Source organism: Kitasatospora sp. NPDC096128 (assembly GCF_040303105.1).
GTDB lineage: Bacteria > Actinomycetota > Actinomycetes > Streptomycetales > Streptomycetaceae > Kitasatospora.
Genome location: NZ_JBEOSP010000004.1, coordinates 172,213 through 226,381, shown reverse-complemented (window position 1 = coordinate 226,381; position 54,169 = coordinate 172,213). Strand labels below are relative to the sequence as shown.

The 54,169-nt window shown below is 71.8% G+C and carries 59 protein-coding genes and 2 pseudogenes (2 of these 61 running past the window's edge); 27 read left to right on the top strand and 34 right to left on the bottom strand.

Features of this window, described 5'->3' with window-relative positions; genetic code table 11:
• A protein-coding gene (locus ABTY61_RS07165) for an alpha/beta fold hydrolase (RefSeq protein ID WP_350503917.1) crosses the window boundary here: on the bottom strand, positions 1-571 show its 5' portion. The gene continues 368 nt to the left of window position 1, outside the view; the window shows 571 of its 939 coding nt (coding positions 1-571); the start codon lies at positions 569-571; the stop codon falls past the left edge of the window.
• Positions 572-867: 296 nt separating this feature from the next.
• On the opposite strand from ABTY61_RS07165, the gene ABTY61_RS07160 reads away from it, so the two are divergent.
• Entirely contained in the window at positions 868-1,698 is an 831-nt protein-coding gene (locus ABTY61_RS07160; RefSeq protein WP_350503916.1) for an alpha/beta fold hydrolase, read from the top strand.
• A 374-nt stretch (positions 1,699-2,072) separates the two neighbouring features.
• Here ABTY61_RS07160 and ABTY61_RS07155 read toward each other — a convergent pair whose 3' ends face one another.
• The gene (locus tag ABTY61_RS07155; protein ID WP_350503915.1) at positions 2,073-2,531 is read right to left on the bottom strand and encodes a cupin domain-containing protein; all 459 of its coding nucleotides are present in this window, start codon (positions 2,529-2,531) and stop codon (positions 2,073-2,075) included.
• Between the two features lie 135 nt (positions 2,532-2,666).
• Between ABTY61_RS07155 and ABTY61_RS07150 the strand changes: the two genes are divergently transcribed.
• Complete coding sequence (locus ABTY61_RS07150; RefSeq protein WP_350503914.1) at positions 2,667-3,296, top strand: TetR/AcrR family transcriptional regulator; 630 nt, start codon at positions 2,667-2,669, stop codon at positions 3,294-3,296.
• 316 nt (positions 3,297-3,612) lie between these two features.
• Here the strand turns inward: ABTY61_RS07150 and ABTY61_RS07145 are convergent, their stop codons facing one another.
• From ABTY61_RS07145 to ABTY61_RS07135, 3 genes and pseudogenes are all read right to left on the bottom strand, one after another.
• The gene (locus ABTY61_RS07145; RefSeq protein ID WP_350503913.1) at positions 3,613-4,500 is read right to left on the bottom strand and encodes an oxygenase MpaB family protein; all 888 of its coding nucleotides are present in this window, start codon (positions 4,498-4,500) and stop codon (positions 3,613-3,615) included.
• Positions 4,501-4,874: 374 nt separating this feature from the next.
• Positions 4,875-5,039: pseudogene (locus tag ABTY61_RS07140) on the bottom strand (zinc-binding dehydrogenase); the annotation flags it as partial.
• Positions 5,040-5,360: 321 nt separating this feature from the next.
• Positions 5,361-6,221: a hypothetical protein gene (locus tag ABTY61_RS07135; protein ID WP_350503912.1), complete on the bottom strand. Its 861-nt coding sequence runs from the start codon at positions 6,219-6,221 to the stop codon at positions 5,361-5,363.
• Between the two features lie 269 nt (positions 6,222-6,490).
• Here ABTY61_RS07135 and ABTY61_RS07130 point away from each other — a divergent pair, with 269 nt between their 5' ends.
• From ABTY61_RS07130 to ABTY61_RS07120, 3 genes are all read left to right on the top strand, one after another.
• A complete protein-coding gene (locus tag ABTY61_RS07130) occupies positions 6,491-6,964 on the top strand; it encodes an SRPBCC family protein (RefSeq protein ID WP_350503911.1) in 474 nt (157 codons plus the stop codon).
• Between the two features lie 137 nt (positions 6,965-7,101).
• Complete coding sequence (locus tag ABTY61_RS07125) at positions 7,102-7,833, top strand: oxygenase MpaB family protein (RefSeq protein WP_350503910.1); 732 nt, start codon at positions 7,102-7,104, stop codon at positions 7,831-7,833.
• Between the two features lie 131 nt (positions 7,834-7,964).
• A complete protein-coding gene (locus ABTY61_RS07120) occupies positions 7,965-8,273 on the top strand; it encodes a cytochrome P450 (RefSeq protein WP_350503909.1) in 309 nt (102 codons plus the stop codon).
• An 11-nt stretch (positions 8,274-8,284) separates the two neighbouring features.
• Here ABTY61_RS07120 and ABTY61_RS07115 read toward each other — a convergent pair whose 3' ends face one another.
• From ABTY61_RS07115 to budC, 4 genes are all read right to left on the bottom strand, one after another.
• Positions 8,285-8,521, bottom strand: coding sequence for an anti-sigma factor family protein (locus ABTY61_RS07115; protein ID WP_350503908.1), 237 nt, complete (start codon positions 8,519-8,521; stop codon positions 8,285-8,287).
• Positions 8,518-9,201 carry an RNA polymerase sigma factor gene (locus ABTY61_RS07110; protein ID WP_350503907.1) on the bottom strand — a complete coding sequence of 228 codons (684 nt, stop codon included), beginning with the start codon at positions 9,199-9,201 and terminating at the stop codon, positions 8,518-8,520. Before ABTY61_RS07110 ends, ABTY61_RS07115 begins: the two co-directional genes overlap by 4 nt.
• A gap of 506 nt (positions 9,202-9,707) precedes the next feature.
• Entirely contained in the window at positions 9,708-11,297 is a 1,590-nt protein-coding gene (locus ABTY61_RS07105; RefSeq protein ID WP_350503906.1) for a GMC family oxidoreductase, read from the bottom strand.
• Positions 11,298-11,419: 122 nt separating this feature from the next.
• The gene (gene budC, locus ABTY61_RS07100; protein ID WP_350503905.1) at positions 11,420-12,190 is read right to left on the bottom strand and encodes a meso-2,3-butanediol dehydrogenase; all 771 of its coding nucleotides are present in this window, start codon (positions 12,188-12,190) and stop codon (positions 11,420-11,422) included.
• A gap of 159 nt (positions 12,191-12,349) precedes the next feature.
• Here budC and ABTY61_RS07095 point away from each other — a divergent pair, with 159 nt between their 5' ends.
• Positions 12,350-13,405 carry a helix-turn-helix domain-containing protein gene (locus ABTY61_RS07095; RefSeq protein WP_350503904.1) on the top strand — a complete coding sequence of 352 codons (1,056 nt, stop codon included), beginning with the start codon at positions 12,350-12,352 and terminating at the stop codon, positions 13,403-13,405.
• A gap of 97 nt (positions 13,406-13,502) precedes the next feature.
• Here ABTY61_RS07095 and ABTY61_RS07090 read toward each other — a convergent pair whose 3' ends face one another.
• Both ABTY61_RS07090 and ABTY61_RS07085 read right to left on the bottom strand, forming a co-directional pair.
• The gene (locus tag ABTY61_RS07090; protein WP_350503903.1) at positions 13,503-14,324 is read right to left on the bottom strand and encodes a hypothetical protein; all 822 of its coding nucleotides are present in this window, start codon (positions 14,322-14,324) and stop codon (positions 13,503-13,505) included.
• A 227-nt stretch (positions 14,325-14,551) separates the two neighbouring features.
• Positions 14,552-15,520 (bottom strand): alpha/beta hydrolase, encoded by a 969-nt coding sequence (locus ABTY61_RS07085; protein ID WP_350503902.1) that lies wholly within the window; start codon positions 15,518-15,520, stop codon positions 14,552-14,554.
• Between the two features lie 143 nt (positions 15,521-15,663).
• Here ABTY61_RS07085 and ABTY61_RS07080 point away from each other — a divergent pair, with 143 nt between their 5' ends.
• Positions 15,664-16,146 (top strand): MarR family winged helix-turn-helix transcriptional regulator, encoded by a 483-nt coding sequence (locus tag ABTY61_RS07080; protein ID WP_350503901.1) that lies wholly within the window; start codon positions 15,664-15,666, stop codon positions 16,144-16,146.
• A gap of 102 nt (positions 16,147-16,248) precedes the next feature.
• Here ABTY61_RS07080 and ABTY61_RS07075 read toward each other — a convergent pair whose 3' ends face one another.
• Together ABTY61_RS07075 and ABTY61_RS07070 are read right to left on the bottom strand one after the other, a co-directional pair.
• A complete protein-coding gene (locus ABTY61_RS07075; protein ID WP_350503900.1) occupies positions 16,249-16,569 on the bottom strand; it encodes an NIPSNAP family protein in 321 nt (106 codons plus the stop codon).
• A gap of 30 nt (positions 16,570-16,599) precedes the next feature.
• On the bottom strand, positions 16,600-17,568 hold the full coding sequence (locus ABTY61_RS07070) for an NADP-dependent oxidoreductase (RefSeq protein ID WP_350503899.1): 969 nt from the start codon (positions 17,566-17,568) through the stop codon (positions 16,600-16,602).
• A gap of 80 nt (positions 17,569-17,648) precedes the next feature.
• Here ABTY61_RS07070 and ABTY61_RS07065 point away from each other — a divergent pair, with 80 nt between their 5' ends.
• A complete protein-coding gene (locus ABTY61_RS07065; RefSeq protein WP_350503898.1) occupies positions 17,649-18,089 on the top strand; it encodes a winged helix-turn-helix transcriptional regulator in 441 nt (146 codons plus the stop codon).
• Between the two features lie 33 nt (positions 18,090-18,122).
• Here the strand turns inward: ABTY61_RS07065 and ABTY61_RS07060 are convergent, their stop codons facing one another.
• Complete coding sequence (locus tag ABTY61_RS07060; protein ID WP_350503897.1) at positions 18,123-18,569, bottom strand: Rrf2 family transcriptional regulator; 447 nt, start codon at positions 18,567-18,569, stop codon at positions 18,123-18,125.
• Positions 18,570-18,648: 79 nt separating this feature from the next.
• Between ABTY61_RS07060 and ABTY61_RS07055 the strand changes: the two genes are divergently transcribed.
• The 4 genes from ABTY61_RS07055 to ABTY61_RS07040 all read left to right on the top strand — a co-directional run bounded on the left by ABTY61_RS07055 (position 18,649) and on the right by ABTY61_RS07040 (position 22,388).
• On the top strand, positions 18,649-19,503 hold the full coding sequence (locus ABTY61_RS07055) for an SDR family oxidoreductase (protein ID WP_350503896.1): 855 nt from the start codon (positions 18,649-18,651) through the stop codon (positions 19,501-19,503).
• A gap of 74 nt (positions 19,504-19,577) precedes the next feature.
• Positions 19,578-20,855, top strand: a complete 1,278-nt coding sequence (locus ABTY61_RS07050) for a multidrug effflux MFS transporter (RefSeq protein WP_350503895.1) — start codon at positions 19,578-19,580, stop codon at positions 20,853-20,855.
• A 23-nt stretch (positions 20,856-20,878) separates the two neighbouring features.
• The gene (locus ABTY61_RS07045; protein ID WP_350503894.1) at positions 20,879-21,664 is read left to right on the top strand and encodes an MBL fold metallo-hydrolase; all 786 of its coding nucleotides are present in this window, start codon (positions 20,879-20,881) and stop codon (positions 21,662-21,664) included.
• A 280-nt stretch (positions 21,665-21,944) separates the two neighbouring features.
• Positions 21,945-22,388, top strand: coding sequence for a GlcG/HbpS family heme-binding protein (locus tag ABTY61_RS07040; protein ID WP_350503893.1), 444 nt, complete (start codon positions 21,945-21,947; stop codon positions 22,386-22,388).
• A 135-nt stretch (positions 22,389-22,523) separates the two neighbouring features.
• On the opposite strand, the gene ABTY61_RS07035 is transcribed toward ABTY61_RS07040, so the two are convergent.
• Positions 22,524-23,126: a TetR/AcrR family transcriptional regulator gene (locus tag ABTY61_RS07035; protein WP_350503892.1), complete on the bottom strand. Its 603-nt coding sequence runs from the start codon at positions 23,124-23,126 to the stop codon at positions 22,524-22,526.
• Between the two features lie 89 nt (positions 23,127-23,215).
• On the opposite strand from ABTY61_RS07035, the gene ABTY61_RS07030 reads away from it, so the two are divergent.
• Entirely contained in the window at positions 23,216-23,644 is a 429-nt protein-coding gene (locus ABTY61_RS07030; protein WP_350503891.1) for a nuclear transport factor 2 family protein, read from the top strand.
• Positions 23,641-24,495 (top strand): NmrA family NAD(P)-binding protein, encoded by an 855-nt coding sequence (locus ABTY61_RS07025; RefSeq protein WP_350503890.1) that lies wholly within the window; start codon positions 23,641-23,643, stop codon positions 24,493-24,495. The genes ABTY61_RS07030 and ABTY61_RS07025 overlap by 4 nt, the downstream gene beginning before the upstream one ends.
• Before the next feature lie 495 nt (positions 24,496-24,990).
• On the opposite strand, the gene ABTY61_RS07020 is transcribed toward ABTY61_RS07025, so the two are convergent.
• The 6 genes from ABTY61_RS07020 to ABTY61_RS06995 are packed head-to-tail and all read right to left on the bottom strand — an operon-like array spanning position 24,991 to position 32,110.
• Positions 24,991-26,481: a hydrogenase large subunit gene (locus tag ABTY61_RS07020; RefSeq protein WP_350503889.1), complete on the bottom strand. Its 1,491-nt coding sequence runs from the start codon at positions 26,479-26,481 to the stop codon at positions 24,991-24,993.
• 2 nt (positions 26,482-26,483) lie between these two features.
• Positions 26,484-27,959 carry a proton-conducting transporter transmembrane domain-containing protein gene (locus ABTY61_RS07015; protein WP_350503888.1) on the bottom strand — a complete coding sequence of 492 codons (1,476 nt, stop codon included), beginning with the start codon at positions 27,957-27,959 and terminating at the stop codon, positions 26,484-26,486.
• A complete protein-coding gene (locus tag ABTY61_RS07010; protein WP_350503887.1) occupies positions 27,959-28,618 on the bottom strand; it encodes a hypothetical protein in 660 nt (219 codons plus the stop codon). Before ABTY61_RS07010 ends, ABTY61_RS07015 begins: the two co-directional genes overlap by 1 nt.
• A gap of 5 nt (positions 28,619-28,623) precedes the next feature.
• The gene (locus ABTY61_RS07005) at positions 28,624-29,607 is read right to left on the bottom strand and encodes a respiratory chain complex I subunit 1 family protein (RefSeq protein WP_350503886.1); all 984 of its coding nucleotides are present in this window, start codon (positions 29,605-29,607) and stop codon (positions 28,624-28,626) included.
• Entirely contained in the window at positions 29,604-31,631 is a 2,028-nt protein-coding gene (locus ABTY61_RS07000; protein WP_350503885.1) for a proton-conducting transporter transmembrane domain-containing protein, read from the bottom strand. The genes ABTY61_RS07005 and ABTY61_RS07000 overlap by 4 nt, the downstream gene beginning before the upstream one ends.
• The gene (locus tag ABTY61_RS06995) at positions 31,628-32,110 is read right to left on the bottom strand and encodes an NADH-quinone oxidoreductase subunit B family protein (RefSeq protein ID WP_350503884.1); all 483 of its coding nucleotides are present in this window, start codon (positions 32,108-32,110) and stop codon (positions 31,628-31,630) included. Before ABTY61_RS06995 ends, ABTY61_RS07000 begins: the two co-directional genes overlap by 4 nt.
• 879 nt (positions 32,111-32,989) lie before the next feature.
• On the opposite strand from ABTY61_RS06995, the gene ABTY61_RS06990 reads away from it, so the two are divergent.
• Positions 32,990-33,337 carry an STAS domain-containing protein gene (locus tag ABTY61_RS06990; protein WP_350503883.1) on the top strand — a complete coding sequence of 116 codons (348 nt, stop codon included), beginning with the start codon at positions 32,990-32,992 and terminating at the stop codon, positions 33,335-33,337.
• Positions 33,338-33,412: 75 nt separating this feature from the next.
• Positions 33,413-33,793 carry an ArsR/SmtB family transcription factor gene (locus ABTY61_RS06985; protein WP_350503882.1) on the top strand — a complete coding sequence of 127 codons (381 nt, stop codon included), beginning with the start codon at positions 33,413-33,415 and terminating at the stop codon, positions 33,791-33,793.
• Between the two features lie 29 nt (positions 33,794-33,822).
• Here ABTY61_RS06985 and ABTY61_RS06980 read toward each other — a convergent pair whose 3' ends face one another.
• The gene (locus ABTY61_RS06980) at positions 33,823-34,197 is read right to left on the bottom strand and encodes a hypothetical protein (protein WP_350503881.1); all 375 of its coding nucleotides are present in this window, start codon (positions 34,195-34,197) and stop codon (positions 33,823-33,825) included.
• Between the two features lie 245 nt (positions 34,198-34,442).
• Between ABTY61_RS06980 and ABTY61_RS06975 the strand changes: the two genes are divergently transcribed.
• From ABTY61_RS06975 to ABTY61_RS06935, 9 genes are all read left to right on the top strand, one after another.
• Complete coding sequence (locus ABTY61_RS06975) at positions 34,443-34,637, top strand: hypothetical protein (protein WP_350503880.1); 195 nt, start codon at positions 34,443-34,445, stop codon at positions 34,635-34,637.
• A gap of 3 nt (positions 34,638-34,640) precedes the next feature.
• Positions 34,641-34,991, top strand: coding sequence for an ArsR/SmtB family transcription factor (locus tag ABTY61_RS06970; RefSeq protein ID WP_350503879.1), 351 nt, complete (start codon positions 34,641-34,643; stop codon positions 34,989-34,991).
• Between the two features lie 65 nt (positions 34,992-35,056).
• Positions 35,057-36,703, top strand: coding sequence for a SulP family inorganic anion transporter (locus ABTY61_RS06965; protein ID WP_350503992.1), 1,647 nt, complete (start codon positions 35,057-35,059; stop codon positions 36,701-36,703).
• 16 nt (positions 36,704-36,719) lie between these two features.
• Entirely contained in the window at positions 36,720-37,208 is a 489-nt protein-coding gene (locus ABTY61_RS06960) for an ATP-binding protein (RefSeq protein WP_350503878.1), read from the top strand.
• 8 nt (positions 37,209-37,216) lie between these two features.
• Entirely contained in the window at positions 37,217-37,393 is a 177-nt protein-coding gene (locus ABTY61_RS06955) for a DUF8834 family protein (protein WP_350503877.1), read from the top strand.
• Positions 37,390-37,521: a DUF6126 family protein gene (locus tag ABTY61_RS06950; protein WP_350503876.1), complete on the top strand. Its 132-nt coding sequence runs from the start codon at positions 37,390-37,392 to the stop codon at positions 37,519-37,521. Before ABTY61_RS06955 ends, ABTY61_RS06950 begins: the two co-directional genes overlap by 4 nt.
• A 75-nt stretch (positions 37,522-37,596) precedes the next feature.
• Positions 37,597-37,956: a zinc ribbon domain-containing protein YjdM gene (locus ABTY61_RS06945; RefSeq protein ID WP_350503875.1), complete on the top strand. Its 360-nt coding sequence runs from the start codon at positions 37,597-37,599 to the stop codon at positions 37,954-37,956.
• 484 nt (positions 37,957-38,440) lie between these two features.
• Complete coding sequence (locus ABTY61_RS06940; RefSeq protein WP_350503874.1) at positions 38,441-38,842, top strand: nuclear transport factor 2 family protein; 402 nt, start codon at positions 38,441-38,443, stop codon at positions 38,840-38,842.
• Complete coding sequence (locus ABTY61_RS06935) at positions 38,839-39,633, top strand: SGNH/GDSL hydrolase family protein (protein ID WP_350503873.1); 795 nt, start codon at positions 38,839-38,841, stop codon at positions 39,631-39,633. The genes ABTY61_RS06940 and ABTY61_RS06935 overlap by 4 nt, the downstream gene beginning before the upstream one ends.
• 20 nt (positions 39,634-39,653) lie before the next feature.
• Here ABTY61_RS06935 and ABTY61_RS06930 read toward each other — a convergent pair whose 3' ends face one another.
• A complete protein-coding gene (locus ABTY61_RS06930; RefSeq protein ID WP_350503872.1) occupies positions 39,654-40,250 on the bottom strand; it encodes a PadR family transcriptional regulator in 597 nt (198 codons plus the stop codon).
• 437 nt (positions 40,251-40,687) lie between these two features.
• Positions 40,688-41,107 (bottom strand): guanyl-specific ribonuclease, encoded by a 420-nt coding sequence (locus ABTY61_RS06925; RefSeq protein WP_350503871.1) that lies wholly within the window; start codon positions 41,105-41,107, stop codon positions 40,688-40,690.
• Between the two features lie 361 nt (positions 41,108-41,468).
• On the opposite strand from ABTY61_RS06925, the gene ABTY61_RS06920 reads away from it, so the two are divergent.
• Positions 41,469-43,016, top strand: coding sequence for an alpha-L-arabinofuranosidase B (locus ABTY61_RS06920; protein ID WP_350503870.1), 1,548 nt, complete (start codon positions 41,469-41,471; stop codon positions 43,014-43,016).
• A gap of 777 nt (positions 43,017-43,793) precedes the next feature.
• Here the strand turns inward: ABTY61_RS06920 and ABTY61_RS06915 are convergent.
• Both ABTY61_RS06915 and ABTY61_RS06910 read right to left on the bottom strand, forming a co-directional pair.
• The gene (locus ABTY61_RS06915; RefSeq protein ID WP_350503869.1) at positions 43,794-45,245 is read right to left on the bottom strand and encodes a zinc-ribbon domain-containing protein; all 1,452 of its coding nucleotides are present in this window, start codon (positions 45,243-45,245) and stop codon (positions 43,794-43,796) included.
• Between the two features lie 628 nt (positions 45,246-45,873).
• Positions 45,874-46,047: pseudogene (locus ABTY61_RS06910) on the bottom strand (pirin family protein); the annotation flags it as partial.
• 92 nt (positions 46,048-46,139) lie between these two features.
• On the opposite strand from ABTY61_RS06910, the gene ABTY61_RS06905 reads away from it, so the two are divergent.
• Positions 46,140-47,297 (top strand): tyrosine-type recombinase/integrase, encoded by a 1,158-nt coding sequence (locus ABTY61_RS06905; protein ID WP_350503868.1) that lies wholly within the window; start codon positions 46,140-46,142, stop codon positions 47,295-47,297.
• 58 nt (positions 47,298-47,355) lie between these two features.
• Here the strand turns inward: ABTY61_RS06905 and ABTY61_RS06900 are convergent, their stop codons facing one another.
• From ABTY61_RS06900 to ABTY61_RS06865, 8 genes are all read right to left on the bottom strand, one after another.
• A complete protein-coding gene (locus tag ABTY61_RS06900) occupies positions 47,356-47,532 on the bottom strand; it encodes a helix-turn-helix domain-containing protein (RefSeq protein ID WP_350503991.1) in 177 nt (58 codons plus the stop codon).
• A 308-nt stretch (positions 47,533-47,840) separates the two neighbouring features.
• Positions 47,841-49,229, bottom strand: coding sequence for a hypothetical protein (locus ABTY61_RS06895; protein ID WP_350503867.1), 1,389 nt, complete (start codon positions 49,227-49,229; stop codon positions 47,841-47,843).
• A gap of 80 nt (positions 49,230-49,309) precedes the next feature.
• Complete coding sequence (locus ABTY61_RS06890; RefSeq protein ID WP_350503866.1) at positions 49,310-49,495, bottom strand: hypothetical protein; 186 nt, start codon at positions 49,493-49,495, stop codon at positions 49,310-49,312.
• Between the two features lie 94 nt (positions 49,496-49,589).
• On the bottom strand, positions 49,590-51,467 hold the full coding sequence (locus ABTY61_RS06885; protein ID WP_350503865.1) for a radical SAM/SPASM domain-containing protein: 1,878 nt from the start codon (positions 51,465-51,467) through the stop codon (positions 49,590-49,592).
• 25 nt (positions 51,468-51,492) lie between these two features.
• Positions 51,493-52,386 carry a hypothetical protein gene (locus tag ABTY61_RS06880; RefSeq protein ID WP_350503864.1) on the bottom strand — a complete coding sequence of 298 codons (894 nt, stop codon included), beginning with the start codon at positions 52,384-52,386 and terminating at the stop codon, positions 51,493-51,495.
• A complete protein-coding gene (locus ABTY61_RS06875) occupies positions 52,383-53,312 on the bottom strand; it encodes an NAD(P)-dependent oxidoreductase (RefSeq protein WP_350503863.1) in 930 nt (309 codons plus the stop codon). The genes ABTY61_RS06880 and ABTY61_RS06875 overlap by 4 nt, the downstream gene beginning before the upstream one ends.
• Complete coding sequence (locus tag ABTY61_RS06870; protein ID WP_350503862.1) at positions 53,309-53,779, bottom strand: NUDIX domain-containing protein; 471 nt, start codon at positions 53,777-53,779, stop codon at positions 53,309-53,311. The genes ABTY61_RS06875 and ABTY61_RS06870 overlap by 4 nt, the downstream gene beginning before the upstream one ends.
• A 32-nt stretch (positions 53,780-53,811) precedes the next feature.
• A protein-coding gene (locus ABTY61_RS06865; protein ID WP_350503861.1) for an isocitrate lyase/phosphoenolpyruvate mutase family protein crosses the window boundary here: on the bottom strand, positions 53,812-54,169 show its 3' portion. Its footprint extends 512 nt past the window's final position; only the last 358 of its 870 coding nucleotides appear in the window; its start codon lies beyond the right edge, outside the window; the stop codon is at positions 53,812-53,814.

Sequence of the window (54,169 nt, the reverse complement as noted above, 5' to 3'; positions counted from 1 at the left end):
AGAACTGCGGGAGGTTGGCGTCCACCAGGACAGCGCCGGCGATCCGGTCCGGGTGCTGCTGGACGAATGCGGTGGCGATCTCGCCGGCGAGGGAGTGGGAGACCAGGACGACGTTCTTCGTGACGCCGAGCTGGGTGAGGCCTGCGGCGAGGTCGTCGGCGGCGTTCCGGACCTTCCACGGTCCGGGGACGTCATCGCTCCTTCCCTCCCCGGTGCGATCGTAGGCGATGACCTCGGAGCCGGTGTCCTTGGCGAGGGCAGGGGCGACCTTGTTCCAGTACGACGCGTCGAGGCCGCCGCCGGCATCGAGGACGATCGCCGGGAGTCGGCCGGGGGTGACGTAGAACGCCAGCTTGTGGCCCTCGTTGGTGATCACGTGGAGCGAGGGCTCCGCGTCGGACGGGGTTGAGGAAGCCGCGCCGGCGGAGCTCCCGGTCGCCCCAGCGGCCGGGCGTGCGCTCTGCGTCTTGGCTGTGCCACAGGCGCTGAGCGAACCGGCGGTGGCGGCGACGGCGGCCAGGGCGAGCGCGGCGTGCCGAAGTCGGCGGCGGGGCGAGGAGGGGGCAGCCACGGTAGTGCCTTTCGCGAGGGCGGGCTCCCGATGCGCGAGGCGGCGCCAGCCACCGGCAAGTCCACTGCTACGACGGTCTTCTGACCCTCCCGAGCCTCCTCGGCGCAGAGGCCGGCGGCGATGGTGCTGCCCACCGGGTTCGGGCGGGGGCTGGCCCCACCCTGGAGAGGGGCCCTCGTCGCGCCTGTCCGCGCCGGAGCTGCACGGAAGCCAGCTCCCGTCATGAGAGTCCACTTGCATGTATGGCGACTGTCAACTACCTTCATGAGTGTCAGCTCTCGCGAAGGGAACTCGCAATGACCACCCAGACCACCACCTCCAGCGCCACCACCCGGACCGTCGACCTGCCCGGCGGACTGCCGGTCACGCTCGCCGAGTACGGCGTCAACACCGAGGGTCAGGGCGTGCTGCTACTGCACGGCGGCGCCGGACCGCGCTCGATGGCGGGCCTGGCCACCATCCTGTCCGAGCACGTCTACGCCCTCGTTCCGACCCACCCGGGCTTCGACGGAACCGAGCGCCCGGAGGCGACGGACTCGGTCGCCGACCTTGCCGTGGCCTATCTCGATCTGCTCGACGCCCTGGACCTGACCGGGGTCATGGTGGTCGGGAACTCGTTCGGCGGCTGGATCGCCTCCGAGATGGCGCTGCGCGACACCCGCGGCCGCATCGGCTGCCTGGTCCTGCTCAACGCCACCGGCATCGAGGGCCAGGAGGGGGCGAAGGTCCTGGACCCGCGCACCCTGGCGCCGGCCGAGATCACCCAACTCTCCTTCCACAACCCGGCCTTCCGCCCGGACTTCTCCACCTTCACCGACCAGCAGCGCGCCGGCATGGCCGCCAATCAGAAGACGCAGGCTCTCTACGGGGGCGAGGCGTTCACGCACGACGTGAAGCTGCGCGGTCGTCTGCACCGGGTGGGCGTCCCGGTGCTGGTGGTCTGGGGCGAGCAGGACGGGATCGCGCCGGTGGAGTACGGCCGTGCCTATGCCGACGCGTTCCCTCAGGGGCACTTCGCGCCGATCGCCGAGGCCGGGCACTTCCCGCACATCGAGCAGGCCGGCCCGACGATGGGCGCGATCAGCCGCTTCGTGGACACCGTGATGAAGCCGGACGAGGCCGCCTGATCCCCGGCCGGCCACTCCGGCTCCCGTCCGCCGCGCGTCGGCGCCGTCGGCGCACCGACGGCCCCGCCGTACGGCGGACGGGGATCCCTCCGGGAGGAGAGACGCCAGACCTCACGGCGCGGCGCAGGCTGCTGGTGCTCGGCGTCTGCTGCATGAGCCTGTTGATCGCCGGCCTGGTCAACACCCCGATGCCCGCACATCGCCCGCTGCCGGGAAGACCAGCGCAACCAAGGAAAGAGCACCCGGTGAGAACGGCTGCCTGACGGAAGGCCATGGGTCCAGCCCGGCCAAGATGCGGTCGGGCCGGACCCGTATCCCGCGGACCACGGCTCTCCCCGCCGAAGCCCGCGCGCGTTGTGCGGGGCCCCGGCGGCTCAGGCGTAGTCGGTCGCCGCCTCGGTGGCGTAGCGGCCCATCACCTCGATGGTCGCTGCGGGCGTCAGCGGTCCAGCGGCCTCGATCATCTCCCGCAGGTCCTTGAAGTACTGGACGTAGAGGTCGGGAGTGAAGGTGTTGACCATGACGAGGGGCTCGTCGCCGGGGTTGGCGAAGGTGTGGGGAGCACCCGGGGGCACCATCACCAGCGTTCCCGCCGGGGCGGTGTGCTCGGTCTCGCCGACGGTGAACACCCCCGTGCCGGACACGACGTAGAAGCCCTCGTCGTGCCGGGCGTGGCGGTGCTGGGGCGGACCGGCCGTGCGCGGTGCGAGCACGATCTCGGCCAGGCCGAGCCGGTGCCCGGTGGTCGAACCGTCCTCCAGGATCCGGATTCGGGCCGGCCCGAGCTCGATCAGCTCGCCGCCGTCCGGGGCGACCACGGAGACCAGGGTCATGGCGTACGTCCTTCCCGAGGATTTAATAAGAGCAAGGTCTCATGAGAGTAGTGAGCTCTCGGCTTTCATGCAAGCCAACTCTCATTGCTAGACTTGACTCGCCAAAGTATTCCCATCCGCCGAGGAGGCCGCACGGTGACCAAGACAGCCCCAGCCCCCGCGCCGACCGGCTCGGGACGGGTGAACCAGAAGAAGCGCACCCACGCCGCCATCGTGCAGGCCGCGGCCGAGCTGAGCCGTACCGGCCGCGAGGTGACCATGCCCGAGATCGCCAAGGCCGCACTGGTCTCCGAGGCCACCGCGTACCGGTACTTCCCCGATCTGGCCAGCCTGCTCCGGGAAGCCATCGCCGACCAGCTCCCGGATCCCGCACAAGCCCTGGCCCAGGCGACCGACTCCGACGACCCGGTCGAACGCGTGGCCGCCGCAGCGAACTACCTGATGCGCCACGTTCTTGCCCGGCAGGGCGTGGTGCGCGCGATGATCGCGGCCACCGTCGCCAGGCCCGGCCACCCGGCCGCCCGACCGGGCCTGCGTATCGGCCTGATCGATGCAGCGCTCGAACCGCTGGCCGGGTCACTCGGCACCGCCGATCCCGCCGCGCTCAGCCACCTCAAGCTCGGCCTGTCCGCCATCGTCAGCCCAGAGGCTCTGTTCACCCTTACCGACCTGCACGGCCTCGACACCGAAGAAGCCGTCTCGGTGATCGTGCACACCGCCTGTGCGCTCACGCGCTCCGCGATGATGGCAACGCCCTCGTCGTGAGGGTCCACCAAAACCTTCTGCGATGAGCCGCTGTGCGGCCCGCAGCAGTCTTGCCGTGAGGGCCACTACAGCGGCTTCGGATGCGAGCACTCCATCGAGACCCTGCGGGAGCTCGGCCACCAGAAGATGATCCGCCTCCCCTCCGGACTCGGCACGCCACCCTCCTGGCGCGCGGTGGCCGACGCCTCGGGGCGGGCGACGACGGCGGTCGTCGAGCGATCGCACGGCGCAGCAGGCCTACGCCGGGGTCGGCCCCGTGCCGGACAACGCGCAGGCCGGAACGCCACCTGCTGGCTGGGCCGGCCGGGCGGGGGCATCATGACGGCTGCTCACGCAGCCGTCGGGAGGACGGCACGGCCGTCCTCCCGAGCCGCTCGACGGCCTGGCTGAGATAGGGAGCAGGGAAGTCGAGCCGCTTGCGCGCGGGAAGCAGCGAGGCCGCCGAACGGGCGGCGCGAAGGGTGGCGGTTGCCACGGGGGCAGGCAGGCCCGGGCGTCCGTACAGCTCGCGGGCCCAGGTCGGCAGCAGCGTGTAGCCGAGCTCGGAGGCCGCCGTCCAGAGCGGTCGCAGACGTCGCCATCGGCCGTGCAGGGGCGGCCGGTTGACGAATCGGTGGATCAGCAGGGCCTCGGTGGAGGCGGTCAGGACCGGCTGGATGCCGCTGAGGTAGTCCTCCAGTTCGCCGACCGAACCGGGGGCGTCTTCGGCCGCCAGTCCGACCAGGGCCGCGACGTGACGCTGTTCGTCGACGTAGCGGTCTGCCTGCGGGCCCGTCAGCCGTAGGCCGCCGTGCCGCACGGCGTGCAGGTTCGATCTGACCAGCGCGCAGTGCACCCAGAGCAGCAGGTCGGGGGCGTCCAGCCGGTACTGCGCACCGCTGTGCGGATCGTGGATGCGCAGGCGCTCGTGCACGGCGCGCACTCGGGCGCCGGCCTGCTCGGCCTGGGCCCGGGTGCCCCAGGTGGTCGCCACGATGAAGGACCCCGTGCCCACCAGGCGGCCGAAGGGGTCATCCTCGAACGAGGAGTTCTGGGCTATGCCGAGAGCCGCGATCGGGTGCAGCGCCTGCAGGTGGAGGGCGCTGACCCCGCCGATCCACATCGCCGGGTCGGCGTGCAGATGCCAGGTCACCGAGGAAGGGCCGAACATGCCCGCATCGGCGCGCTGTTGATCGCGGGGGAGGGAGAAGGTGTCGCTGCTCATGCGGATGCCTCACCGAGTCCACGGGTCAGCCCGGTTCGCGGTTCGGCACCGGGCGGGACCGCACGGGCGGCGGCCCCCGTGAGCGGTACCGCCTGCTCGGAGCAGCCCGGCCGGCCGGGTCCCGGCATCAGTATCTCCTCTCCGTCACGCCGTCAGATGGTGCGCAACCAGACGGTGCTGTCGGGCGGTAGCACCAGGCCCTCCTCCGGGAGCACGGCGCCGGCGAGCTGCCAGCTGTTCGCCCTCGCCGCCCGCGTGGAAAGCACCCCCGGCACAGTGCAACCGAACCGGGCACGGCCTCGCGCCCTCCTGCCCGTCATCACCGCACCCGTCCTCGCCCGCGGCCGACTGACCGGCGCCTTCGAACGCTGACCTCAACTGACGGTCAGCACCAGCCTGCCGCGGACGTGACCACGCTCGCTGACACGATGAGCTTGGGCGATCTCGGCGAGCGGGAAGACCCGGTCGACGGGAAGCCAGAACCGACCGGCATCGATCAACTCGCCTACTTCGGCGAGCGCGTGGTAGGCCGGGCCGTCGTGGAGGGCTTCGCCACCTGGCAACTGCTACGGAAACTGCGGGCCACGGCGACCAAGCGGCCGCTCGGGCGCGGAGCGGTCAAGACCGCCCGCACCGCGCTCACGCAGGCGGCCGCGTTCCTGGCCTTGTCCGACGCCCGGGGCCGGGCCCTTACCGAGTACGCCCAAGCCGACTTGGACGCCTGGTTCGCCGAGGACGCCATCACCAGGCGCGTCACCACGGGCTTTCTGTGCTGGTGCATGAACCACCGCGTCATGCCCCGGCTGAAGATCCCCGTGATCCGCACCGAGAACCCGTCCGGCAGTTTTATGGAGTCGGTGCTACAGCTCGTTGTGGACGTACGCGTTCGCGCAGTCGAGCAGTGCCTTCAGCCCGGCGCCCGCGCCGGCACGGTTCTTCGCCTCCCGCATCTTGATGCGGCAGTCGTGTACCTGGTTCGACATGAACTTCAGGTCGGCGTACCGGATGATCGGGTCGGACTTGAGGGTGGCCCGCGGGTACCGCGCGGTGGCGATGGCGGAGAAGTAGCTGAAGTCGTCCGCCAGCAGCTTCTTCCCGCAGTAGGCGTGCAGGGAGGTGAAGCTGTCGTGGACCGGGGTCCGGGCGGCCGCGCGGATGTTGTAGGTGTGGATCCCGGTCTGCCTCCTGTGCAGCGGGCCCTGCCCGTCCTGTTCGGTCGCGCTGTAGTCCGAGAGGAAGTGGTCGGTGCAGAGCTCCACGTTCTCCAGTTCAGCGGCGATCGCGTCGATGTCCTCGACGTAGACGTTGCCGATGAACCGGTTGTTGCCTACGAAGATCGCGTCGTGTCCTTCGATGACGATCTTGTCCCCGACGATCGTGTTGCCCTCGAAGATCCCGCCCCTGATGCGGAGGGTCCCGCCGATGACGCGGATGTCGTTGCCGACGAACCTCGCGTTCCGCCTGAGCACGTCCCCGGTCGCGTTGTAGGCGGCCCGCCCGACACCGCAGAACGGGACCACGTCGGGGGCGATCGTGATGTTGCCGGCGCGGAGACAGTTCCCGATGAAGAACGACGATCCGCTGGGGCCGTCACCGGGGTTGGGTCCGGGCGGGCCGTCCTGCTGGGCCGCCTGGGCCGTGCCGGCAAAGGCCCCCAGGACGGTCAGGGACAGGACCGCCAGGAGCCCGAGGGCTCGTTTGCGCAGTCGAAGTCTTTCCATGATGCCTCCTCGTCGTCGCCCGTTCGGGCCTTGCCCGTCCGGCGGTTCCTGTTGCGTCGTACGGGAGTTAGTGCCGGGTGGCGGCCTTCGCGTTACGGCCGTGGTCGCAGCCGTTACGCGACCGAGACCTGCGGGGCGGCGTTCGGTTGCCGCTTGGGCCTGTGTAACGGATGGGGCCGGTACCGACTCTGAGCAAGCGTCCGGGATCGCCGAACCGCGGAACCTCTCCCCCCGGCCCCGGCCCCCGCCTACTCAGGAGCAGAGCACCGATGCCGCTGAACTTCTACCGATTCGATGTCGACTGGACCATGCCGTGGCCGCGGCAGCCGGTCTTCGAGGCGCTCACCGACCTCGAGAGGTTCCCGCTCTGGTGGCCCGACTACCAGGCGGTCTCCCGGCTCGGTGACGACAGCTTCGAGCTGACGCTCCGCTCGACGCTTCCCTACTCGCTGGTCGTGACCCACACCTTCACGGCAAGGGACGCCCAGGACGGGCACTTCCGGCTCGCCCTGGGCGGGGACATCCGCGGTTGGATCGACTTCGTCGTCACCGACCAGGAAGGCGGCGCGAGCACCGTCCGCATAACGCAGGAGTGCACCGCCGCCAAACCCCTGCTGCGGGTGCTGGCGCCCGTGGCCAAGCCGGCGTTCCGCCACAACCACGCGCTGACCATGCGACACGGTCGCCTCGGCCTGGACAAGCTGCTCGCCCTGCGGCAGTGGCACTGTCGGGGGGCGAGCTGACATGAGCAGGAAGATCGAGCCCGTCACGCTCGGGCCGGACTCGGTGACGTGGCGGCTGTTCGGGGACTGGCGGAACATGCTGGTCACGCTGTGGGCAGGATCCATGCAGAACATGCATCCCCGGACTCGGCGCCGCGGTGGAGCAGCACTCCCGGTTCTTCGAAGAACGCTGGGCGCGCGTGTTCCGGTCCTTCTACCCGATCCTCGGCGTGGTCTACGACGGGCCGAACGCCCCCGCCACCGCGGCCCGAGTGCGCTCCTACCACTGCGACCTGGGCGGCCTCGACGCGAACGGGCGCCGCTACCACGCGCTCGCCCCCGACACCTTCTACTGGGCGCACGCCGTCTTCTTCATGACCATGATCCGGTTCGGCGACAGGTTCATGGGCGGCGTCACCGAACGCGAGCGGGAGCGACTGTTCACCGAGCACATCGGCTGGTACCGGCTGTACGGGCTGACCATGCGACCGGTCCCCGAGTCATGGGAGGCGTTCCAGGCGTACTGGCAGCACATGTGCACGCACGTCCTGGAGGACACCAAGGCGGCCCGGGACGTGCTCGACCTCAGGGACCTGGAGCGGCCCCGCCCCCTGCGGTGGGTTCCCCGCCCTCTGTGGGACCGGGCGTGGCGGCTCTGCGCCCGGATCCTGATCTGGATCACCACCGGCCTCTACGAACCCGTGATCCGCCAACGCCTCGGCCTCACCTGGACCGCCCGGGACGAACGATGGCACCGACTGGCCGGCCGGCTCGTCCACGGAGCCTTCAGCTGCCTGCCCCGCCTGCGCCGCTACCACCCGCGCGCCCGCGCCGGCTGGCGCAGGAGCCGCATGGAGAACGCCAAGTCCACGCCGGCCGACGCCGACTAGCGGCACCGGGCGGTCCGCCGATTCGACGGGCCGTCGCAAGGTCACCACCGAGAGAGAAGGGCAAGCCACGTGCCTGTCGATCAAGATGTCGTTGTCGTGGGGGCGGGGATCGCCGGGCTGACGACCGCTCTGTGCCGGTTGCGGTCAAGAAGGGCCAGCCCGTGCTCCTCTTCGTGTGCGCGGCCAACCGGGACGACACTCACTTCGAGGACCCCGAAACGCTCGACCTCCCCCGCAGGCCCAACCGGCACCTGTCCTTCGGCACGGGGCCGCACGGCTGCATCGGGGCGGCACTCGTCCGGGTCCAGGCATCGACGGCCCTGCGCGCGCTGCTGACCCGGTTCCCCCACCTGCGCGTGTGCGCAGACGTGCCGCCGACCCGCAACGCCGCCCTCGGCTTCCACGGCTTCACGTCACTGACCGTCGACGCCCGAGCGTGAACGGGCGTCCGTCATCGCTGCCAGGTGCGGAATGCGGTCAGCAACCGGTCCTGCGCTTCGGGGGAGAGGCTGTCGGGGGGGAGTTCGCCGAGTTCCTGGACGGTCTGCCGGATCTGGTCGAGATAGTGGTCGCAGCCCTCGCACGCGGCGATGTGCTCGACGAACCGGGCTTCGGTCGCGGGATCCAGCGCTCCGTCGAGGAAGGCGGTGACCAGCTCGACGAATTCCTTGCACTTCATCCCGGTCATCGTCGCTCGCTCTCCTTCGCCGTCGAGGCAGTGGTGTCCGAGACGGAGGAGGAGTACTCCTCCAGTCTGCCCCGGACGGCAGCGCGCCCGCGGTGCAGCAGCACTCGCTGGTTGCCCGGAGAGATCTGCAGCATGTCGCAGACCTCTTCCGATGCGTAGCCTTCCACGTCGCGCAGGGTCACCACCAGTCGGTGCCGCTGGGGCAGTTCGGCCAGCGCCGAGGCGACGATCCGGCCGATCTCCCCGGCCAGGACGTGTTCCTCCGGCCCCGGCCAGAGCTGCGGCTTGCTGCCCGGCGCCCAGTGGCCGGCCGGAGGATCGTCGGAGGGTCGGAACCGGGACGGGACCACGGCCGGCCCCTCGTCCTCGGGCAGCAGGCTGCCGAACGGTACTGTTCTGCCTTCCTTGGCGGCACGGTTCTTGGCCGTGTTCACCAGGATCCGATACACCCAGGTCTTCAACGAGGACCGGCCCTCGTAGCGGTCCAAGGCGCCCAGTACGGCGAGCCAGGTGTCCTGGACGACGTCCTCCGCCGTGGCGTTGGTCGTGACGAATGCGCGGGCCAGGCGGAGCATCCCCGGCGTCCAGGAGCCCATCAGCAGACGGAAGACGTCCTCGTCCTTGGCGAGGAGGCGTTCGACCAGGACATTGTCGGCAGGCAGCCCGCCCTTCACCGCCATGATGCCCCCCGCAGTTCGGCCCCGCCCCGGAACTCACCCGGCCACGTCGGCCGCTGACGCCGCATGATCCCACAGGCCGGGCAAGAGCACCACCAGGCGGTCGGCGGCGCGAGGTGCTGCCCGACGGGCCGTCAGGGCGGGGCGGGCTCGGCCAGGTCCTTCAGTGCGGCGCCTCGGCCCGGTTCCGGTGGGCCGGCTGCACATGCCCACAGACGGCATCCGGCCTGACGCACAGCCACCTAGGCCACCACTGAGCGCACGTCTGCGCTCGACACCCGTCCAACGAGGGAGTGTCATGAACAAGGTGGACACCCTGATCAAGGGAGACACTGATGAGCTGGTCATCTCGCTGACCGCGAAGGGCCTGACCTCGGGCGCGATCGTCGCTCGCCTGGCCGAGGTCAGACCCGGGGACCTCCAGTCGCCGACACCCGCTCCAACGGCCGAAGTTCCGCGGGCTGCTGAACTACGCGCGGCCGGGCGACACCGTGCACATCTCCGAGATCTCAGCCGCGGAGGAGGGTGGCTGCCCTGTGTCCGATGACCATGCAGGGAGCCATGGTGTTGCCGGAGGTCACGCGGGGCAGGACCGAGGCGTCGGCGATGCGGAGGCGTTCCAGGCCCCGGACACGTAGTTCGGGATCGACGACCGCGTAGTGGTCGAGGCCGATTCGGGCTGTTCCGCACTGGTGCCAGAAGGTGTTGGCGGCCGCACGGAGGTAGGCCGCGACCTCGCGGTCGGATGCGTTCCGGGGAACCACGCCGGGGCCCTGGTAGGGGTGCATCGCCTCCGAGTCGGCGATCGCCTCGGCGAAGCGGTAGGCGGCCACGGCGTCGCGCAGGTCGTCGGGTTCGTCGAAGTACCCGGTCTCGATCACGGGCGGGCTCGTCGGGTCGGCGCCGGCGAGCCGCACCGACCCGCGCGAGCGCAGGCGCATGCCGAGCAGGAAGGTGAAGGCGGGATCCGGCCGGCCGTAGCGTGCCTGGGCCTCGGGGCTCATGAAGGCGGCCGCGCCGGAGTACATGACGAACTGCGGGGACTCGGCGTGGCCGTCGTTTCCCCAGAAGCACACGGCCTGGGCGCGTGCGGGATGCGGCAGTTCCGGTGTACCGGCCTTCCAGACGCAGCCGACGAGCAGGTGGTCGTCGAGGTTGGCGCCGACGCCGGGCAGGTCATGAAGGACCTCGATGCCGAGGGCTTCGAGGTGCCCGGCGGGTCCGATGCCCGACTGCATGAGGACCTTGGGGGTCTGGACGGCCCCGAGGCTGAGCACCACCTCGCGCGCGGCGCGGAAGCGCACGGGACAGCCCTGCGCCACCGCCTCGACACCGACCGCGCGGTCGCCCTCGAACAGGACCCGGGTCACCAGGGTCTCGGTGAGCACCGTCAGGTTGCGTTGTGCACGCCGCGGGGCGACCAGCGCGCGGTAGGGCGACAGGCGCCTCCCGTTCTCGACGATCTCGTCCCGGACGGCGCATCCGCTGCCGTGTTCGGCGAGTTCCCCGTTCGGGCTGTCGTAGCGGTCCAGGCCCATCGACTCGGCGCCGTCGAGCATCGCCGCGAAGAAGGGGTGGACTGGGCCCGCCGGACGGACGTGCATCGGCCCCGCGGTGCCGCGCCGGCCGGTGTCGGGAGCGCCGCTCCAGGTTTCCAGCTCGCGGTAGACGGCGAGCGTCGAGCGGTAGTCCCACCGCGAGTCCGCGCAGTTCGCGGCGAGGTGGTCCCAGTCGCGGCGGTGGCCGCGGGACCAGACCCCGACGTTGATGCTCGAACCGCCTCCGAGCCCCTTGCCCATCGAGTACGGCAGCCGCCGCCCGTCGACGTGCCGGCCCGGCTCGGTGAGGAAGCCCCAGTCGCGTTCGCTGCCGAGGTTCTCGAACCACCGGTCGGGGTCGGACACCCGCTCGTCGACGTCGTCGGGCCCCGCCTCCAGCAGCAGCACCCGCAGGTCCCCGTCGGCTGCGAGCAGCCCCGCGACCGTCGAGCCCGCCGAGCCCGCGCCGCAGACGACGACGTCGAACTCGGTCGCGGCGGCCGACTCGGCCACGGCGTGGGCGGATCCGGCCCGTGTCAGGCGTACTTGCCGTTCGTCCACGGCGATCGCTCCTCTACCGGGCCCGTGAGGTCGGGCCGTTGTCGTGTTGTACCCGCGGGGCGGAGCAGCCGATCCCGGTCGGTCGGGCTCCTCACCGGCCCGTGCGGTGGCCTGGGGGCGGCTTACGAGGTGATGCGGGGCTGGCCGCTGGAGGCGTGCAGCCCGCCGTCGACCGGGAGTTGAGCGCCGGTTACGTAGCGTGCGTCGGGGCCGGCGAGGAAGGCGACCACGGAGGCGACCTCCTCGGGGAGCGCGACCCGGCCCAGCGGGATGCGCTCCGCGAAGGCCTCGACCAGCGGTGACTCGGCGGTCAGGCCCGCCGTGATGCCGGTTCCCAGCGTGAACCCCGGGTGGACGGCGTTGACGCGCACCTCCGGGGCGTGGTCCAAGGCCATGGCGCGGGTCAGGTTGACCACGGCGCCCTTGGCCGCGTTGTAGGCGGCCATGCCGTAGTCACCGCCCAGGCCGCCGGTGGAGCCCACGTTGACGATGCATCCGTGCGCGGCCCGCAACGGCCCGAGCGCGGCCCGGCTCGCATGGAAGACCGCGTCCAGGTTGAGGGCCATCGCGGCGCGCCAGGCCTCGGGGGTCACCGCGTCGACGGCGCCGAAGGCGGGCGCGCCCGCGTTGTTGACCAGGACGTCCAGCCGCCCGAGTTCGCCGGCGATGTCGGCGAACAGCGCGTCGACCTGGTCGGGCACGGTGAGGTCGGCAGTCCGGACGAGGAGCTTCGCGCCCGCGGGTGCCCCGGCCGCCGTGCGGTCCAGTTTCTCCCGCGTCCGTCCGACCACGACGACCGTCGAGCCCTCGGCGGCGAAGCGGTGGGCGATCGCCGCCCCGATCCCCGACCCGGCTCCGGTCACCACCACGACCCGCTCGGTGTCCTTGCCCACGACGCCCTCCTCGGCCCAGCTCGCACGATCCGACCCTGCTCGCGGCAGGCCGGGAGACCGGCCTCCCGCAACTCCACCCACTCTAGGAAGGGCCCGGCCCGTACGCTTGGACATGAGCGCCACATCGACGGGACTTCAGCGCCGGCCCGGGAGGCAAAGGTGTCGGGGACGAGCGGGCCGGGCAGCGGCGGGAGTTTCTCGGCCGACGTGACCGCCCCGGGCGCGCCGGAGCACGGGTTCGACCGGTTCCGGCAGGGCTGGGAGGAACAGGTCGGCGAGGCCTACCCCGCACCCGCCTTCACGCCGGGGGCCGCAGGAGAGTTCAGAATCAGCGCCCGCGCCGTCCTCGTACACGGGTCCGTGATCGCCGACGTGCACAGCCACTCGCTGGCCGGCACCAACGGCAGCGCTCTCCACCAGGGTGACGACATGATCCTGTTCCACGCGGTCACGCACAACGTCTGGGACTTCACCCGGCGCCGGGACGGCCGACTCACCGTTCCAGCCGGGGACTTCATGCTCCAGCGCAGCGGACCGCCGACCGTCGAGGCCGCCCGGCAGGCCAGAGCGACGGTACTGATCCTGCCCGCCCGAGGCCTCGGCCCGCTCATCGGCGACCGGCTGGTCACCGGCTCCTCGGCCACGGCCGAGACCCGGTTGCTGCTGGGACACGCGCGGCTCCTCTCCCGCAGCGCACCGGACCTCTCCCCGAGCGGCGCCCAGGCCGCCCACCTGGCCCTGATCGAGCTGGTCCGGGGCGTCCTGCGACAACAGCCCGACGCCACCGAGCCCGCCCACGCGCCCGCTCTGGCCCAGGCCGCCCGGGAGATCGCGGACGCCCGCCTCGCCGATCCGAGGCTCTCACCCGCCCTGCTGGCCAGGGAACTCGCCGTCTCCGTCCGGACCCTGCACCGGGCGTTCGAGGGCGGAGAGGAGACCGTCGCCGGCTACATCCGCCGCCGCAGGCTCGAACAGGCCAGGGCCGCGCTGTTGTTGGCGATCGGCCGGCCCAGCATCTCGGAACTGGCCGCGTACTGGCAGTTCGCCGACAGCAGCCACTTCAGCCGGGCCTTCAGACGCCAGTACGGCCAGAGCCCGGCCGAGTTCGCCCGCGCATCGGCGAGCCGCCCGGGACGGGCGGGCACGGTGCGTGACTCCTGCCCCCGTAGTGGCGCGGCCGTGGACGGCGCGCTCCTGTCGGCTGACCCCACCTGACGACGATGCGGTATCCGCAATGCCCGTGGCGGCCACCCGCACGTGGGGTTCGGCCGGGTCCGTTGAGCGGCTGCTGCCCGCCGTGGTCATCGGTGCTCTACGGGGCTGCGGGCATGGGCAGTGGCTGTTGGGTCCAGTGGTGTCCGTCCCAGTGCTGGGCCATGGCGATGGTGGTGCTGGGCAGCGCTGTGCCGACGGCCGTGCAGTCGGCGGGCCGGGAGCAGGAGACGGCGGTGAAGTAGCTGGTTTGGGTGCCCGGTGCGTCGAGCGGTGTGTCGGCGGTCCGGGCTGCGGTGTTCAGGAGCTCGGCTGCGGTGCGGGTGTGCCTGTCGGTTGCGGTGCTGCCGACGCCCAGGCAACTGGCAGGTGCTGCACAGGAGATGTCGGTGAGCGCGGCGGTGGGGCCGTTGGTGGTGGCCGGGGTGAGCTGGTGCCAGCCGGTCCCGTTCGAGGTCTCGGTCAGGGCGGCCAGGTTCGGGCCGGTCACGGTGAAGCCGATCGCGGTGCACCCGGTGGTCGACGGGCAGGAGAGTGCGGTGAGGAGGGTGCTGGTGGCGCCGGCGGGTTCGTCGACCTGCTGGGTGGTCCAGCGGTTGCCGTCCCAGGTGGTGGCGTAGGCGTGTTCGGCGTTGCCGGTGGGGTCCGGGTCGAGGGTGGCTCCGACGGCTGTGCAGGCGGTCGGTGCGGGGCAGGCGAGGCCGTCCAGGTGGCTACCCCGGCTGCCGGTGGGGACGGGGACGTCCTGCGGGGTCCAGGCCCGGCCGTCCCACCGTTCGGCCAGTGGTTCGCCGCCCGGCTCGGTGGAGGAGAGCACGGCGTCGGGGCGGCGGGTCCAGGTGCCCACCGCGGTGCAGGCGGTGGGTGCGGCGCAGGAGACGCGATGAAGCTCGGCGCTGGTGGCGCCGGAGGGTTGGGCCATCGGGTGGGCGGTCCAGGCAATGGGTCAGCCAATCTGCGCGCGGCGCGCGGTGCTTGGATGAGAGGAGGGGCCGGGGCGCCACCGGGGGCGGGCCGGACAACTCGAACAATGCCGCCCGTTGTGCGATGGGACAATCCGCGGGCGGCTAACGGAAATCTGACGTGCGCTCAGCGGGCCTTCGGGTGAAGGCCCGCTGAGCACTCACGGTCCCTGGATCTGACCGTTGCTCAGGCGTGCGCGAACGCCTTGCGCAGTACGGTGACGGCCTGGGTGATCGCGGCCTCGGCGGCTTCGGTCTCGCGCAGGGCGTCGAGCATCACGAAGTCGTGGATGATGCCCTGGTACCGGGTGGCGACGACGGGAACGCCCGCCTGGCGGAGCTTGGCGGCGTACGCCTCGCCCTCGTCGCGCAGCACGTCCGCCTCGGCCGTGATGACGAGGGCCGGCGGCAAGCCGGTGAGCTGCTCGACGGTGGCCCGCAGCGGGCTGGCGGTGATCTCGGCGCGCTGGTCGGGGTCGGTGGTGTACTGGTCCCAGAACCACTGCATGCCGTCGCGGCGCAGGAAGTAGCCGGTGGCGAACTGGTGGTAGGAGCCGGTGTCGAAGGCGGCATCGGTGACGGGGTAGAAGAGCACCTGCTGCACCAGCGGGACGCCGCCGCGCTCCTTGGCCATCAGGGTGAGTGCGGCGGCCATGTTCCCGCCCACGGAGTCGCCGGCCACCGCGATCCGGTCGGCGTCCAGGCCGTGCGCGGCGCCGTCCTCGGCGATCCATCGGGCGACGGCGAAGTTCTGCTCGATCGCGACCGGGTAGCGGGCCTCGGGGGCGAGGTCGTACTCCGGGAAGACGACGGCCGCCTGCGCGCCGACGGCCAGTTCGCGCACCAGCCGGTCGTGGGTGTGGGCGTTGCCGAAGACCCAGCCCGCGCCGTGGATGTAGAGGACCACCGGCAGCGAGCCCGTTGCCCCGGCGGGCCGGACGATCCGGGCCCGCACCGGGCCGGTCGGGCCGCCGGGCACGGTGAACCACTCCTCGGCGACGGCCGGCTTGGCGGTCTCGCCGGACTGGACCTCGTCCACCGCCTTGCGGCCCTCGATGGGGCCGAGGTCGAAGAGGTAGGGCGGATTGGCCGTCGCGGCGGCGAAGTCGGCGGCGGCCTGCTCCAGGACGGGCGGCACAGGACTGTACTCGGACATGGCTGACTCCCTTGTGCGGAACGGGGATGACGGGACGACGGCTCCGGTGACGGGAGCCGAGAGAGAACCTATGACACGATTACATTGTGCACAAGTAAAACGCTCGCGTTGAAGTAGCTCGCTCGGGGTTCTAGGCTTGTCGGATGGGATCACCGCAGGAGACGCCGACCAACCGGGCCGCAGCCGATGACCAGGAGTACTCGCTGTTCCTGGGTGACCAGCTGTGCTTCGCTCTCTATGCGGCTTCCCGCGCGGTGACCCAGCGCTACCGCCCGATCCTGGAGGAGCTCGGGCTGACCTATCCCCAGTACCTGGTCCTGCTGGTGCTCTGGGAGCGCGGAAGCGTGGCGATCAAGGACATCGGCGCCGCCCTCCAGCTCGACTACGGCACCCTCACGCCGCTGATCAAGCGCCTGGAGGCGGTCGGCCTGGTCCGCCGCGAACGCCGCCCGGACGACGAGCGGACGGTCCTGGTCACCCTCACCGACGAGGGCGTCGGCCTGCGCGCCCGGGCGTGCGTCGTTCCAGCCGCCATCGGCGAGGCCATGGGGCTGCCGCCCGGGGAACACGCCGAGGCGATGCGGATCCTGCGGGTCCTCGCCGCGAACGTGTCCGCCTCCGGCTGACCGGCAGACGGACACGTTCGCGGCGGCGGTGGCCGACGCGCTTCCGGTCGGGATGTCCCTGGGGGCTGCGCGGATGCCACGGGTACCCCCCCGGGAGGTTGGTTACCGCAACGGCGAGGCGGGGGTGGGCGCGACGCGGGTGACGACGGACTTCTCGGGGATCAGCAGTCCGTAGACCACCGGGCCGATCTCGTCCTTCCAGCGCTCGCTCTCGTAGACGGCCGCGTAGAGCGCCTCGCGCTGGGCCTCGTCCTCGAAGCGCCGGATCCAGACGTAGCCGTCCTCGTCCTGCTCGTCGGTGAACGAGGCGGTCACGTCCATGCCCAGCGAGGACTGGAACGGGATGACCACGTCCTCCATGTAGCGCACCCACTCCTCCCGGCGTCCGGGCAGGGCCTGGTAGCGGCGGATCTCGTAGAACACGATGTCACTCCAAAAGACTTGTTCGGACGCTCAGTTGGCGACGGTCAGGACGAGCTTGCCGCGGGTGCGGCCGGCCTCGCCGCGGGCGTGGGCCGTGCCGGCCTGCTCCAGCGGGAAGGTCTCCTCGACCTCGACGGCGACCTCGCCGGCGTCGATCAGGCCGGCGATGGCGGCCATCGCGGCGCCGTCCGGCTCGACCAGGAACGGGGTGACCCGCACCCCGGCGGCATCGGCGGCTGCGGCCAGCTCCGGGGAGACGCCGGCCGGGATCGCGACCAGCAGGCCACCGGGGCGCAGGACCTTCAGTGAGCGGGTGCTGGTCTGGTCGTGGGCGTCGCCGACCAGGTCGATGACGATGTCGACGTCGGCGACGGCGTCCTCGAAGCGGGTGGTGGTGTAGTCGACGGCCTCGTCGGCGCCGAGCTCCTTGAGCCAGGGGTGGCGGGCGGCGCTGGCGGTGGCGATCACGTGGGCGCCGAGGTGGCGGGCGAACTGGACCGCGAAGTGGCCCACCCCGCCGGCCGCGGCGGTGACCAGGACGCGCTGTCCGGGCTGGACCTGCGCGGTGTCGACGACGGCCTGCCAGGCCGTCAGCGCTGCCAGCGGCACGGCGGCGGCGTGCACGTGGTCGAGGGTGGCGGGCTTGCGGGCGAACTGCCGGGCCGGTGCGGTGACGTACTCGGCGTAGGCGCTCGCGGCGCGCGGGAACCACGGCATGCCGTAGACCTCGTCGCCGACCTTCAGCGTGGTGACGCCGAAGCCGACCGCCTCCACCACGCCCGACACGTCCCAGCCCAGGACGAACGGCGGCTCACCCAGGATCCCCGCCATGCCCGTGCCGCCACGCGTCTTCCAGTCCACCGGGTTGATCCCGGCCGCGTGCACCCGCACCAGCACCTCGGTCGGCAGCGGCTGCGGCTTGGGCACCTGCGCGACCCGCAGCACCTCCGGCCCACCGAAAGCGTCCTGAACCACCGCGCGCATCGTCTCTTCGGACATGACTCTCCTCCTGAAATGGCAACCTGCGAAAGGCGCTCGGCGGCCTTCTCGCTGACGGGGTTGAAGCTATCCCCGGGGGTGTGGTTACCATCAAGGTCTCCTACTTCCCGTTGGGAAGTGACCTGGTGAGAAGAGTGATGAACATGGCGACCACCTGCCTGAGCGGCCAGCATTCGCACCACGACGTCTACGCCGCCCAGTGTCCCTGCCGGGCCCTGCTCGACCTGCTCGCCAACAAGTGGTCCGCGCTCGCCATCGGCGCGCTCGAAGACGGACCGCAGCGGTTCGGCGAGCTCCAGCGCCGCCTCCAGGGCGTCAGCCCCAAGGTCCTCACCCAGACCCTGCGCCGCCTGGAGGACTCCGGCCTCGTCGACCGCACGGTCTACCCGGCCATCCCGCTCCATGTCGAGTACGAGCTCACCGTCCTCGGCGGGAGCGTGGCCGTCCCGCTCAACGCCCTGCGCACCTGGGTCGAGGAGAACATCGACCAGGTCGGCCGGCTGGAGTCGGCCTCGGCGTAAGGCAGTTCACCCCGGGTGGCGGCGGGGGCGCCGTCACCCGGGGAGCTGGTCCGCCGGTCGTGCCACGGCTCCGGTCAGGACGTCCTGCACGGTGAACCGTTCGAGTTCGGCGGCGACGGCGCCGGCGATCGCGCGGTCGAGGGCGGTCAGCGACCGCTGGACTCCGCGGCCGATCTCGCAGGCCGGGTCGGGGCCGTGCAGTCCGAGAACCGGGTCCGTTCCCTGAAGGAGCCGCCAGACCTGGGCGAGCGTGACGGTGCCGGGCTCGGCCGCCAACTCCCAGCCCCCGTGCACTCCTGGGCGTGATCGCACGAGTCCGGCCTCGCGCAGCGGGCCGAGGACCCGGCGCACGTAGACGGGGTTGGCATTGGTGCTCTGCGAGAGCTGCTCCGAGCTGACCGGGCCGGAGTCGGCCGTGCCTGCGAGGTAGGTCAGCACGTGCACAGCCACCGCGAATTGTGTGTTTGTCGACCTTGCCATGGTCTCATCTTGCCATATCGCAACCGTTGTGACTACGGTTTCAAAACCGCCACCATGGCGATTGCGAATTGGAGCAGAGATGACGATCGGCATCACCGGTGCGTCGGGCCCCCTGGGCCGCGCCACCGCCGAGCACCTCCTGAAGGCCGTCGATCCGCGCGAGGTCGTCCTCACCACGCGCAACCCGCAGGCGCTCGCCGACCTCGCCGCGCGCGGGGCCCAGGTGCGGCGGGCCGACTTCACCGACCCGGGCACCCTCGGCACCGCGTTCGCGGGCGTCGAGCGGCTGCTGATCGTCTCCACCGACGCGATCGGCGCCCGCCTCGACCAGCACCGCACGGCCATCGCGGCCGCGGCCGAGGCGGGGGTGCGGCACCTCGTCTACACCTCGGTCCCCGAGCCGGTCCCGGCCAACCCGGCGCTGGTGGTCGCCGACCACGCCGGCACCGAGCAGGCGCTGCGTGAGAGCGGTCTGCGCTGGAGCGTGCTGCGCAACAACCTGTACGCGCACATGCAGGTCCCGGTGGTCGAGCAGGCCATCACCTCGGGACGGTTGGTGACCAACAGCGGCGCCGGCGCCACCGCCTACGTGACCCGCGAGGACTGCGCCGCGGTGGCAGCAGCGGTCCTGACCCAGGACGGGCACGAGGACAGGGCGTACGACGTCACCGGACCGCGGGCGCTGACCGCCGCCGACCTGGTGGCCCTCGCGGCCGAGGCCGGCGGCCGCGACGTCGAGCTCGTCGAGGTCGACGACGCCGCTTCCGTGGCCGGCCTGCGGGCGGCCGGACTCCCGGAGGAGGTCGCGCAGCTCGTGACGTCCTTCGGCGCGGCGACGCGCGGCGGCTTCCTCCAGGCGGTCGCCCCGACGGTCGCCGACCTGACCGGCCGCACTCCGACCGCCCTGGCCGAAGTGGTCCGGGCGCGGCTGTGAGGAACCGGACGGAAGCGACGCGCCCCGGCTCGCGGACGGGTACGGCTGCCGCCGTCGGCAGCACGCCGGTCCTGTTGATCCTCGGCGCCCTCGTCGCGCTGGGACCACTGTCCACCGACGCCTACGTACCCGGCCTGCCCCGCCTGGCCGCCGACCTGCGCGGCTCACCCTCCGCGGCCCAACTGACCGTGACCGCCTGCCTGATCGGCCTGGCCGTCGGCCAACTGCTGGCCGGACCGATGAGCGACGCGCTGGGCAGGCGGCGGCCGCTGATCCTCGGCCTCACCGTCTACACGGCGTCAGGCCTCCTGTGTGCCGGCGCCCCGAGCATCACGCTGCTCGTCCTGTTCCGCGGCATCCAGGGGATCGGCGGCGCCTTCGCCCTCGTCATCGCCTACGCGAGCGTGCGTGACCGCCACGCGGGACAGGCGGCCGCCCGCTACTTCTCGGCCCTGCTGCTCGTCAGCGGCCTGGCCCCGATCCTCGCCCCGCTCGCGGGTGCCCGCATCCTGGCCGCATCGGGGTGGCGCGGGATCTTCGTCGCACTCGCCGTACTGAGCGGCGCCGTGCTCCTCGCGTGCGCAGGCGCGCTGCCGGAGAGCCTGGCCCCGCACCTGCGCCGGTCAGGCGGCCTGCGAGCCGCCGGATCGGCCTACCGGCGCCTGCTGACGGACCGGCGACTCGTGGGCTACGCACTCGTCAACGCCTTCGTGTTCGCAGCCATGTTCGCCTACATCGCCGGCTCCCCGTTCATCCTCCAGGACATCCACCACCTCTCACCCGGGAAGTACAGCCTGGTCTTCGCCGTGAACGCGCTCGGCCTCGTCCTGGCCGCCCAGGTGAACGGCAGGCTCGTGCGTGCCGTCGACGCGCGGCTGCTGCTCGGCATCGGTGTGATCGGCACGGCGGCTGGAAGCCTCGCGCTGCTTGCCCTCGTCACCACCACGGCCGTGCTCTGGCCGCTGCTCGCGGCCTTTTTCACCGTGGTCACCAGCGTGGGGCTGGTCCTGCCGAACGCCGCCGCACTGGCTCTGGAACAGCACGGCGCCGACGCCGGCGCCGCGGCGGCGCTGCTGGGCTGCGGCCAGTTCCTGGTCGGCGGCCTCGCCGCGCCGCTCGTGGGCAGCGGCGGAGCGCACAGTGCGGTGCCCACCGCGGTGGTCATGGCCGCGCTCTCCGTCGCGGCAATGCTCGTGCTCATGCTGCCCGCCTCTCAGGCAGCCACCGGAAGCGGGCACCTCCCGCTGCCGCAGCGGGCAGCCCGGCTCAGGACGGCTGGTCCCGCACCGACCCCACCGACGACCGAACCACCTGCTCCACCCACCCACACGCACGGCACCGCACACCGGTGACCGATCGCACCAGGAGGTCCAGCATGACCAGCGAAGGCCGAACCGAAACGCTCCACCTGCGCCGCCTGGCGTGGGCCGGTGTCGAGATCAGCCTCGGCGACACCCGCCTGCTGATCGACCCGCTCGAACACGCCGAGCCGCTCGCCCCCGTCATGGGGAAGCCGCGCCGCCCCCTGGCCCCCGTCGACACACCTGCGGGAACACACGCCCTGATCACACACCTGCACCCGGACCACTACGACCGGGAACTCATTGCGCGGATCGCCCGCACCGGCACGGTCGGCACCCATCTGCCGATCGCACCGACGCTGACGGAGGACGGCATCGAGGTGATCGGGCAGAAGCGTGAGCACGCACGCCGCATCGGCCCGCTGACGGTCACGCCCGTCACCTCGCTGGACTGGCGCGGCGAGGAGGCCGACCAGGTCGCCTGGGTCGTCGAGGGTGCCGGACAGCGGATCATCCACTGCGGCGACACCATGTGGCACGGCAACTGGTGGCAGATCGCCCGCGATCACGGCCCGTTCGACGTCGCGTTCGTGCCCGTCAACGGCGTCATCGCCCGCTTCGAGGGCTACGAGGCCAACGTCCCCGTCACCATGACGCCCGAACACGCCGTCGAGGCCGCGGCCATCCTCGGGGCAACCACGGCCTGCGCCATGCACTACGGGCTGTTCAACAACCCGCCGACCTACGTCGAACAGCCCGACATCGAGGAGCGCTTCCGCCGGGCCGCCGAGGCCCGCGGCATCACGGCCGTCATCGTGGACGACGGATCGCCCGTTCCGGTCCCTTCCGCAGGTCGGTGACGGGGCAGAAGACGACACGGACCCGTGACCGTTCGGCGTCAGGCGCCTACTTCCTGATGGGAAGTAGGCGCCCTTGCCGGTAACCGCCCCCTCGGGGCTACGGTCGCCACCACGAGCACTACTCGCCGGGTCACCGGCCGCTCGTCGCCCGTCGTCCGTCGGGGATCCACGACTCCGTAACGGCCGGCACTCACGCCCCGCCGTCGCGACCCGACGCCTGCGCGGCACCCTCCCACCGGCCGGCACGGCCACACACCCACAAGCACAGAGACGAGCAGTCATGACCAGCACGCCCCTCGCCAGGTCCACCTCCGCCGCGTCCATCACCCTCGCCGCGGCCAACGCCCTCATCGCCGAGGTGCAGACCGCCGCGCAGGAGATCGGCTTCGAGGCGTCCGTCGCCGTCACCGACGCCGGCGGCCACCTCCGGGCCTTCCAGCGCACCGACGCCACGCCCTTCCTCGCCAGTGAGGTCGCCGTGGACAAGGCCTGGACCTCGGCGGCCTTCGGCTTCGCCACCCACACCTGGAACGACTACGTGGCCGACCCCAAGGTCGCGCCGCTGGCCGGCCACCCGCGCCTGATGGCCGTCGGCGGCGGCTACCCGATCCTGGAGGACGGCAAGCTCATCGGCGGCGTCGGCATCTCCGGCGGCACCGCCGAGCAGGACCAGCAGGCGGCCGAAGTCGCCCTCAAGGCCCTCGGCTTCGACCTCCTCGCCTGACGGCAGCATCGGAGGGCCCGGCCGCTCGTCCGAACCCGCCCAGGCCGGGCCCGCCGTCGCGACCGCAACGTACTCCGCCGGATCGCTCCTCCTGGCCCTGGTCGGCCGCTGTGCGGAGCGCGCCGATCCGGCTGCTCACCCCTGCGGTACCGGGGAGCCCAGGACCCTGGCGGTGTAGACCGCCAGCTGGGCCCGCAGCTGCTCGCGGGGAAGCCGCTCGTGGCCGGCGAGGTGTTCGACGAGGTCGGCGCGGGTGGCCGCGAGCAACGCGTGGGCGGTGAAGGCGGGCTCGTCGAGGCCGGCGATCTGCTCCAGCACGGCCTGCAGCGTGCGGTGCCAGCGTTCGTAGTGGGCCGCCTGATACGGGCTGCCGGTGCCGGCCGACTCCAGGGCCAGGGCCAGGTGGCGGTTGTCGAGCTTGAAGCAGAGCACGGCGTCGAGCAGCGCGGGGACCCGCCGCATCGGCGGGGTGCCCGGACCGAGCGGCGGCGGGCCTTCCTCGATCGCGCCCCTGACCGGTTCCAGCCGTGCTTCGTAGAGCGCGTGGATCAACCCGGTGCGGTCGCCGAAGCCGCGGAAGAGCGTGGCCTTGCCGACGCCGGCCGCAGCGGCGATGTCGGCCATGGTCACGGCCTCGGGGCTCTCGCAGCGTGCGAAGAGCTCGTCAGCCGCCGCCAGGACGGCTTCCCGGTTGCGGGCCGCATCCTTACGCGGGCGACGCTCGGCGACGGGTTCCACGGATCCTCCGATTGCAAAACGGACCAGCGGTCCGTATCTTCGGATCCACAAGCGGACCCGTGGTCCGTATCGTAGGGGATGGAGCACCCATGACCACCGACACATCGGCTGCGGACGTCTTCCGCCACGGCCTGCGACTGCTGCTCGACAAGGACATCACCGCCTGGGTCGAGCTCTGGCATGAGGGCGGAGTCCTCGAATTCCCCTTCGCACCGGACGGCTGGCCCCGGCACCTGGAGGGCAGGGCCGCGGTCGCCGACTACATGCGCGGCTACCCCGATCACATCGACCTGCACGACTTCCCCGAGGTACAGATCCACCAGACCACCGACGCGCGGACCATTGTGGTCGAGATGCGCGGAGTGGGCCGACTGGTCGAGAGCGACCGCCCTTTCGACATGGCCTACATCGCCGTGGTGACCGTCCAGGACGGCCTCATCACCCGCTACCGCGACTACTGGAACCCCCTCGCCGTCCTCCAGGATCCCGCCGCGGACTTCACCAGGGGCACCCGATGAACAGCACGGACAACAAGGTGGGCACCACCCTGGTCATCGGTGCCACCGGCACCACCGGCAGCCGCGTCACCGCCCGGCTCGCCACCGGCGGGTACCGCGTCAAGGCCGCGAGCCGCCGCGCCACCACGGTGGCCGGCGCCGAGGCGGTCCGCTTCGACTGGCATGTCCCGGCGACCTTCGGCCCCGCTCTGGACGGCACGGACCGGGTCTACCTCGTCCCGCCGATCGGTTCGACGGAACCGGCCGACATCATGCTGCCCTTCCTCGACCAGGCCCGTGCCGCCGGGGTGCGCCGCGCGGTGCTGCTCAGCTCCTCCGCGATCCCCGCCGGCGGACCGGCCACGGGAGTGGTCCACCAGGCCCTGCCCGGCCTGTTCGAGGAATGGGCGGTGCTGCGGCCCTCCTGGTTCATGCAGAACTTCACCGGCGACCACCCGCACGCCCACAGCGTGCGGACCGACGGCATCCTGCTGACGGCCACCGGCGAGGGCCGGGTCGGCTTCGTCGACGCCGAGGACATCGCCGCTGCCGCCGTGCACGCCCTGACCGACCCCCAGGCGCCCAACGCTGACCTCGTCATCACCGGCCCACAGGCCCTGAGCTACGCCGACGTCGCCACCATCCTCACCCGTGTCACCGGCCGGGCCGTCGTCCACCGGCAGCTGACGTACGAGCAGATGCGCGAACGCCTGACCGCCGCCGGCATTCCCGACGAGTTCGCCGCGATGCTCGCCGCCATGGACCGCGCCATCGCCGACGGCGCCGAGGACCGCACCACCGACACCGTCCAGCGCCTCACCGGCCGCCCGCCCCGCAGCTTCCGCGCGCACGCAGAACGGGAACTGGCATGAAGCAGCTGCTGTTCGAGAACGACACCACTTCTGATTCGAGACCCTGCACACCCTCGGACTGGCCGCCTACGGCCCGCCCATCATCGAGGTCAACGGCAGGCTGGGCGGGCTCGTCGACGACCTCGCCGTCCGGGCGGCCGGGGTCAGCCTGGTACGGCTGGCCGGCCAGGTCGCGCTCGGCGAGCACGTCAAAGCGCTTCGGGGCAATCCTCGGTGACCGGTGAACCCGTACTGCGTGTAGCAGTCTCGGCTCCCACTTGTCCTTTATCCGGCGGATGAGTTGGCCCTCGAACTGAGCCGGGCAATGCTCAGGACTTGTGGACCGCTTCCGGGAGGGCATGCGGAGGGCGTACCTTCCCGAATGATCCTCGAAGTCTCCGAGTAGGCCCGCGTTGCGGCGCAGGTCGGGAAGGCACGCCCGTGCTCGGCGTAGTCACCGACGACGGCCCGGATGCCACAGCGCCGGCCGCGATTGCGGCCTTCTCCGGGGCTCGTTCACAGGTCGTTGCCCGAGTACGAGAGGTTGAAGCTCTTGTTGGTGAGCGGGAAGTCCGGGACGATCGTGTCGGTCAGGGCGACGGGTAGGGCGGGCCAGTTGAAGAATGACGGGTCGGCGACCTTGACCCGGGTGAGGGTGCCGTCGGGGGCGAGTTCGACGCGGGTGGTGATGGTGCCGCGCCAGCCCTCGGCGAGGCCGACGCCGCAGTGGCGGGCGGGGGCGCGCGGGGTGGGGTCGATGGCAGGGCCGGGGGTGAGGGTCTCGGCGAGGTGGGTGGCGAGGTCGAGGGCGTCCTGCGCCTCCTGGGCTCGGATGGTGAAGCGGGCGAGGACGTCGCCGGTGTCGAGGACGCGGGTGGTCAGCAGGTCGCCGAGGGCGTGGTGGGGGTGGGCATGGCGGGCGTCGGTGGGCAGGCCGCTGGCGCGGGCGACGTAGCCGAGGCAGCCGAGGTCGCGGGCGGCCCGCAACGGCAGGATCGCGGTGCCGGTGAAGCGGTCGCGGATGGTGGGGTGTTCGAGGGCAAGGCTGATGAGGGAACGCAGGTCGGTTCGGACGGAGGCCAGTTCGGCCGGATCGGGCAGCGCACGTAGGGCGGCGCCGCCGGGGACGATTCCCCCGCGTAGGAGACGGTGGCCGGTGAGGGTGTGGTTGAGGCGGAGCAGGCGTTCGCGGATGCGCCAGGCGTGGGCGTTGAGGATGCCGTGGCCGACGTCGTTGCACAGGGCTCCGAGGTCGGTGACGTGGTTGTGGAGGCGTTCGAGTTCGAGGAGCAGGGCGCGGGCGCGGCCGGCGCGCGGAGGGGCCTGCATGCCGGTGGCCTCTTCGACGGCGAGGCAGTAGGCGAGGGCGTGGCCGACGGCGGTGTCCCCGCTGATGCGTTCGGCCAGGCCGAGCCCCTGCTCGGGGCATCGGCCTTCGAAGAGCTTCTCGATACCCTTGTGGACGTACCAGAGCCGGGCTTTGAGCTTGAGGATGGTCTCGCCGACGACGGAGAAGCGGAAGTGTCCCGGTTCGATCATCCCGGCGTGGACGGGGCCGACCGGGATCTCGTACACACCGGGTCCTTCGACGGTGAGGAAGGGGAACGGCCCTTCGGGCACACCGAATTCGGGTGGCTGGCCGGCGTCGGGGCGCATCGGGTACCAGCCGCGCGGCCAGTGCGGGTGGCGGACGAGGCGGTGCGGCAGTGGGTGGTCGAGCGGGACGACGCCGTGCAGATCGCGCAGCTCGCGCTCGAACCGGCCGGCCGGGAAGGACAGGTGTGCCAGGGTGGGGACGGCGGGGGCGCGGGCGTCGAGCCGGACGTGCAGTTCGGTGCGGGTGTCGGGCGGGCCCTTGACGAAGAGGTGGACCAGCCGGATGGTGCCGGGGTCGTCGTGGTGGGCGGAGACCAGGGCGAGGCGGTGCCTCTCGGCGAGCAACCGGGAGGCGTGGTCGACGAGTTCGCCGGGTTCGAGGTCAATGGTCGTACGGGAGCCTCCGGGCACGGTCAGTGGCCTCCGATCGAGGCGGCGGCGTCGAGCAGGGAGGTGAGTGGTGCGGTGGTCACCCCGAGTGCGGCGCAGGCGAGGAGACCTGCGACCAGTGGCAGCCAGACGCTCGCCCCGAACCGTACGGGTGCCGGATTCCCGGGCGGTGTACCGAGCAGCATCCGGGTGCTGCGGCTGGTCAGGGCGGCGAAGGCGGCGAGCATCAGGACCAGGGCGAGGGCGACGGCCCAGCCCAGGCCGGCCGTGAACCCGGCACGGGCGATGGCGAGTTCGGAGGCGAAGAGGCTGAACGGCGGCAGCCCGAGCAGGGCGGCGACGGCCAGGGCGAAGGTGGTGCCGAGGACGGGGGCGCGGCCGAGCAGGCCGCGGATCCGGCCGATCCGGGTGGTGGGGGTCAGCTGCGCGAAGTGGCCGGACGAGCAGAACGCGACCGCCTTGGCGAGCCCGTGCCCGGCCATGTGCAGTAGCAGGGCAGCGGTGGCGAGGTGGGTGCCGACGGCCGCGGCCAGGGCGATCAGGCTCATGTGTTCCATGCTGGAGTAGGCGAGCATCCGCTTGTAGTCGCGCTGGGCGAGCAGCAGGGCCGCGGCCAGTGCGAGGGTGAGCAGGGCGACGGCGAGCAGCAGGGCCCGGGCGAAGCCGGTGCCCACGGCGGCGTCGGCGATCACCTTGTGGCGCAGCACGGCGGTGAAGGAGACCGCGAGCAGTACGCCGGACATCAGCGCCGAGACGGGGGCGGGCGCTTGGCTGTAGGCGTCGGGCAGCCAGGCGTGCAGGGGGACGAGCCCGGCCTTGGTGCCGAAGCCCAGGATCGCGAGGGAGGTGCCCAGGCGCAGGGTGTGCGGGTCGAGCCGGTCGGCGTGGGCGGCCAGGGTCGGCCAGTCGAGGGCGTGGGCCTCCGGGATGCCGGCGTGCCGGGCGGCGAAGTAGACCAGGACGGTGCCGAGGAAGGCGAGGGCGATGCCGACCGAGCAGATCACCACGTACTTCCAGGCCGCCTCGACGCCGGCCCGGGTGCGGCGGTGGCCGACCAGGAAGGCGGTGACGATGGTGGCGGCCTCGACGGCGACCCACAGGACGCCGAGGTTGGCGGTGAGGGTGGCCAGTGCCATCGCGGCGAGGAAGAGGTGGACGAGCAGTCCGTAGCGGCGGGCGGAGACCGGGTCGGTTCGTTCGGCGGCGAGGTGGGCGGGGCTGGCGGCGCACGCCAGGGCGCCGACGGCGCCGATGCCGAGCAGGATCCAGACGGTCAGGGCGTCGGCGCGCAGCAGGCCGCCGTAGGCGGTGGCCGGTCCGCCGGAGGGTACCTCGGTGGCGAGCGCGCCCGCGCAGGCGAGGACCGCGGCGGGCGAGGCCAGCCCGGCCCAGGCGGTGGCGGGCCGCCAGCCGAGGGCCGGGTATGTCGCGGCGAGGGCCAGTGGCACCGCGACGGGTGCGGCCAGCAGGAGGGCGTCGGGCAGGAGGGCGTCGGGCATCAGTCGTGCAGTTCCCTCAGGTCGTCGAGGTCGGTGCCGCCGAAGGCGGCCCGCATCCGGGTGGTGAGCACCTGGAGCACCAGTACGGCGAACAGCACGTCGAAGGAGACGCCGAGTTCGACGATCAGCGGCACGCCGGAGGCGGCGAGGAAGGCGACGGCGGTGATGCCGTTGTCCACCAGCAGGAAGCCGACGACCTGGGACAGGGCGCGGCGCCGGGTGGCCAGGGTGAAGAAGCCGATCAGGACGACGGCCAGGCCGATCGGCAGGGCCCGGGTGGCGGACGAGGGGGCGAGGTCGGTCAGCGGTCGGGTCGCGGCGTAGGCGAGGAGGGTGAGTACGGCCGCGGTCAGCAGCGAGGCGGTGACGTTGACCAGCGGTTCGGTCTCGTGGGTTTCCCCGCCCGCGGTGAGGGCGCGCCGCATCAGGTACGGCAGGAGTGCGGCCCGCAGGAGGGCGATCAGCACGGCGACGCCGAGCAGGTCCCAGCGGTGCTCGCGAGCGCCGAGCAGTGCGGCGATGGCGGCCAGGGCCAGGCCCTGGGCGGTGAACACCCGGATGAACGAGGCGAGTTCGCGCCGCCACAGGACCAGGACGGCGGCCAGCAGGAATGCGCCGCAGGCGAGGTCGAGCAGTTGGGTGTAGAGGCCCGGGTCCATGAGGGTCACGCTCCGGTGAGGAAGTAGGAGGCGGTGACGGCGAGCAGGGCCAGCAGGAAGGAACCGGCCAGCAGTTCGGGCACCCGGAAGAGCCGGATCTTGGCGAGGTGCACCTCGGCGGCCGCCAGCAGGGCGCCGAGGACGGCCACCTTCAGGGCCAGCAGCGCCAGGGCGAGCAGGAGCGCCGCCCAGCCGTCGGTGGTGGCGATCCCCCACGGGGTGAACAGCGCGGCGAGCAGGCCGAGCAGGACGGTGAGTCGCAGTTGTGCGCCGAGTTCGATCAGGGCGAGGTCGGGGCCGGAGTACTCCAGCACCATCGCCTCGTGCATCATCGTCAGTTCCAGGTGGGTGGAGGGGTTGTCGACCGGCAGCCGTCCGGTCTCGGCGACGGTGACCGCCAGCAGGGCGACGGCGGCGAGCAGGCCGGTGGGGGTGGCGAGCCGGGCGGGGTCGTGGACGGCGCCGGAGACGATGTCGGCGAGGTTGGTGGAGCCGGCCGGGATGGACAGCGCGAAGACGGACATCAGCAGGGTCGGCTCGACCAGGGCCGCCACGGTCATCTCCCGGGAGGCACCCATGCCGCCGAAGGCGGTGCCGGTGTCCAGGCCGGCCAGGGCGAGCGAGACGGTGCCGAGGGCGAGCAGGGCGACCACCACGATCAGGTCGGCGTGACCGCTGACCGGCGTGCGGGTGGCGGCCAGTGGGACGAGCGCGGCGACCACCAGGGCGGTGGCGACCAGGACCAGAGGGGCTGCCCGGAAGGCGGGGCCGGTGCCCGTGGCCGTGACGGGCTGTTTGCGCAGCAGTTTGCGCAGATCCCGCCAGGGCTGGCCGGGGCCCGGGCCGGCCCGGCCTTCGAGCCGGGCCCGGATCTGGCGCATCAGCCCGGCCAGCCAGGGCGCGCCGGCGATGACCAGGGCGACCTGGGCGACGACGGCGACGGTGCCGATCAGGGTCACCTGGTCACCGCTCACCTGGTCACCGCTCACCTGGTCACCGCCAGGGCGAGCAGGAGCACGACCAGGGCGGTGAAGCCGTACCCGAGGTAGCGGTGGACGCTGCCGCCGGCCAGCCGCCGAGCGGCCTGGCCGGCGCGGGCGAGCAGCTGCAGGACGGGCAGGTAGAGGCGGTGCTCGATCCGGTCCGGGACGCGGCGCTGGTAGCGGACCCGCTCGACGAGGTAGGCGGATTCGCGCACGGGTGTGACGTCGACGTCCTGTTCGGGGGCGAGGACGTCGTCGAAGACGCGTTGCAGCGGTTCGGCGAAGGAGGTGGCGGTGTACTCCATCCGGGCGGTGGGTGCTCCGGCGCCGCAGTCCCACAGCGGAGCATCGCTGCGGCGCGGCGCGCGGGCGCGCGAGCGCACCACGGCGGGCACGGCGGCGGCGACCGCGGCGAGCGCCAGGGCGATCCACAGCGAGGCCAACCTGCCGGTGAATCCGGCCAGTCGTAGGTCCAGCCCGCCGCCGACGAGGATCCGTCCTCCGACGGTTCCGGTTCCGCTCGCGGCGACGGCCCGGCCGAGTGCGTCGGAGAGCGTGCCGGGCACCAGCGCGAGCCCGGCGCAGGCGGCGGCGCACAGCCCCATGCCGGCGAGCATGGCACGCGGGCTCTCCACCGCGCGCTGGGCGGCGCTGCCGCGCGGGCGGGCGAAGAAGCCGACCCCGAGCGCCTTGACGAACGCGGCGGCGGCCAGCCCCGCGGACAGCGCGATGGCGGCGATCGCCACCGGCAGCAGCACGGCGGTCGTCACGCCGGGGGCCGCGAGTCCGTGGATCAGCGCCTGGAGCAGCAGCCATTCGCTGACGAAGCCGTTGCCGGGAGGCAGCGCCATCGCCCCCAACGCCCCGAGGGCGAACAGTGCCGTGGTGGCCGGCATCCGGGGGCGCAGCCCGCCGAGGATGTCCAGGTCACGGGTACCGGTGGCGTGCAGCACGGAGCCTGCCGCTCCGAACAGCAGGGCCTTGAACGCCGCGTGGTTGACCACGTGGAGCAGCGCCGCGGCCAGCGCGAGGGCGGCCAGCTCGTCGTGGTGGTCCGCGTCGAACAGCAGGGCGGCGCCGACGCCGATCAGGACCAGGCCGAGGTTCTCGCTGGTCGAGTACGCCAGCAGGCGCTTGAGGTCGGTGGCGACTGCGGCCTGGACGATCCCGTACACCGCGGTGACCGCGCCCAGGGCCACGGTGAGCAGTCCCCACCAGCGCGGGCCGCCGTCCAGCAGGTCGAAGCCGGTGCGGATCAGGCCGTACGCGCCGAGGTTGACCATGGCCGCGCTCATCAGCATCGAGACGTTGCTCGGCGCCTCCGGGTGGGCCCGGGGCAGCCAGGCGTGCAGCGGTACCGCGCCCGCCTTCGAGCCGAAGGCCGCCAGGGCGAGCACGAACACGGTGTCCCGTACGGCCGGTGACAGCCTGCCGGCCCCGGCACGCAGCGCGGTGAAGGTCTCCCCGCCGGCCCGGGCGGAGAACAGCGCCAGGGCGATGAGCAGCAGGACCAGTCCGAGGTGGGTCATCACCGCGTACCAGAGGCCCGCCTCGCGCACCGGGGCCCGGCGCCGGTGCTCGGCCACCACCAGGAGCAGCGAACTGAGCGCCATCAGTTCCCACAGCAGCAGGAAGGTCGAGACGCTCGCCGCGGTCGGCACCGTGACCAGCGTCCAGGCGAACAGCGGCAGGACGGCCTGCACGTTCCGCCCGGCGAGGCCGTGCCGGGTGTAGCCGATGCCGTAGACGGCGGCCGCCACGGTCACTCCGCCGCAGACCGCGATGAACAGTCCGGACAGCGCGTCGACAGCCAGATGCACACCGGCCAGCGGTAGCAGGTCCGGTAAGGACGCCGACCAGAGCTGTCCGCGCAGGGCGCTGACTCCGGCGACCAGGCCTGCGGCGCCCACGCCCGCCGTGCACGCCCCGACCGCCGCCGGGCGGGCGCGTTCGGGCAGTGCCAGTCCACAGGCCGAGCCGGCGGCGGCCAGGGCGCCGGCCGCTGCCAGTGCGGGACCGATCGCGCTCACCGGCCGGTCACCCGGCGCAGGGCCGCGACGATCTCGGCCGGCTCCGGCGGGCAGCCGGGCACCTCCAGATCCACCGGCACGATGTCGGCCACCGCCCCGGCTACGCCGTAAGCCCCGGCGAACAGGCCGCAGTTGAGCGCGCAGTCGCCGACCGCGACCACCACACGCGGCTCCGGAGCGGCCTGGTGGGTGCGGCGCAGCGGGTCGGCCATGTTGCGGGTCACCGGGCCGGTCACCAGCAGCACGTCGGCGTGGCGGGGGGAGGCGACCAGCCGGGCTCCGTACCGCTCGGCGTCGTACACCGGTCCGAAGGCGCCGCCGATCTCGATCTCGCAGCCGTTGCACGACCCGGCGTCGACGTGGCGCACCTGCGCCGAGCCGCACAACAGCCGGGTGGCGGGCGGGGTTTCGCCCTCCGGTCGGGGCGGAGCGGGCTCGGCGATCCGGCCGATCTCGCGGATCCTGCGCGACAAACCCATGACGGTCTCCAGGGCTGCTGATGAAAGCCCCCGGTCGGGGAGCTGTGCGGAGCGCGTTCGGCGACCGTGCCCACCCGAGCGGCCCGCCCTCCGGACGCTCCGACCGTTCCCGACCACCGCGTCGCCGACCCGCCCGTTCTGTACGGAAGTGTTTCCAGGCGGTCCCGCCCGGCGGAAGCCGAGCCGTATGGACCGCAGCCGTGTGACAAGTTTCGGACATTAACAACTCGGAAGCCCGGCGGGACAGCTGTGAGGGCCGCTGTCATCCGATCGGGGGAACTGATGCCGCGCGGGACCCGAATGCCTTCGGTGGATCCGATCTCGTGGGCGACGGCTTGGCAGCCGTGGTCCGGCTTGGGCCTTCGCCGGCAGGCCGAGCTTCTCGTGCGTGATGGCGGATCGTCATCGGCCGGCCTTTTCGGCACACCCGAGGCGCGAGAGCTCGCCTGTCCGTTTCTACGCGCCGCAGGTCGCCGTGGTACTGCGGCGACCTGCCGACTGATCAGGCTCCGGTGGGCCGCTCATGTGTGGGACCGGGACGCCGCGCTGCCGGCGGTCGGCCGCCTCGGCGTCGGTTCCGGGGCGGCCTCCCGGCTACAGCGCGCTTCCGGATGCGCCGTGTGATAACAACATTAGAAGTTGCTAATATTGTCAACTGGATGCAAGGTCAGGAGGAGGAATGCTCGTCTCACCGCAGTGCCGTACGGCGGCGCCGTCCGCTCGATACCCGGTGCGGGCGGAGGTGGTGTCCCGCTTCGTGCCGGGTGGGCGCGGCCGGTGCGGGTACTGCGGGTGCTCCTCCCTCTTGTCCGGCCCCGCTGGTCGCGTGGGGTGCATGCCCGCTCGCCGCTGCCCCCGGAGTTGTGCCCGGGGGTGGCGGTGAGCATCCAGTGGGAGTTCCGGGCAGAGCGCGGAGCCGGTGTGCTCGCGGTGACCGGGTTCCTCGGCCAGGACGCGGCGCACCGCTTCCAGGGCGCGTTCGACTGGGCGCTCGCCCGCTGCGAGGGTCCGCTGGTGGTCGACATGGCGGCACTGAGGGGCTGGAACTGCTCGGGCGAGGACGCGATCCTGGACGCCACGCACCGACTGCCCGTCGGCCGCGGTCCGCTGGCGGTGTGCGGCCTCGGCCTGCGCGACGCACCGGTCCTGACGACCGCCGCCGCCCTGTCCGTGGTACGCCTGTTCCCGGACCTGGATATGGCCCTGGCCGCGCTCGCGGCCCCCTGACCGGCTCAGGCCCGGTCTGCGGGTTGCTAAGGTCGATCCCTTGATGATGTTCGGCCCGATGGAGACGGTGACGACGTGAACGCCGAAACGCCCACCCCGCCTCCTGTGGTCAGCGCGCCCCTGTATCAGCTGAAGGCGGAGTTCTTCAAAACCCTCGGCCACCCGGTGCGCATCCGCGTCCTGGAGCTGCTGAGCGAGCGCGAGTACGCGGTCGCCGAGATGCTGCCCGAGGTCGGTGTCGAAGCCTCCCACCTGTCCCAGCAACTCGCCGTCCTGCGCCGCTCCAACCTCGTCATCGCCCGCCGTGAGGGCTCCACCGTCTACTACCGCCTCACCAATCCCCAGGTCGCCGAGCTCCTGCGGGTCGCGCGGATGATCTTGGGCAACGTCATCAGCGGCCAGGCCGAACTGCTGAACGGCCTGCGCTCCCAGCCCGAGGGCCCCGCCCGGAGCTGACCCGCCGCGCCCGGGCCAGGCGCCGTGGATCACATGACCAGGTCGGCGTCGATGCGCTGTGCCTGGTGACGGGCCATGGCGAGGTTCGCCCGGGCGCGGTCCAGCACCAGGTACAGGAACAGCCCCTGCCCGCCGGGCGAGGTCAGCGGACGCACCAGGTGGTACTGCCGGGTGAGCGTGGTCAGGATGTCCTCCGGCACCTCACCGTCCAGCCCCATCCTCTCTGTCGCCCGCTGCTGCGCGCGTACGACATCGGTGGCACCTGCCGCCGCGAGCTGCAGGTCCAGACCTGCGGCCTCGCCGAGCGTGCCCAGCGCCATCCCGCTGGCGGAGTCGACCAGGGCCGCGCCCAGCGCCCCGCCGATGGCCATCGCATCCTTGAGCGCACCCTCGATACCTGCCATGCGGAGCCCCTCCCGCTCTCGTCGTCTCACGACCCGCCGTTCGCGCCGGCCGCGCACCGAGCGTAGGCGCCAGGCGCCCCGCGGACGGCGCGATGGCCTCTCTTGATCACAAAAGATCACCAATGTCTGAATCCATCACTTGCGAAACCGGCGACTTGCAAAATTCTTCATATTCATACATGCTGGCGTGCTGTTGGATCGGCACAACATGCCCGGCGTCGTGCCGGCGCCGGGGAGGGACAGTCGTGACCGTGGTGTTCGACGAGGAGCTGCGAGAGCAGCTGGCTCACGCCCGCCAGGCCCTGCGCGAGGCCCGGGACAGCGGGGACGCGGACGGCGCCCAGGCGTATGCCGGGCGGGTGGCGGGCCTGCTGCGGATCGCGGCCGGCCACGGCATCGACCTCCCGCACACCGCCGCGGAAGAGCAAGGAGAGAGCTGAACCATGGCCGTCCCGCTGTACCAGGCGAAGGCGGAGTTCTTCCGAACCCTCGGCCATCCGGCCCGCATCCGGGTCCTGGAACTCCTGCAGGACGGCCCGCTGCCGGTGCGCGAACTGCTCGCCGCCCTCGACATCGAGGCCTCCAGCCTCTCCCAGCAGCTCGCCGTCCTGCGCCGCACCAACCTGGTCATCGCCACCCGCGACGGCAACACCGTCGTGTACGCGCTCAGTACCCCGGACGTCACCGACCTGCTGCTCGCAGCCCGCCGCATCCTCGGCGAGATGATCACCGGCCAGAGGCACCTGCTCCGCGAGCTGGCCCTGCCCGTCGCAGCCTCGGAGGCCACGGCGTGAACCCCGTCAACGCCGCCTTCGACCGGGTGCGCTGCGTCCTGCCCAGCCGCGAGATCCTCGCCACCATGGGCCGCTCGCCCCGCAAGGACCTGCTCGCGGGCCTCACCGTGGCGGTCGTCGCCCTGCCGCTGGCACTGGGCTTCGGCATCTCCTCCGGTGCGGGCGCCGAGGCGGGCCTGGCCACCGCCGTCGTCGCCGGCGCGCTCGCCGCCGTCTTCGGCGGCTCCAACCTCCAGGTCTCCGGGCCGACCGGGGCCATGACCGTCGTCCTGGTGCCCATCGTCGCCCGATACGGCACCGGCGGGATGCTGACCGTCGGTCTGCTGGCCGGCGTCGTCCTGGTCGCGCTGGCGCTGCTGCGGGTCGGGCGGTGGATGGCCTACGTCCCGGTGCCCGTGGTCGAGGGCTTCACCCTCGGCATCGCCGCCGTGATCGCCCTCCAGCAGGTGCCCGGCGCGCTCGGGGTCAAGAAGCCCGACGGTGACAACCCGGCCGTCGTCGCCGCCAGGGCCGTCGCGGACTTCACCGCCGCGCCGCACTGGGCGGCGCTCGCGCTCGCCCTGGCCGTCGCGGCCGTGATGCTCGTCGGCGTGCACCTGCGACCCGCGCTGCCGTTCTCGCTGATCGCCGTCGTCGCCGCCACCCTGGTCGCGCGGTTCGCCGACCTGCCGGTGGCCACCATCGGCCATCTGCCCGCCGGGCTCCCCGCCCCCTCGCTCGGCTTCCTCGACCTCTCCGCCGTCCCCGCCCTGCTGCCCTCAGCCCTGGCCGTCGCCGCCCTGGCCGCCCTCGAATCGCTGATGTCGGCCACGGCCGCGGACGCGATGAGCGTCTCGGAGCGTCACGACAGCGACCGCGAACTGTTCGGTCAGGGCCTGGCCAACCTGGCTGCCCCGCTGTTCGGCGGCGTCGCCGCCACCGGCGCGATCGCCCGCACCGCCGTCAACGTCCGTTCCGGCGCCGTCTCCCGCCTCGCCGCCCTCGTCCACGCCGCCGTCCTCGCGGTGATCGTCTTCGCCGCCGCGCCCCTGGTCGCCGGGATCCCGCTCGCGGCCCTGGCCGGGGTGCTGATCGCCACCGCCGTACGGATGGTCGAGGTCGGCTCACTGCGCGCACTCGCCCGCGCCGGACGCGGCGAAGCCGCCGTACTGGCTCTCACCGCCGCCGCCACCCTCGCCTTCGACCTGGTCACCGCCGTCGTCACCGGCCTGCTCGTCTCCGGCGCCCTGGCGCTCGCCGCCGTCGCCAGGGCGGCGAGGATCGAACAGGTCCCGCTGCACGAGGACCTGCCGCCCGCCGACCACCACGACGAGGAGCAGGCGCTGCTCGCCGAGCACATCGTCGCCTACCGGATCGACGGCCCGCTGCTGTTCGCCGCCGCCCACCGCTTCCTCCTCGAACTCACCGCATCCGCCGAGGTCAAGGTGGCCATCCTGCGGATGTCCCGGGTCAGCGCCGTCGACTCCAGCGGCGCCACCGTCCTGGGCGACGCGATCACCGCACTGCAGCGCCGGGGCACCCTCGTCCTCATATCCGGCGTCCGCGACGAACACCACCGCACCCTCGACGCCCTCGGCATCCTCGACCAGCTCCGCGCCGCCGGCCAGGTGTTCGCCGCCACCCCGGACGCCATCGCCTACGCGCGCACCCACCTGGCCAGGGGTCAGGCTCCCACCGAGAGCACCCTCACCGCCACAGGAGCATCCCGTTGACCACAACCGAGCGGCCATGGTGATCCGCCGCTGGCGCGACCGAGACCGCCGCGACCACTCCGTCCCAGCCCCGGCGAGCCCGCCGGAGCAGTACCGCAAGTACCGGATGAGCCTGGCCAGCAGCTGGTCCGCCGCGAAGGTGTCCCGCCGGATCACGGTGACCGTCCTCACCGGCTGGGGCGTGCACCCGAAGACGACTGTCCACGACGCCGCCGTCCTGGCCGTCACCGAACTCGTCACCAATACCGTCCGGCACGCCCAGTCGCGCTCCCCGTTCTTCGAACTGCTGCTGGTTGTCACCGACACCCACCTCGAGGTGGGTGTCGGTGACAACCACCCCGGCCTGCAGGACCTCCCGGAGGAAGGCGACACCGGCGGCCTGGCCGTCGTCGCCGACCTCGCCCGCCACCTCAGCGGCGGCCTGACGATCCGGCCCGGTCCCAATGGCGGCAAGACCCTGCTCGTCCGCCTCCCGCTCACCCCGTCCGCCGCGACCCCGGAATAAGGCCGTCCTTGCGCTTCACGATCACCCCCTACGACGACCACGGCACCCCCGCCACCCCGCAGACCGTCGACCTGCCGACCCTCAAGGCCCTCCTCGCCGAGGCTGCCACAACCGGCCGGCGCATCCACATCCGTCCCCGGCCCCGGCAGGACCACCCGTTCCCAGCCGCCGAGGAATCCCGATGAACAACGGCACCAGCGACGAGAAGAGCCGCCGCAGGGCGATGCTCATCCGCGCCTCGGTCTACATCCTCGGCACCCACCTGTTCGCCGGCTTCGTCATCCTGCTCTTCGCCCTCGGCAACCGGCACTGACCGGTCGGCTGGCAGGCCGCGCATGCCCGCTGACCACGGAAAACACCCCTTCTGAACCCTGGATATCCTGAACACATGAGCGACAGCCTCCCCCCGTGCCCGCAGTGCTCCAGCGAGTACACCTATGAGATGAACACCCTTATGGTCTGCCCGGAATGCGGCCACGAGTGGGCCCCCGCCGATGCCGACGCGGCCGGATCCGCCGGGGCCGGCGACCGAGTGATCAAGGACGCCGTCGGCAACGTGCTGAACGACGGCGACACCGTCACCGTCATCAAGGCCCTCAAGGTCAAGGGCAGCGCCTCGGGGATCAAGGCCGGCACCAAGGTCCGCAACATCCGGCTGGTCGACGGCGTCGACGGCCACGACATCGACTGCCGCATCGAGGGCTTCGGCGCCATGCAGCTCAAGTCCGGCGTCGTCAAGAAGGCCTGACCCGCGTCGTCCGCCCCCTCACCGGCCCGGGGGCCGACAACAACGGCTGCGTCCGCCGCCGCGCCGCGGACGGCTCGGGCGAGGGCCCCCGCTCACGAGGGGCCGAGCGCCCCCGGGGCAGGTGGTCCTCGGGCAGCCGGCCGTCCAGCGGCGGCGGCAGGAGCAGCGCCTGGCCCCGGGTCGAACGCAGGAACTTCTTGCCCACCGTTGCCGCACGCTCCTGCGGTCGCTTCGGTTCGAGTCGGAACCGGACGGCGAAGACACGCTCAAGACGACAAGGGGACTGCCCCCTGGCGCCAGTTCTGCCTGAGGGTGGGTGTCCCCCCGACCTCATTTCAAACCCACCGAGTCGGCCCGAGCACATGAGCGCCCCATGCGCGGTCCCTCGCGACCGCCGAGGTTCGGCACACCCTCGACAGCGCCCGGACCCCGAGGCTAGGCTCGCGCGCACAAGGTATTCAATTTGTTGACTATGGAGTCTGTCGTGCACCCCTTTCGCGCAGCCGTCGAGGCCGGCGATCACGACGCCCTCCAGGCCCTCCTGGCCGAGGACGTCGTCTTCACCAGCCCCGTCGCCTTCAAGCCCTACCCGGGCAAGGCCATGACCGCCGCGATCCTGCGCGGTGTCGGACGGGTCTTCGAGGACTTCCGCTACGTCCGCGAGATCAACGGCGTGGACGGCCGCGACCGGGCCTTCGTCTTCAAGGCCGCCGTCGACGGCCGCGAGGTGCACGGCTGTGACTTCCTCCACTTCGACGAGGACGGCCTGATCGACGAGTTGACGGTGATGGTTCGCCCGCTCTCCGGCGCGCAGGCACTCGCCACCGCGATGGGCGCGCAGTTCGAGCGAATCACCGCCGAGGCGCTGGGCGCGTCCGAGGCATGAGCGCGACCACGGGCTTTCGCCGCTATGTCGCGGTCGGCGACAGCCAGACCGAGGGCCTGGGCGACGGCGACGAGACGGCCGGATGGCGCGGCTGGGCGGACCGATTGGCCGAGACGATCTCCGAGCACGAGCCCGACCTGCTCTACGCCAACCTCGCCGTCCGCGGCCGGCTCGCCGGCCAGGTCCGGGCCGAACAGCTCGCCCCGGCCCTCGCGCTACGGCCGGACCTGGTCACCGTGGTCGCCGGGATGAACGACCTGATGCGGCCCGGTTTCGACGCGGGCGAGGTGGTGGCGGAACTCGACGCGATGTTCGCCGCCTTCACGGGCGCGGGGGCGCAGGTGCTCACCTTCACCTTCCCCGACATCGGCCGGATCGCTCCGCCGGCGCGTGGGCTGCGGCCCCGGGTGCTGGACCTCAACGCACGCATCCGGGCCACGGCCGACCACCGCGGCGTCGTGGTCGTCGACTTCTTCCCGCACGAGGTGACGACCGATCCGCGGATGTGGAGCGCGGACCGGCTGCACGCCAGCCCGCTCGGCCACGCCGGGATCGCCGCCGCGGCGGCCGAGGCGCTCGCGCTGCCCGGCAGCGACCGCGGGTGGGCCGAGCCGCTGCCTCCCCTTCCCACGGCAGGGGTCCGCCGGCGAGCCGTCCGGGAGGCCGCCTGGATCGGCACCTTCCTCGGGCCGTGGCTGATGCGCCGCCTGCGCGGCCGGTCCTCCGGCGACGGAAGGGTCGCGAAGCGCCCGGACCTGCGGCCCGTCGGGGCTCCCCGCCCGGTGTACTGAGCGGCCGCCCACGACGACCGTCAGACCGGCCCCTGCGCCGGCTCCCGCCCGGGGGCCGACGCGGCGGTTCGGCGCCGGTCCAGGATCGCGAGTGCCTGCTCGCACCAGCGCTGGTTCTCGCGCTCGAACGACAGTCCGCGCATCAGCGTCAGGTACGGCCCGACCCGTTCGGCCGTGGCGAGGTACTCGTCCTCGAAACGCCCGTCCAGCAGCCGCGCCCGCAGGCGCTCGTAGCGGGCCACCTTGGCCTGCGCCCACTCCAGCCGTTCGAGCAGCGCTGCGCGCACGGCGTCCGGGTCGCCCGCGTCCACGGCCTGCACCTGGACGAGCAGTTCGTCCCGGATCGCGGACGGCCGCGGCGGCGAGGCCGTGAACGACCGCAGCGCGGCGCGGCCCGCCTCGGTGAGCGAGAACAGCCGCTTGTTCGGCCGCCGCTCCTGCTCGACGACCCGGGCGCTGACCAGCCCCTCGGCCTTCATCCGGTCCAGCTCCCGGTAGAGCTGCTGCGGAGTGGCCATCCAGAAGTTCGCCGCCGACGCGTCGAACGCCTTCGTCAGGTCGTAACCGGACGCCTCGCCCTCCAGGAGGGTCGACATGATCGCGTTGCGCAGGGCCATGCCGCCAGCCTAGCGAGCGCCGCCACGCACCGGCGACCGACGCGATTAATCAACAAGGCACGTATCTCTGAGACGAATCCCGGCATGCTCCCGGAGCGGGAACTCCGTCCTGGTCGTACGAGAACGGGGCGGCCTGGTCAATGAGGGTCAGGGTGCCGCGTGCCGGTGAGGACGGGGCGACGAAAGGCCGCGATGCGTGGGGGATCCCATGCAGGAGGCTCTGTACGGCGCGTGGGCAGTACCACCGTCACGGTGACCGGCGTGGCTGCACCTCAGGATCCGACGCCGGTTCGGCCGCACCGGGCTGGCGTCGGCCGACTGGCGCCTGCCCGGCAAGGCCTGATCTCCTTCGCCTGACCTGTGAACGTGTGAGCCCGGCCGGGGAGGGGCCCGGACGGGCTCACACGCGTCCGACGACGGCGCGCGGCGGCTCGGGTTCAGCAGCCGAAGTTCACCAGGCGGAACGAGGCGTAGTGGTCGGCGGTGTAGTAGTCCTCGTGCGCCTTCTGCCCCGTGATGATCCGGCGTGCCCCGCGGGTCGGCGATCCGGGGGTGATGACCGTGTACTCGTGGTAGTAGCCGGTGGTGTGGCTCGGCAGGAGGTGCTCCTGGTTCCGGAAGACGACGCCGTCCTGGTCGTACGGGAAGGGGCCGCCCTGGTCGATGAGGGTCAGGGTGTCGTGCGCCTGCGAGGGCAGCGCGGAGTAGCAGACGCTGCCGATCGCATGCACGGTGGTGGAGGAGGGAGCCGCGGAGACGGCGGGCGCGGGGGCGGCTTGAGCGGCCGGTCCCGCGAGGAGGGTGGCGGCGACGGCGGCGGCGCCACCGAAGGCTGCGATGTGTGGGGGAATCCTCATGCAGCACATGATGATGCGCGTAGAGTGACGTTCGTCAAGCCCAAGTTCCTTGATTTGTCCGGCTGTTGATTCCATCGCCGCACGGGGTCGGCTCGGGGGCGGGGCTCCGGCCCGACCCTCTGGACGAGGTGCATGCGCGTGAGCGGGGCATTCTGCGGGCCGCCCGATCGCGCGGGTATGCACAGTGAGCGCTGACAGTCCGATCTCTTGACGGTGCCTCGGCGCCTGGTCATAGTGATGGCCGGCGCAGCATGGTGACGGTGCCTTGGTGCCATGTGTGCGGCCTTTGCCCGGCATGAATTGTTAGCGCTAACAAAGTTGGGCGCCTTCTTCCTTCCCCCACCCGCGAAGGAGTTCCTTCATGACCAGAGGATCGTGGCTGAGCCATGCCCGACGGGCGCTGGCGGCGGTCGGAGCGACCGCGGTGCTCGCCGCCGGTCTGCTCACCGGCACGGGCACCGCTCGGGCTGCGGCCGAGGGGCCGTGCGACATCTACGCCGCCGGCAGCACGCCGTGTGTCGCCGCGCACAGCACCACCCGGGCGCTGTTCGGCTCCTACAACGGCCCGCTGTACCAGGTGCGGCGGGCCTCGGACGGCACGTCGCACGACATCGGGGTACTGTCCGCCGGAGGCGTCGCCGACGCGGCGGCGCAGGACTCCTTCTGCACGGGCACCACGTGCACCATCACCCGCGTCTACGACCAGACCGGAGATGGCAACACCCTCGTCTACCAGGGCCCCGGCGGGACCGGCGGCGCCGACACGGCGGCCACCGCGAACACGGAAGCGCTGAGCGTCAGGGGCCGTAAGGCCTACGCGCTCTACATCAACCCCGGCAACAGCTACTTCGCCTACAACTCCACGGGGGGCGTGCCGACCGGCAGTTCACCCGAGGGCGAGTACATGGTCACCAGCGGCACCCACGTGAACAACGGCTGCTGCTTCGACTACGGCAACACCGAGATCGACCACAAGGCCGACGGCAACGGCGCCATGGACGCGATCAACTTCGGTACGGAGTGCTGGTTCGGCGGCTGCACCGGAACCGGACCATGGGTGCAGGCGGACCTGGAGGACGGCCTGTTCTCCGGCGGCAGCAGGATGTGGAACCCCGACCAGGTCCCGCAGAGCAGCCGCTTCGTCACCGCGATGCTCAAGAACGACGGCACCACCCGGATGGCGCTCAAGGGTGCCAACGCCCAGTCCGCGGGCCTGGCCCAGCTCTACAGCGGCGCACTGCCCAGCGGTTGGAGCCCGATGCACAAGCAGGGCGCCGTCATCCTCGGCAGCGGCGGAGACTGCTGCCAGACCAACCGCAACGCGAGCGCGGGCACCTTCTACGAGGGTGCCATGGTCAAGGGCTACCCCTCCGACGCCACCGACGCCGCGGTCCAGGCCAACGTCGCCACGGCCGGCTACAGCGCCACCACCCCCTTCACCCCCGGCGCGAAGGTGTCGTTGCAGGCCACCACCTCCTGCTGCACCGGCGACTACCTGCAGCACGACACGAGCGACGACAGGGTGGTGATCGCGCCGGTGACCTCCGCCAGTTCCGCCACCGACAAGGGCAACGCCACCTGGATCGTCCGCGCCGGCCTGGCCGACAGCGCCTGCCTGTCCTTCGAGTCAGCCGACAGCCCCGGCCAGTTCCTGCACCACTCCGACTACCAGCTCCACCTGAACGCCGACACCGGTGGCAGCTCGTTCGCGAAGGACGCCACCTTCTGCCCCAGCAAGGGCAACAGCGGGGCCGGCACGTCCTTCCAGTCGGTCGACTTCCCGACGAAGTACCTCCGCCATTACAACTACACGGCCTACATCGCCGGCAACGGCGGCGCCAATGCATGGGACAGCAGTACCAGTTGGGCCGCCGACACCAGCTGGCTGGTCGCTCAGCCCTGGGGCTGAGCCGCCCGGGCACCAGCGGTTGCCGGCAGCGCGATGCTGCGGGCAGGGGCGGCCCAGCCCATGAGCTCGGTGCAGGCCCAGCGTGATCGGGGACCTGGACCTGGCTGCCGAAACCTGGCCGGGCGCCGGACGGAGTCCACCGACGCAACGGAGACGGGGCGTGGCGGTGCGGGGGCGGGCGGCCCCCTGTTCCAGGGGCGCGGGCCGGAGCTGCGCGAGCACCGCCGGGACCACTCGGAAGACCTGCCGAGAGAAATCCCGATCGAGCGGCGACCTTTCCGCGGCGGGCGGCCACTGAGGGGAGAACGGGGAGGGCGAACTGCAGTCGGCCCGCCCCGCCCGGACCGTATCCACGACTCCGATCGGGAGCCGCACGTGTCACCTGACGACCGCACGGCCGTAGTCCAGCCGCCGTCCCCGTCCCGGGGCCGAACGCACCGCCGCAGCGACACCCGCCGCCGCATCGCGGCGGGGGCCGCGACGGTCTTGCTCACCGGGCCGGCACGGGCGCCCTGGCACCGGGTGCCGGCGCCGCACCGAGTATCGCGGTCACCGTCGACGCCGACAGCGCGCTGGGTACGGTGGCCGGCGGCGGGGTCGGCCTCAACACCGCTGTGCATCGTGGTGGATTCATGGACGGGTACATGAATCCGGCGTAGCCCGCCCGCAGCCCTCTCCGGTGAGAAGGCCGGGCGCGGCCCGCACCGGCGTTCCCGGGAACGGGACATGGGACCGGACCGGGGTTGCACCTTCTGCCGGCATGGAGAGTTTCGCGCATCAGTGTTCGGACGCCCACCGCTTCACCCGCTCGATCACACCATCCGGATCGGGAACGGTCGAATGGACGGTGAACTCGGTGTAGCCGGGATCGTCGATCGGCAGGGCCGGGAGAGGATGTTCGCGCAGCCGGGCGACGAGGTAGCCGGCGGCGAGCAGGTCGCGGGACTTCTCTTCGTCGACATCGGCCTTGTCCGCGTGCCAGTAGGAGCCGTCGTACTCCACGGCGAGCCTCCGGCCGCCGCGGAGCTCGACCGTGATGTCGACGTGCCAGACGCTGCGCCGGACGAACGCGATATGGCGCACGGCTTGCCCTGAGGATGCTTTGCCGAAGGCGCGTTCCGCGGCCGCATGGTGGTCGAGTTCGACCTGCGACTTGCCGTGCTCCCTGCACTCGGGGCACCCGCTGCCGGCGGCGCGGGATGGCAGGGGGGCCTGCCACACGTGCTCGGGGCTGGCGGAGCACACCCAGGTCGGGACGAAAGCCGTCTGACCGCTGGGGCGCACGTGCCAGGCGGAGAGCGGGTTCACCGGCGACCACTCGGCCGCGAGGTCCGGGAAGTGGAAGGCGAGCGAGTCGAGGATCGTCCGACACTCAGGGCAGCGCAGGCGCTGGCCCTTGTCCCGCTGTTCCGGCGTGTCCTGCCACTCGTGACCGCAGTCGGGGTCGCGCCACCACACGGTCCTGCGTGAGCGTGGGGACAGCTTCGCCAGACTGATGCGCCCGTTGAGGGTCGGGTGCCACTGGGAGGCGATCTCCGGGCTGAGCCGGAACGGGGCCGGATCGGCTTCGACGGCTTCCAGGCCGGCGGTGCGGGTCTCCTGGCTCCGGCAGGACGGACAGCCCGACCGGAGGTAGGTGTACGGCGACACCCGCGGGTGGTGTCCGTGTGGACAGCGGAACCGGTGCAACCGGCCGTACCCGACCACCGGGACAGTCCGGGGGTCCTCGTCGTCGGCCCACGCGGTGAGCAGCTCGGGCACGTCGGCGACCGGGGTCGCCTGGTAGCGCTCGTACTCCGCTTCCCACTCGGCCCGGCGCTTCGGTTCGCACGAGGGGCACTGCGCCCGGTGGATCATGTCGTGGACCCGCGCGGTGAACCGCAGGCCGCAGTCGGGGCAGCGCCAGGCCGCTTCCCGGCGGGCCGTGACGGTGACGCTCTCCCACTGCGCGGTGTCGTTCTTCTCGTGGTCCCACCAGTCGAGGACCGGAAGGCCGGAGTCCTTGAGCAGGGCGCGCTGCTTGTGCCCGGGCGGGTTGGGAGTCTGCCGTGCGCGACTCGGGTTGGTCTGGCACCGGCAGCCGAACGCGATGTCCCCCATCCGTTCGGCAGCGAGGCGGTTGCAGTACTTACACCGGACGTGATGAGGGTCGTCGGGGTAGGACGGGTCGGTCAGTGCTGCCAGGTAGTGGTAGCCGTGCCTGTCCGCGTGTTCCTTCGCGTCTGACACAGGGACCGGCGTCAGATCCGCGTACGCGCCGTGGCGCCGTCGTTCGTCCTGCGCCCACTGGCGCCAGTAGCACGCCCGGCAGGTCGCCTCGCCCTCCGCGTTCTTGGAGAGGGTGTACTCGAAGCGGTAGTGAGCCTCGCACCCACACGTCAGGCACCGGGTCAGGCGCCACGCCGTCGGCTTGGCGAACGGCTCCAACGGCTCCAGTCCGCCGACGCGGAGGATGCCTGTGATGTGATCGTCGCACCAGGCATCGCGCGAACGCGTCCGGTACGCGGTCGGCTGCGAACAACCAGGATCCGAACACAGCTGAACCGGATTCCCGGGCGATATAGGACTCACCTGCAGGATTCTTTCATGGTCACTTGCTGTTCCCCGGGGCGGGGCCTGTGCAGTACGTCTACGATCCTTGGTTGTTCCGCTCCCTGGCGGGCCATGCCGCAAATATTCGACGGTCGCGCCCCGTCGGCATCGGTCCTGTCAGGTGCTGTCGCGGATGGTCGAACGCTGTCATGCGTCGGGTGGGGGAGCGAGCGCCGACGGGTGTGCTTCGGAGTGAGCGCCGGGGGCTCCGGATCTGGGGTGCGGTGGGACCGGCCGCCGCACCCCAGATTGCCTGACATGCAGGTCAGCGCACGTTTCCGCGGGGCTTGAGGGGAATCCCGGGGAGTTCCGGGGCGGGGAGGCGGTCGCCCGGGTAGCCCTCGACGGCGCCATAGCGGTCGGGGTTCTCGGAGCTCATCCATTCCTCGCGGGCTCGGGTGATGTCCTCGTGAGACCGCCCGATGAAGTTCCACCACATACCACGCGTTCGGCAGTTCTTCCCAGCTCAGGGGCTTGATCGACCATCCGGGGTCAGCAAAACGTCAGCAAGACGCCCGGGAGTCGACAACCATGGCCACCATCAACCTCGTCCGCGGCATGGGCAGCTTCTTCAAGGAGTGCGAGCACCCCGAGAGCCGGTGGTCGAGGTGCCCGCACGAGTACAAGATCCGCTACCGCAACGCGGCCGGCAGGCAGACGGAGGAGTCGGGCTTCGCCACCCAGGACAAGGCGAAGGCCCGGCTCATCGAGGTGTACCAGGCCCGGAAGAACGCCCCGCAGAGCCAGCGCAAGGCGGAGCGGATCCAGAAGTACGGCCCGATGCAGTTCGAGCCCTACGTCGAGGAGTGGAAGGCCAGCCAGCGCCACCTCGGCGCCGCCTCCCTCCGACACCTCGACTCACTGCTGGAGCACCACCTCTACCCCGCCTTCCGCAGCCGCCGGATGGGCACCTTCGACCACAAGGTCGTCGAGGCCTTCATCCAGACCATGGAGCGCAACGGTGTCGGCCTCGCCACCCAGTCCAACGCCTTCGACAAGCTGAAGTCGATCCTCCTCGACGCTAACCGCCTCGGCCTCTACGACGAGAACCCGTTCGACGGCGTCAAGCCGCCCCAGTACGACCCGAAGCGCGCCGTCATCCCCTCCCTCTCCCAGCTCCAGGAGATACGCACCGCCGGCGACGACGCCTTCCTCGTCATCGCCGACCTGATGAGCGGCTGCGGCCTGCGCAACGGCGAGGCCACCGCGGTCAACATCAACAACATCGTCGCCGACGACGTATACCGCGTCACCGAGCAGGTCAACCAGACCACCAAGGACTACGCCCCGCTCAAGCACCGCAAGAAGGGCGACTACCGCGACGTCCCGCTGCCGGCCCGGGTCAAGCTGACCATCGAGTGGTACGCCGACAAGTACGGCACCGTCGACGGCTACCTCCTCCGCCACCCCCGGGACCTCAACAAGCCGTTCCCGTACCACATCCTGAGCAACCGCTGGCAGCGACTCGTCAAGCAGGCCGACGATATCGACATCCCCGAAGGCATGACGCTCTACGGCCTCCGCCACTTCTTCGCCTCGAACTGCCTCACCCACAACATCCCGATCACCGACGTCGCCGAATGGATGGGCCACAAGAGCATCGACGTCACCTTCAAGATCTACCGCCACCTCATGCCCGGCTCCATCAGCCGCGCCGCCCAGCTCCTCGACCTCGGCCTCGCCGCCTGAACGAACGAGAGGGCCTGCCCCGCCGGGCAGGCCCTCTCGTTCGTTCAGGCTGTTCAGGTCACGCAGCCGACATGCGCTGCTGCTTCACCCACGCATGAACGTCGGACACCTTGAACTGCAGCTTCGCGTTCCTCCCGCTCCCGAACCTGTACGGGACGAGACCTGCACGAGGCGCTTCGCGGTACACCCACGGAACCGACATGTTCAGATACTCCGCGATCTCCCTAACGCTCATGAACTGCGGAACCACAAAGGCCTCCTCTGCGACGGCTACCGGGCGCCAGAGAGGTTCACACACGACTAGCTGTTTGGCCGAGCCGAGATCATCTGCTAAGTAGCGAACAACTGAGCACCGTGACACACGTCACCGGTCCACAAGAAGTGGATCAGAGCCCGCTTTCATGGCCGCCGTCACTCGAAGAGGGGCCGCCAGGGTTAACACTCGCCCTGACCTGCCACGGAGCGAGCGGCCGGCCAGCGACTGAACTTGGCTCGACGAGCGTGAATGAGACCAAGCTCTCACTGTCGACCCGGCGGTTGACGTCATGCCTTCGGTTCTTCCGGCTCAGTCTCAGGCTCCGTGCGCGCGCGCCGGGACTGATACAAGTAGGCACCGATCAGCCGGATGAGCTCTTCGGCTCGCTCGCCCTCGCCGGTCAGCGCGCCGGTCAGCTTCCCGAAGGCCCCCTCGTTGAGCACCGCCGCGTCGGTAAGGGCTTCGCGTAGGTCAGGGGAGATGAGGAACTGGTCCTGCGCGTTGTTGTCGATCTGCTCAGCGATCCGCGGGTCCTCCTCGGCCATCCCGGCCGCGGCCGTGACGAACCCGCCGATCTGCGGGTCCGCGAACTCGCCGCCGAACAGGCTGTTGATCTTGGCGATCACCTCGGACAGCAGCACTTGCTGCGAATCGCGGACCACCGCTGTGCCGATACCAGTGCCGCCCCGCAGCCCCGGCGTTTCCTGGTCTCCGGCCAGGGCTATGGCCGCCTTGCCCTGATCAATGTGCCGCACCCGCTTGAGGACTATCCCCGACAGGTCCACGTCGGCGCTGGGGTCGTCGACCGCGAGCAGGCGCACCAGGTGACGCAGGAACTCGGCGAGTTTCTCCAAGTCGGTGGTCGCGAAGTCGACGACCTGAGACATGTAGTCGTAGAGGTGTACGTAGGAGCCGCAGTCCTTGCGGAAGGTTCGCAGCTCATTCAGGGCCTCGCTGTCGTCCCTCTCGGTTGCCTGGGCCCATCGGTTGGCGAACTCGTCGCGGGCCGGCGCGATCGCTGCCGCCAGAGCTGAGTGGAACAGAGCCTGGTCGTCGAGCTTGCAGTTCGCCGCGGCGAGGGCGTCGTTGAGCCAGTTGTGGCCGGCTTCGTGGATGAGGTCGCGGGCGAGCGCGGCGGGGTCGGCGACGTGGTCGACGAAAACGGTGCCGGGCAGGCGGCTGATCGTCCAGCTGTCGAAGGTGTCGTTGTACCGCTTGTGACCGAGGAAGACGAGGACGCGGGCGTGGCCGGCCAGGAGGTCGCCGAAGCCGGTGTCGTCGGCCACGGCGTAGGCGGCGCGGGCGAGTTCCTGGTGTTCGCCGGGCGCGGGGCGGGTGTAGGGGTTCAGGAGGTAGTACGGGGTGTCGGAGATCGGGGAGGTGATGAGCTGCTCGGGAGCGATGACGACGCAGTTGCCGACCGCGGTGGGGGTGGCGAGGGCGTGGGCACCGGCGTCGGGGTGGTCGGTGTACCAGGTGAAGAGGTCGTGGTCTCCGGCGCGGGCGGCGGCGTCGGCGCCTTCGAGGTAGTGGTGCGCGGTGGCGTAGGCGAAGGCGTGTTCCGCCGCCGGGGCCGGTGCGATGGCGGCGAGGGCGTGGATGCGCTGGACGCGCCGGGGGTGCAGTCGGTCGGTGGGGGCGAAGCGGAAGCCGGTGTGCTGGACGGTGGTGGCCATGGGGATTCCTCCGGTCGCTGGTGGGTGGCTGGGGCCGGGCCGCCGCTCGGGGATGGCGGCCCGGCCCCAGGTCAGGAGGTTCAGGCGGTGTGGATCTCCTCGGTGGTGCCCTCGCCGTCCTCGGCGGTGACCGGCGCGTCGGCGACGGCGGGCCAGCCCTCGGCGGAGACGCGGGAGGTGTGGGCGGTGGTGCGGACGGTGGCGTCCTCGCCGCGCAGCTCGTCGACGGCGGCGAGGAAGCCGGTGATCTGGTCCGTCTGGTCCATGGGTCCTCTTTCTTGTCGGGGGTGGTGATGGTCGGGCGGTGGGCGAGCGGCCGTCTCGCGTGCATCGCCTTCGCCCGCACGGGTGCGGGCGGGTTCAGAGGGTGTCGCGCTCGCAGGGGCAGCGGTCGAGGGCCGGTGCGTGGCGGGCGGCGTGGATCAGGACTCGGGCGCCCTGGTCGAGGCCGGCGAAGTAGGCGTCCCAGTTGCCGTCGGTGGGGACGAGTCGGATCTCGATGGTCCGGTGGGTCTTGCCGGTGGCCGTGCTGGCGAGGTCGGTGTGGATCAGCTGGAGCGTCAACCCCGCGGGCAGGTAGGGGGCGGCTCTGGTGACGGCGTGGCAGGCGCGGGCGGCGAGTTGTCCGTATTCGGCGGGGCTGCGCGGCAGGAGGCCGACGCGGAACGGTGACGGCGGCGCCTCGCTACCGGTGTGCTGGTGGCCCTCGCAGCTGTCGTAGGTGACGGCACCCCAGCTGCCGGTGACGGTGTCGACGAGCGGTTTGACGCGGGGCTCGATGCCGTCGGCCCACTGGGGGTGCAGCGGGTCGAGGTCGTCGGCTTCCTGGATGCCGGGCAGGCCGACCGTGTTGATGTTGCCGTACTCGCTGGTCACCAGCCGGGCCGGTGGGCGGGGTGCACCGGGGTTGTCCCAGCGGGCGAGGAAGGCGTCGGCGTCGGCCATCTCGTTGACGGCGTGACGCCGCCAGTGGGCGGTGCGGCACAGCGCTCCGGCGGGGTGGCCGGGTGCCGCGAGGAGGGCGGCGACGCCGTCGACGAGTCGGGCGCGGTGCTCGCAGTAGGCGTCGTCGCTGCCGGTGGCCTTGAGCATGCGCCAGCGGGTCGCGGTGCACCCGCCGCCGCACACCGTCTTGTACGGGCAGGTGAGGCACTTGGCCATCATGGCCCGCCCGTCGGTCAGCAGGGTGTTCTTGTGCTGGGCGGCCGTGACCTGTTCTTCGCCGACGGTGGCAACCGGCAGGAGCCGGGCGGCGGGCCAGGGGAGTTCGTCGCAGGAGCCGAAGCGGCCGTGGGGGTAAGCGGTAAAAACATGGGCGCACTTGAGGTTGGAGAAGTGGCAGTGGTCACCGCCCCCGGCGCCCTGGAGCTTTCGGATCACCGCGACGACGGGGTCGAGCTTGATGCGGCTGTGGTGGCCGGCCGTGATCCAGTGGGCGGCGGCCTGGAGGACGAAGTGGGCGTACTGGTCAGGAGTGATCGCCCAGGCCGGCCCCTGTGCGGTGATGGCCTGCTGTTGCAGGACGCGGCTGATGGGGGTGCGGCGGGAGGTGCAGGCGGTCGCGGTGGTGGTCGAGCTGTCGAACGCCGGGACCAGGTTGATGGCGTTGACCGCCGGGAATGAGGCGATGTGGTCGAGGATTTCGGCGGCCCGGCCCAGGACCTTCGGGGTGACGACGGTGACGACACCGCAGGTTCGCCCGCGGTGGGCGAGCAGTTCGAGTGCGGCGGCGATCTTCGGATAGATCGGTTTCCCGTCGTAGCCGAGGCGCCAGGAGTTGCCCTGTGCGTCACCGTCGAGGGATATCCCGATGCTCAGTTGCGGGTAGTGCCGTTCGAAGAGGTCGAGCCAGGAGTCGTCGAGCTTGATGCCGTTGGTCTGGAGGTGGACGCGCAGGACGGCGGGCTGGGCGGCGAGTTCGTCGAGGATGGCGGCCATGGTGTCCTGGCCGACGGTGAGCGGCTCGCCGCCGTGGAGTTCGATCACGAGGCGGCGGCCGGGGAAGAGCGTGGCGAGCGCGCGGATCTGCTCGCGGGTGATGACGGCTCCGCCGGGGCCTTCCTTGCGCTTCTCGAAGCAGTACAGGCAGTCGGCGTCGCAGGTCTCGCCGCGCAGCTTGAGGACGATCGAGACGGCGGTGTCGAGGTCGGTGTCCTCTAGGGGTAGCCACAGGGAGTCGAGGCCGGAGTGCGGTCGCTGAGCAGTGTGCAGCCAGGTGTGGGTGGTGGTGTCCGGCATGGGTGCCTCCGGCCGGTCGGGGTGGTCAGGAACAGGCGGTGGTGGCCCAGGCGTGGAACTGGGCGTCGGTGAGCGGGATGAGGTCGTCGCCGCGTTGCAGGGCCCAGCCGTCGCTGCACCGCTGGGGCAGCCAGCCCAGGCCCGACCAGGCCGGGTCGAGGGCCGTGTCGCCGGGTTCGGGCGCACCCCAGCGGGCGGTCAGGGCCTGACAGAGTCGCGCCCGGACGGCCCGGAAGGCGGCCTCGGAGCCGAAGGGCCGGCTGGTGTCGGGCAGCGTGGGGACGGGGCAGGGGGCGTGGTCGGGGCCGGTGGCCAGGCCGAGCAGGGCGGGCAGCCACTTCTCGCCCAGCAGCGGTTGCCCCGCTGCGGCGGCCTCGGCCTGCGCGACCACCACGGCCAGGCGCTGCCAGACGAGTTGCTCGGAGAGGCGCTGGCGGGCCTCGATGAGCCCGAGCAGGTCCTCGGTCAGGCTGATCGCGGCCTGGATGCGGTCCGCCAGTGCCCACCGGGCGTACTGGTCCGTCTCGTTCGTGTTGAGCACCGGGTTCTGCTCGCCGTGGTCGAGGACGGCTGCGGTGCGCAGGGTCGTCAGGTCGCTCAGGTGGCGCCGCACGGCGCGGAAGGCGGCGACGTCGCCCTCGCGGGGCAGGTCGAAGGAGGCGAGCAGGCCGTGTAGTTCGCCGAGTTCGTCGGTGGTGCTGGTGTGGAGGTCGATGCGGATTCCGTCGACCACCTGCGAGACCACCCGCAGCGGTTGCCCGGCTGGGGTGACGATCCGCAGGTCGATGTCGGAGCGGGCGTGGGCGAGGCCGTGGGCGAGGGCGCCTTCGAGCCGGATCTGCGCGCCCGGGTGCTCGGCGGCCAGGACCGCCGCGGTGGCGTGGGCGATCCGCAGGCGTTCGGCGTGCCAGGGCGTCACGGTCTCACCTGCTCGTGCCGGGCGGCCAGGGCGCGGGCGGTGGCGGCGACCCAGGTGTCCAGGCGGTCGCGGACGTCGGTGCGCTGGGCGCCGATGTGCGGGGTGGCGATCAGGTTGCGCGGCGTTCCGCCGCGGGGCAGCAGGCTCATGTCGTCGCGGTCGACGGGGTCCAGGGCGAGGCCGGCGAGGTCTCCGTCGTCGAGGGCCTCCAGGCAGGCCGGGACGTCGAGGGTGTCGAGGCGTCCGACGCACACGAGCATCGGGCGGCGCTCGCGGGCGGCGGCCAGGAAGGCGGGCCCGAAGGCGCCCTGGTTCGCGGGCGTGCCCGGTAGGGCGACCAGGTGGATGTCGGCCCACTCGGTCAGGGCGGCGGCCGGGAGTTGGTGGATGTCGGCGGGGATGCTGGGCCGGGTGGCATAGGCGATCTCGCCGACGTGCGCGGCCAGGGCGCCCTCGCACGCCTGGCCGATCGCTCCGGCACCCCAGATCGCGAGGCGGGCCTCGGCGAGCGGGCGGGTCAGGCAGCCAGCCTTGAGGTGCACGCCCACAGCGAGGGCCGACTGCCCGAGCGGGATGCGCCGGGCGAGCGAGAGGATCGCCGCGAGCGCCCACTGCGCGACGGAGTCGGCGGCAGGGACGGGGTTGCGGTGCACCGTGATTCCGCGGCTGGCCAGCTCCGGCAGGTCCAGGCCGTCCAGGCCGGAACCCGCGCGGATGACGTGCCGCAGTCCCGGCAGACGCCGAAGCTGGTCGGCTCCCAGACGGACCCCGGAACGCAGGACCACCATGGCGGTGGTGTCGTCGAGGACGTCGAGGGAGTCCGTGGTGCGCACGGTCCAGTCGGGCAGCGCCTGGGCGAGCGTGCTGCGGTCGGTGGCGCTGGCCACGATCAGAGCGGTCGGACGGCTCACGGCCAGGGCGCTCACCACCGGTCCACCAGGATGTCGCGGGGGTCGGCGAGCACGTCCAGGAGCGGCTGGTTGACCTTCGGCAGCAGGTGCTTGCTGGGCAGGTCGGCCAGCGGCACCCACTCGAAGCCGACCTGCATCGGGTCGATCGGGTCGGACATGCGCGGCACGGTGTTGCCGTCGGTGATCTCGGCGAGGAAGTTGTGCTGGGTCTTGTGCTGGGGTCCGAGGTCGAAGCCGTATTGTCCGGGGACGTACTCGACGACGAACAGCTCCCGGACGGTGCGCACGTTCAGGCCGGTCTCCTGCAGCACCTTGCGCACGACCGCGTCGCGCAGCGACTCTCCCTCGGAGGCCTTGCCGCCGGGCAGGTTGTAGTGGAAGTCGCCGCCGTCGCCGCTGTCGTCGTAGGACAGCAGCAGGATCTCGCCGTCGTGGACGATCGCGGCCTTCACCGAGACGCTGATCTTGGGCAGTTGCGTCATGCCGGGCTCCTCCTTGTCTTCGGGGCGGGCGGCTACAGGCTGGCGCGGGCGGCGGGGTCGGCGACCTGGAGGAGGTCCTGGACGCCGGCCAGACGGTCCGGGTCGAAGGCGCCCGTGGCGCGGAAGGTGTCGGCCGCCTCGCGCATCGCGGCCATCGCCGCCCGGCTGAGCTGGTTGGCGTAGATGATCAGCGCGTAGCCGGCGGCGCCGAGTTCGTCCGGCCCCAGCTGGGGGAAGGCGGTGGGGACGCTCACCAGCGGGGCCAGCCCCGTCCAGGCCTTCGCGACGCTAAGCGCCTGCGCGCCGGAGGCGTCCTTGGAGTGCAGCAGGACCGCGTCCGCTCCGGCCGCGACGTACGCCTCGGCGCGGGCGGTGGCCTCGGCGAGCGAC

Excerpts from the sequence above, each read along its gene's own strand:
- ABTY61_RS07145 (WP_350503913.1), bottom strand. The coding sequence starts at position 4,500 with ATGAGCAGCGACACCTTCTCCCTCCCCCGCGATCAACAGCGCGCCGAT.
- ABTY61_RS06980 (WP_350503881.1), bottom strand. The coding sequence starts at position 34,197 with ATGGCAGGTATCGAGGGTGCGCTCAAGGATGCGATGGCCATCGGCGGG.
- ABTY61_RS07135 (WP_350503912.1), bottom strand. The coding sequence starts at position 6,221 with ATGGAAAGACTTCGACTGCGCAAACGAGCCCTCGGGCTCCTGGCGGTC.
- ABTY61_RS06960 (WP_350503878.1), top strand. The coding sequence starts at position 36,720 with ATGGTGATCCGCCGCTGGCGCGACCGAGACCGCCGCGACCACTCCGTC.
- ABTY61_RS06895 (WP_350503867.1), bottom strand. The coding sequence starts at position 49,229 with ATGGCCACCACCGTCCAGCACACCGGCTTCCGCTTCGCCCCCACCGAC.
- ABTY61_RS07025 (WP_350503890.1), top strand. The coding sequence starts at position 23,641 with ATGAACAGCACGGACAACAAGGTGGGCACCACCCTGGTCATCGGTGCC.
- ABTY61_RS07045 (WP_350503894.1), top strand. The coding sequence starts at position 20,879 with ATGACCAGCGAAGGCCGAACCGAAACGCTCCACCTGCGCCGCCTGGCG.
- ABTY61_RS06970 (WP_350503879.1), top strand. The coding sequence starts at position 34,641 with ATGGCCGTCCCGCTGTACCAGGCGAAGGCGGAGTTCTTCCGAACCCTC.
- ABTY61_RS07070 (WP_350503899.1), bottom strand. The coding sequence starts at position 17,568 with ATGTCCGAAGAGACGATGCGCGCGGTGGTTCAGGACGCTTTCGGTGGG.
- ABTY61_RS06870 (WP_350503862.1), bottom strand. The coding sequence starts at position 53,779 with ATGACGCAACTGCCCAAGATCAGCGTCTCGGTGAAGGCCGCGATCGTC.
- ABTY61_RS07055 (WP_350503896.1), top strand. The coding sequence starts at position 18,649 with ATGACGATCGGCATCACCGGTGCGTCGGGCCCCCTGGGCCGCGCCACC.
- ABTY61_RS07060 (WP_350503897.1), bottom strand. The coding sequence starts at position 18,569 with ATGGCAAGGTCGACAAACACACAATTCGCGGTGGCTGTGCACGTGCTG.
- ABTY61_RS06935 (WP_350503873.1), top strand. The coding sequence starts at position 38,839 with ATGAGCGCGACCACGGGCTTTCGCCGCTATGTCGCGGTCGGCGACAGC.
- ABTY61_RS06890 (WP_350503866.1), bottom strand. The coding sequence starts at position 49,495 with ATGGACCAGACGGACCAGATCACCGGCTTCCTCGCCGCCGTCGACGAG.
- ABTY61_RS06925 (WP_350503871.1), bottom strand. The coding sequence starts at position 41,107 with ATGAGGATTCCCCCACACATCGCAGCCTTCGGTGGCGCCGCCGCCGTC.
- ABTY61_RS07040 (WP_350503893.1), top strand. The coding sequence starts at position 21,945 with ATGACCAGCACGCCCCTCGCCAGGTCCACCTCCGCCGCGTCCATCACC.
- ABTY61_RS07155 (WP_350503915.1), bottom strand. The coding sequence starts at position 2,531 with ATGACCCTGGTCTCCGTGGTCGCCCCGGACGGCGGCGAGCTGATCGAG.
- ABTY61_RS06930 (WP_350503872.1), bottom strand. The coding sequence starts at position 40,250 with ATGGCCCTGCGCAACGCGATCATGTCGACCCTCCTGGAGGGCGAGGCG.
- ABTY61_RS06885 (WP_350503865.1), bottom strand. The coding sequence starts at position 51,467 with ATGCCGGACACCACCACCCACACCTGGCTGCACACTGCTCAGCGACCG.
- ABTY61_RS06965 (WP_350503992.1), top strand. The coding sequence starts at position 35,057 with ATGGGCCGCTCGCCCCGCAAGGACCTGCTCGCGGGCCTCACCGTGGCG.
- ABTY61_RS07130 (WP_350503911.1), top strand. The coding sequence starts at position 6,491 with ATGCCGCTGAACTTCTACCGATTCGATGTCGACTGGACCATGCCGTGG.
- ABTY61_RS07085 (WP_350503902.1), bottom strand. The coding sequence starts at position 15,520 with ATGTCCGAGTACAGTCCTGTGCCGCCCGTCCTGGAGCAGGCCGCCGCC.
- ABTY61_RS07110 (WP_350503907.1), bottom strand. The coding sequence starts at position 9,201 with ATGGCGGTGAAGGGCGGGCTGCCTGCCGACAATGTCCTGGTCGAACGC.
- ABTY61_RS06950 (WP_350503876.1), top strand. The coding sequence starts at position 37,390 with ATGAACAACGGCACCAGCGACGAGAAGAGCCGCCGCAGGGCGATGCTC.
- ABTY61_RS07090 (WP_350503903.1), bottom strand. The coding sequence starts at position 14,324 with ATGGCCCAACCCTCCGGCGCCACCAGCGCCGAGCTTCATCGCGTCTCC.
- ABTY61_RS07080 (WP_350503901.1), top strand. The coding sequence starts at position 15,664 with ATGGGATCACCGCAGGAGACGCCGACCAACCGGGCCGCAGCCGATGAC.
- ABTY61_RS06945 (WP_350503875.1), top strand. The coding sequence starts at position 37,597 with ATGAGCGACAGCCTCCCCCCGTGCCCGCAGTGCTCCAGCGAGTACACC.
- ABTY61_RS06995 (WP_350503884.1), bottom strand. The coding sequence starts at position 32,110 with ATGGGTTTGTCGCGCAGGATCCGCGAGATCGGCCGGATCGCCGAGCCC.
- ABTY61_RS07115 (WP_350503908.1), bottom strand. The coding sequence starts at position 8,521 with ATGACCGGGATGAAGTGCAAGGAATTCGTCGAGCTGGTCACCGCCTTC.
- ABTY61_RS06920 (WP_350503870.1), top strand. The coding sequence starts at position 41,469 with ATGACCAGAGGATCGTGGCTGAGCCATGCCCGACGGGCGCTGGCGGCG.
- ABTY61_RS06900 (WP_350503991.1), bottom strand. The coding sequence starts at position 47,532 with ATGAGCGTTAGGGAGATCGCGGAGTATCTGAACATGTCGGTTCCGTGG.
- ABTY61_RS07030 (WP_350503891.1), top strand. The coding sequence starts at position 23,216 with ATGACCACCGACACATCGGCTGCGGACGTCTTCCGCCACGGCCTGCGA.
- ABTY61_RS07015 (WP_350503888.1), bottom strand. The coding sequence starts at position 27,959 with ATGCCCGACGCCCTCCTGCCCGACGCCCTCCTGCTGGCCGCACCCGTC.
- ABTY61_RS07160 (WP_350503916.1), top strand. The coding sequence starts at position 868 with ATGACCACCCAGACCACCACCTCCAGCGCCACCACCCGGACCGTCGAC.
- ABTY61_RS06905 (WP_350503868.1), top strand. The coding sequence starts at position 46,140 with ATGGCCACCATCAACCTCGTCCGCGGCATGGGCAGCTTCTTCAAGGAG.
- ABTY61_RS07010 (WP_350503887.1), bottom strand. The coding sequence starts at position 28,618 with ATGGACCCGGGCCTCTACACCCAACTGCTCGACCTCGCCTGCGGCGCA.